Below are 57,130 nucleotides of genomic sequence, written 5' to 3' on the forward strand. Positions count from 1 at the left end.
GGCCCCTCATCCGTGATGTGGGAGAACAGTCCCCGCGCCCCGCAGCATTTCTTCGATGCGGGCATTCCGATCCTCGGCATATGCTACGGCCAGCAGACGATGATGCAGCAATTGGGCGGCAATGTCGAAGGCGGCGAGAGCGGCGAATTCGGCCGCGCCTTCATCGAGGTGAAGAAGGGCTGTGCCCTGTTCGACGGCCTCTGGGCGGAGGGCGAGCGCCATCAGGTCTGGATGAGCCATGGCGACAAGGTGACGCAGCTTGCGCCGGGTTTCGAGGTGGTGGCGGTCAGCGACGGCGCGCCGTATGCGATCACTGCGAACGAGGAAAAGCGCTTCTACGCGACGCAATTCCATCCCGAAGTCGTGCACACCCCCGACGGAGCCAGGCTGCTCGCCAATTTCGTGCGCCATGTCTGCGGCCTTGCGGGCGACTGGACCATGGCCGAATTTCGCGCCACAAAGATCGCCGACATCCAGGCGCAAGTGGGTGAAGGCCGGGTGATCTGCGGCCTGTCGGGCGGCGTCGACAGCGCCGTCGCGGCCGTGCTGATCCACGAAGCGATCGGCGACCAGCTCACCTGTGTGTTCGTCGACCATGGCCTGATGCGCCTGGGCGAGGCTGAGCAGGTGGTGAGCCTCTTCCGCGAACATTATGGCATCAAGCTGGTCCATGTGAATGCCGAGGAGCGTTTCCTGGGCGGCCTTGCCGGCCTCACCGACCCGGAAAAGAAGCGTAAGTTCATCGGCGCCGAATTCATCGCGGTGTTCGAAGAAGAAGCGAAGAAGATCGGCGGCGCGGACTTCCTGGCGCAGGGCACGCTCTATCCCGACGTGATTGAATCCGTATCCTTCACCGGCGGCCCTTCGGTGACGATCAAGTCGCACCACAATGTCGGCGGCCTGCCCGAACGCATGAACATGAAGCTGGTTGAACCGCTGCGCGAGCTGTTCAAGGACGAGGTGCGCGTTCTCGGCCGCGAACTCGGCCTGCCGGAGATTTTCGTCGGCCGCCACCCCTTCCCCGGCCCCGGCCTCGCGATCCGCATCCCCGGTGAAGTGTCGAAGGACCGCTGCGACATCCTGCGCAAGGCGGACGCCATCTATTTGGAGGAAATCCGGAACGCGGGCCTCTACGACGCGATCTGGCAGGCGTTCGCGGTCCTGCTCCCGGTCCGCACCGTCGGTGTGATGGGCGACCATCGCACCTATGACAGCGTTTGCGCGCTGCGCGCCGTGACCTCGACCGACGGCATGACGGCGGACATCTATCCCTTCGACGCCGCCTTCCTGAGCCGCGTGGCGACGCGGATCATCAACGAGGTGAAGGGTATCAACCGTGTGGTCTACGATTACACCTCGAAACCACCCGGCACGATCGAGTGGGAATGACGCGGAAATAGCGGACATTCGGCGCCACGACGGAACCACTCAAAAAGCCGCCTTGACCGGGCGGCTTTTCCATTCCTTCAAATCTCATATTCCGGCCGCCATTGCGGGCTGAGATACGCGGGCTGCTGCTCGGCCAGATCAGGCTGGCGTTGCCGCATCTCGCCATAGAGCCGCTTCACCGTCGCACTGCCGGTGCGAGTGAACAGGGCGGGCACCAGCCCATGAACCATGCAGGCGAGCCCCGCCCGCACCATCAGGAAACCGAAGCGCGCCGCCACATGGAAATGCTGCCCGTAGCTTTCGTTGACGTCGCGGGGATGTTTCAGGAACAGGCGGTCGATCATCTCTGCTCGCTCATGACGTTGGGGAAAGCCTGTATCCTAACGCATCCGGCAGCAAAGCGAGAGGGCCGATCGCGTGCAGCTTGACCCCCGTCACCAAAAACCGGCATGTCGCCTGGCATGAGCGCACAGGATCCGCATCTCGGCCATCCCGTCTATCGGGACATGCCCACCACCATTTTCGAGAAGATGTCCGCCCGCGCCCGAGAAACCGGTGCGATCAACCTCGGTCAGGGCTTTCCCGATTCGCAGGGGCCGGCGGAAATCCTCCATGCCGCCGCCGATGCGCTGCTGAACAGATCCAATCAATATCCGCCGATGGCGGGTATCATCGAACTGCGCGCGGCGGTGGCAGCGCATTATGCCCGCCACCAGGGCCTCGACCTCGAGCCGCAGGAGGTCATCGTCACCTCCGGCGCGACAGAGGCGATCGCCGCCAGCCTGCTCGCCCTGGTGCGGCCGGGCGACGAGGTGCTGGTCCTGGCACCACTTTACGACGCCTATCTGCCGCTGATCGAGCGGGCGGGCGGGGTGGCGAGCGTCCTGCGCCTCACACCGCCCGCATGGAGGATCACGCGCGAGGCGTTGGCGGCGGCCGTCACCGAAAAGACCCGCTTCCTGTTGATGAACAATCCGGTGAATCCGACCGGCATCGCCCTGCGCGACGAGGAACTGGCGCTGCTGGCCGAATATTGCGTGACCCGCGATCTGATCGCGATCTGCGACGAAGTGTGGGAGCATGTCACCTTCGACGATATCGCGCACAAACCGCTGATGGGCTTTCCCGGCATGCGGGATCGCACGGTGAAGATCGGATCGGCGGGCAAGATATTCTCGGTCACCGGCTGGAAGGTCGGCTGGATGTGCGCCGCGCCCGCCATCGCCACATTGCTCGCCCGTGCACATCAGTTCATCACCTTCACCACCCCGCCCCATCTGCAATGGGCGGTGGCCGAAGGGCTGGCGCAGCCGGAAAGCTGGTTCACCGCGATGCGCGCCGATTATCAGGCCTCGCGCGACCGGCTGGTGGAGGGGCTGCGCGCGGCGGGCTATGTCGTGAACGCCAGCGCCGCGACCTGGTTCGTGACCATCGATCTGCCGGCTTCTGGCATCGCGCTGGACGACGTGACCTTCTGCGAGCGGATCATCGATGAGGCGGGCGTCGCCGCCATCCCGATTTCCGCCTTCTACCCCGCGCATCCGGTGACGCACCTGGTCCGCCTCTGCTTTTCCAAATCGGACACGGTGCTGGATCAGGCGGTGACCCGCCTCGCCGCCTTTCGCGCTTCGTCGGCCTGAGCGCGCCGCAGGAGAGCCGCGCCCAGGACCAGCATCGCGATCAGCAACAGCAGTTGCATGGCCAGCATGGCGGCCGGCGCCAGGGCGCTCAGCACCGCTATCTTCTGAAATGCCTGCACCACCAGCACGAAGAGGTTGAGCCACAGCGCCACGGTCGCGCTGACCGCATAGGCTGCCCGCGCCCAGCCTGCCCGGTCGAGGGCGAACAGCGCGACAAAGGCCGCCGCGAGGGCAAGGGTAGAGATCACACCCACCCCGATCGCGGGGGTGAAACCGTGGAACGGGAAGAGAAAGCCGCTAAGACTGGTGAGCAGCGTCGACACCAGGAAGATCGCCTGCGTGCGCGGCACCCACCAACCCCGGGCCAGGGCCGGAAGTGCGATCAGGCCACTCGATATGCCGATCAGGCTGACGCCGACATGCAGCGCGATGAACTGCGGCAGAGAAAGAAAGTCGAGGATCATGACGCCTCCCTTCAGCAGCGGAGCGGCATGGCGCGCCCCTCATGCGCCCGCCCTGGGCCCGTGCTTCCCCCTCATACACTTTCAGCAGGGCGGGGAACACGGCATTGATGCCCGTGGAGTGGATGCCATGACGTCATGCCGCTTCCGCCGCCCGCGATCACCGATCTTGACATGACGAGGCTTGCGGCGACGACACCGCCCCGCTAGGTTCACCTTTCGTTCCATAAAGGGGTATCCATGAACAGTCTGGCCGTCATTCTCTCGCTCATCGCACTGGTCGTCGGACTGGGCCTGGGCTGGTTGCTGAGGGGCAAGTCGGTCGCGCCGCTGGCGGCGGAAAAGGCCGATCTGGCGGACAAGCTCGACATCGCCTCGGCCCAGCGCAACGCGGCGCTTCAGGAACTGGTCGTGGCTCAGGAGCGTACGGCACAGGCGGCGGAACTGGCGCAGAAGCTGGAGACGGAACGCTCGGCAAGGGAAGTCGCGGCGCGCGAACTGGCGGCTCTGCGATCCGATACCCAAGCACGGGCGGAAGCGTTCGAAGCGCAGATCGCCGCGCTCAAGGATGCCAAGGAACAGCTTTCGGCGCAGTTCAGCGAGATTGGCGGCAAGCTGCTGCATCAGGCGCAGAGCCATTTCCTCGAACGCGCCGACCAGCGCATGGCGCAGGCGCATGAAAAGAGCGAGGCACAGCTCAAGCAATTGCTCCACCCGGTCAACGAGACGATCCAGCGCTATGACCAGAAGATCACCCAGATCGAGCAGCAGCGCACAGAGGCCTATGGCATCCTGCGCGGCGAGATCGAATCGATGAAGACGGGTCAGGAAGCGGTGCGGGCCGAGGCGCAGCGGCTGGTCGATTCGCTGCGCCATGCACCCAAGGCGCGTGGACGCTGGGGCGAACAGCAGTTGCGCAACGTCCTCGAAACCTGCGGCCTCAGCGAACATGTCGATTTCGAAACCGAAGTCAGCGTGGAGGGCGAGGATGGCCGGCTGCGCCCCGACGCCATCCTGCGCGTCCCCGGTGGGCGAGCGCTGGTGATCGATGCCAAGGTGTCGTTGAATGCCTATCAGGACGCCTATGGCGCGGAGAGCGATGAGGAGAAGAAGCGCTTCCTGTCCGCCCATACCGCCGCGATGCGCGCCCATGTCGAGACGCTGGGGCGGAAAAGCTATGCTGACCAGTTCGACGAGGCGCCCGATTATGTCATCATGTTCGTGCCGGGCGAACATTTCCTCTCGGCCGCGCTGGAACATGATCCGCAGCTTTGGGACTATGCCTTCGGCAAGCGGGTGCTGCTGGCGACCCCGACCAACCTCATCGCCATCGCCCGCACCGTCGCAGCCGTCTGGCGACAGGAGAAGATGGCGGACGAGGCCAAGCGGATCGGCGCGCTGGGCAAGGAACTTTATGAACGGCTTGCCGCAGCCGCAGGGTCGCTCAAGAAGCTCGGCAACCGGCTCAACGGCGCGGTGGCCGACTATAACAGCTTCGTCGGCAGTTTCGAAAGCCGGGTGCTGGTGACGGGCCGCAAGCTGCGCGACCTCAATATCGAAACCGGCGGCAAGGAACTGGAAGAGCTTGAGCCGGTGGAAGCGCTCGTCCGCGAGCCCGCCTCGGCCGAAGCCGTCCGTGCATTGCCGGAGGCCCTGCCCGATGCCGCGGAATAGGATCATAATTATTAGCATCCTAATTATAAGGCTTCAGCCACCTACATATGATCCAGCCCGTTAAGGAATTTCAGGGAGGTTTGATCATCGATGAAATTTGCCCCCGCCAGCGCCAACTGGCATGGGCGGAAGCATGAATCGAATTGGCCTTCTGGGCGGCTCCTTCAATCCGGCGCATGGTGGGCATCGAGCCATTTCGCTGTTCGCGATGCATGCGCTGGACCTTGATGAAGTCTGGTGGCTGGTATCGCCCGGCAATCCGCTGAAGCCCAGGGCCGGCATGGCGCCCCTTTCCGCCCGGCTTGCCCGTGCACGAAAAGTCGCGCGGCGCAACCGCATCCGTCCCACCGCGATCGAGGTGCAACTGCGTACCCGCTATACGATCGACACGCTGACGGCGCTCAAGCGCCGCTATCCCCGCCATAGCTTCATCTGGCTGATGGGCGCGGACAATCTAGCCCAATTCGGTCGATGGAGGGACTGGCGCGGCATAGCCCGCCAAATGTCCATTGCCGTTATCGCCCGCCCCGGCTATGATGAAGCCGCCCGTGGCTCACCGGCCATGAGCTGGCTGCGGCGCTTCGTCCGGCCCGCGCGCCAGAGTGCAGACTGGACGGATTGGAGACTTCCGGCGCTCGTGCTTTTGCGCTTTCGCCCTGATCCAAGATCGGCGACCCTGCTGCGGCAGGCGGACCCCCTCTGGCATCGCGAATATAGTGAAACGCGTGTGCGTGACCCGCTCACGCGCCGGATGATCGTCTAGAATGGAGCACTTTTGACCAGACCCCACCCTGCCAACGATACGGCCCAAGCCAATATGGTTCCGGGAGCCGACAGCGTTGCCGCCCTGCATGACCTTGTCCTGAAATCGCTCGACGACGACCAGGCGCAGGAAACCATCTCCATCCCCCTCGAAGGCAAGAGCAGCATTGCCGACCATATGGTGATCGCCAGCGGGCGTTCGTCCCGCCAGGTCGCGTCGATGGCGCAGAAGCTGGCCGAGCGGATCAAGCAGGCGACGGGTCGATCCGCCCGGGTCGAGGGTCTGCCCGTGGCCGATTGGGTGCTGATCGATGCCGGCGATGTGATCGTCCACCTGTTCCGGCCGGAAGTGCGCAGCTTCTACAATCTGGAACGGATGTGGGGCTTCGTCGACGCGCCGGTGGCGGGCACGGCCTGAGGCACTTTGGTTGCATCCTTGTCGCGGGAAGGCGGTTATCGCCTTTCCGCGGGATGCCAACCGCCTTCGACAAGCGCGCGGTGAGCCGTTAGGGGAAGGCCATGCTCCTCCACATCATCGCCCGCGGAAAGATCGGGCGCTCGCCCGAGGCGGATCTCGTCGACCGCTACACCAAGCGGCTGACCATGCCGTTCAGGATCACCGAACTGCCCGATCGGGGCGGCCGGTTGCCCCCTGCTCCTCCAGGATGCGTCACCGTGATGCTGGACGAAAAGGGCAAGCAACTCGGCTCGCTAGATTTCGCCCGACGCATCGGGGGCTGGCGCGACGACGGCAAGCGGGAATGCCGTTTCCTGATCGGCGCGGCCGACGGCTTCGACGACATGGAACGGGACCATGCCGACCTGCTGATCGCGTTCGGGGCCATGACCTGGCCCCATATGATGGCCCGCGCGATGCTGGCCGAACAGCTCTGGCGCGCCTGCTCCATCCTGGCCGGGCATCCCTATCATCGCGAAGGATAGCTTTCCTCCGGTCCGCCGCGGCGCGTGAAGCCCTTTCCTTCCATCACGACACGGCATAGTCATGGGACGTCGATGTCGCACATCATCGACGGGGGGCTTGGTTGAAACGGACGGCGATCACCGCGGCACTGCTCGCTGGCGCAACAGCCATTGCCGCCTCACGCCTGCCCGCCGCCGATGGCCAGGCGATCATCCTCCCCGGCATGGCGGGCACCAGCCTCACCGAAGAACAATCGGCCCTGAAAACCGCGCGCCGCCAGTCGGAGGAAGCGCGCGAACGCTCCGAACGGCTCGAACGCCAGGCCGCCGCCGCCCGCGACGAGGCCGAACAGGCCCGCCGCCGCGCCGCCGCCATGGCCGCCCGCATCCAGCAGGCGGAGGCCGACATCCAGGCCGCGCAGGCGCGCATCGCCATCATCGCCCGCCTCCAGCGCGATCAGGCCACCCGCCTCGCCGCCCGACAGGAACCGGTCGTGCGCCTGACCGCCGCACTCCAGATGATGGCGCAACGTCCCATTGCACTCGCTCTGGTCCAGCCCGGATCGATGAACGACGCCATCCATATGCGTGCCGTGCTGGGGCAGATATTGCCCGTCATTCGCGAACGCACGGCCGGGCTGCGCGCGGAACTGGACCGCAGCCATGCCCTGCGCGCCACGGCCGAACGGGCGGCGGACTCCCTGGCGCAAAGCCAGCAGGACCTGAAACAGCGACAAGGAGCGCTCCAGACGCTGGAGGCGCAGAAACGGCTCGCCGCGCGGGATTACCGAGCCAATGCCGATCTGGAAAGCGACCGCGCGCTGGCCCTGGGTGAGCGGGCGCGCGACATTGTCGACCTGATGGACAGGCTGGAGGAGGCGGGCGACCTGCGCGATCAACTCGCCGCCCTGTCCGGCCCCGTGCTTCGTCCCGCCCGGCCCGATCAGGCCCGCGCATCCGCGCCGGACCGCCAGCGCGGTCCCAGCGCGCCCCCCCCCTACCGCCTACCCGTGGTCGGACAGCTGGTGACGGGCATGGGCGAAGTGTCGGAAAGCGGCATCCGCTCGCGCGGCCTCACCATCGCCACCCGGCCCCAAGCGCTGGCCGTGGCCCCGACCGCCGGACGCGTCGTCTTTGCCGGGCCGTATCGCGGTTATGGGCAGATCGTCATCATCGACCATGGCGGCGGCTGGACCACCCTGATCACCGGCCTGCTGCGCCTCAACGCGGCGGTGGGCGACAATGTGCGGCAGGGTGATCCGATCGGCAATACAGGGCCCGGACGGCCCAGCATCACTGTCGAACTGCGCCGCAATGGCCGTCCCGTCGATATCGTGCCGTTGGTGGGATTGGGCTGAGGTCGAAAAAAATGCGATCAGGTGGAGGGCAACGGCCTGGACCTGCGCAGACCCTTCGATGCAGGCCTCCGACTTCGCTCAGCCCCTACTCGGGGCGAACGGAAGTGGCCGCAAATGGCTGCAAATGGCCGTCCGCGCGATTTTCCTGTCCACCATGATCCGGGCTTACCCATGCCCCTTGCGGGCAAATCCCGTCATCTCACCAAGATTTTTGCGTCTGCTCATAAAAGCGCTATACTGATCCATCGATGCAGGACTCAAGGACAGCGATGAAATCCAATTTCTTCCGGGGCGCCATCGCCCTCGGCGCGCTCGCACTCATACCCGCGACCACGGCGGCGCTCGCCGACGGGGAAGCCAGCAGCTACAAGGCGCTGGACGAGTTCATGGACGTGTTCCAGAAGGTCCGCAGCGACTATGTCGAGAAGGTCGACGATGAAAAGCTGATCAAGGGCGCGATCGACGGCATGCTCGCCAGTCTCGACCCGCACTCCAGCTTCCTCGACGCGCGCGATTTCCAGAATCTGCGCACGCAGACGGAGGGCAGCTATGGCGGCCTTGGCCTCTCCGTCACGCAGGAGGACGGCGCGGTCAAGGTGATCGCCCCGACGCAGGACACGCCGGCCTGGCGCGCGGGCATCAAGGCCGGCGACTATATCACCCATCTCGACGGTCAGCTCATCTATGGCGGCACGCTGGACGAGGCGGTGGACAAGATGCGCGGCGCACCCGGCACGCAGATCAAGCTGACCATCGTCCGCACCGGCCGAGACAAGCCGATCGAACTCACCCTCACGCGCGAGATCATCCAGATCAAGCCGGTCAAGTGGGAAGTGAAGGACGGCATCGGCGTCATCAACATCGTCAGCTTCTCGGCCAATACCGGCGCTGACGTGCGCCAGGCGATCCGCAGCATCGACAAATCGCTGGGCCGCAAGCCGACCGGCTATATCCTCGACCTGCGCTCCAACCCCGGCGGCCTGCTGGACGAGGCCGTGTCGGTCAGCGACACCTTCCTGGAACGGGGCGAGATCGTGTCGCAGCGCGGCCGGAACAAGGGCGATGTCGAACGCTATTATGCCAAGCCCGGCGACGATGCGAAGGGCCTGCCGATGATCGTGCTGGTCGACGCTGGCTCGGCTTCCGCCTCCGAAATCGTCGCGGGCGCGCTCCAGGACCAGCACCGCGCCCTGGTGATGGGCGAGCGCAGCTTCGGCAAGGGCAGCGTGCAGACGATGCTGCCGCTCTCCAACACCACGGCGCTCAAGCTGACCACGGCGCGCTATTACACCCCCTCGGGCCGGTCCGTGCAGGAAGGCGGGATCGAGCCGGATGTGAAGGTGCCGCAGCTTTCCGACCCCGATTACAAGAATCGTCCCAAATTCCGCGAAAGCGACCTGCGCCGGCATCTGATCAACGAGATCAAGACCGACAATGCCGCTCTGGAAGAAGACAGCAAGGACGATCCCCGCTTCGCCGCCACCGCGGAGGAATTGAAGAAGAAGGGGATCGAGGACTTTCAGCTCGACTATGCGTTGAAGACCATTTCCCGCCTCGCGGCCAGGCCCGGCGCGGCCGTCGCCCAGACAGAATCTAAGCCCCAGCCCGCCGCCCGCAAGCCTGCGACGCGCTGACCCTCCTTGTCCTTTCGTCATGCCGACGCAAGTTCAGCATGACGAAAGGCTCCACGCGGTTTAAGCGGGCGATATGAAAAGCCTGCCTCTCGCCCGCGCGATCGCGCTGATCCTTCCTCTGGCCATGTTGGGGGGCGCCTATGCCTTCCAGTTCATCGGCGGCCTGCATCCGTGCGAAATGTGCTGGTGGCAACGCTATGCCCATTTCGCCGCCGTCCCGCTGGCGATCGTCGCCTATGCCACGCGGGGCAAGGCCTGCGTCAGCGCGCTGTTCACCGGGCTGGCCGGCCTCGCCATCGGCATCGGCGGGGCCGTCGGCCTGTTCCATGCCGGCGTCGAATATGGCTGGTGGCAAGGGCTGACGGCCTGTTCGACCAGTCCGGCGGGCGGCAGTTCGGCCGATATCCTCAACCAGATCATGGCGACGCCGATCACCCGCTGCGACGTCGCGCCATGGAGCCTGTTCGGCATTTCGATGGCGGGCTATAACGGCCTCTTGTCGGGGGCGGCCGCGCTCCTCATCTTGGTGCTGCTGCTCGGAAAAGGGAGCAAGGCATGAGTGCGAAGGATTTTCCCCGGCCCGATTTCCCCCGGTCCGATTTCCCACGCCCGGGCCGCCGCGTCACTGACGGGCAGCGTGCCTCGATGCTGCGCGTCGATCAGGCGGGCGAATTCGGCGCCACCCGCATCTATGCCGGGCAGCTCGCCGTGATGGGCGATCGGCATCCGGACTCTCGCATCATCGCCGGCATGGCTGCGCAGGAGGAACGGCACCGCCAACATTTCGACGCGATGATCGCGCGCAGGGGCGTGCGGCCGACCGCGTTGCAGCCGATCTGGAACGTGGCGGGCTTCGCCTTGGGCGCGGTGACGGCGGCGATCGGGCCGCGTGCCGCCATGGCCTGTACCGCCGCGATCGAGACCGAGATCGACCGGCACTATGCCGAACAGCTCCAGGAACTGGGGCAGGACGATCCGGAACTCTCCACCGCGATCGCGGATTTCCAGGCGGAGGAAGTGGAGCATCGCGACGCCGCCCTTGCCCATGGTGCGGAGCAGGCTCCGGTCTATCCCTTATTGTCGGGCGCCATCAGATTGGGCTGTCGTACCGCCATCGCCCTGTCTAAGCGTTTCTGAGGAGAAGCATGATGAAGACCCGCCTGATCGCCGCCATGCTTTTGCTGGGCGCCGCCTCCCCGGTTCTGGCACAACAGGGGCCGAACCTTCCGCAGGAACGGGCGCCGGCCGTCCAATCGGGATCGGAACGGGTCAATCTGGTCATCGTCTATGGTGACGATCCCTGTCCGCAGAGCCAGGGCAGCGACATCGTAGTCTGCGCACGCAAGGGTGAGGAGGAACGTTACCGTATTCCCGAACCGCTGCGCGGCGATCCCAACCAGCCCAGCCACCAAGCCTGGGGCGAGCGTGTGAAGTCGATGGAATATGTCGGCCGCAGCGGCACGGAAAGCTGTTCCCCGGTCGGCGGCGGCGGCGCAACCGGCTGCTTCGCGCAGCTGGCGCGGCTGGCCAAGGCGGAACGGCAGGCCGCGGACAATGCGAGCTGGAAGGATCTGGTCGCGGCGGAGCGGGCACGACGCCTCTCCACCATTGACGCCGAAAGCAAGGCGATCGAGGCGCAAGCCGTGGCCGAGGAAAAGGCGCAGGCTGCCCAGCAACAGCAAGGCCAGACGCAGGGCGCGCAACAGGGAACCACGCCGCAGCCCTGACGGTATTGGCCGCCGGGCGGCGTCTTGAAAAAGCTGCCGGCAACCGGACAATCGGGAGGGCGGGAACAGGGGACGAAGAAGGAATGGAATCAATGCGTCTCCTTACTGCCCTTTCCCTGGCCGCTATCGCCGTTGCGCCGTTGACAGTCGGCAGCGCGGCCCGTGCCGAACCGCCGCAGAAAATTTTCAATTTGGTGGTCTACGGCAATGACCCCTGCCCCAAGGGCGAAGGCGACGAGATCATCGTCTGCGCGCGCAAGCCCGAATCCGAACGCTATCGCATTCCCAAGAAATTGCGCGAAAAGCCCGAACCGGCGGGCGGTCCCGGCTGGGGCAGCCAGGTCGCGACCATGGAACAGGTCCAGCGGCAGACCCTGCCGGGCAGTTGCTCCGCCATCGGCAGCAACGGCTTCACCGGCTGCACGGCCAAGGCACTGGAACAATGGTTCGCCGAACGGCGGATGCAGGAATCCAAGGGTGAACCCTAAGACTTGCCCTCCGGCCTGATTTGAATTAGACGCCCGTTCGTCATCTGGGGAGTAGCCAGCCGTTCCGCTTTGAGGAACGGGCCGTTCGTCAACATATTTGGCCGAGAGGCCATGGCGGGCGGGATGGAAGGGATTTCCCTTTCATCGGGCGAGACCAATGGCATCACCTTCTCCGTCCGGCCGGGTGGGGGAAGGCGGTGGCATTGTGTCTTTCATCTTCGCCTGGCCCTGGACAGACCTGCTATGGAAGCCATCCTCACCTCCACCACGCTCGTCGCGCTCGCGGAAATGGGCGACAAGACGCAATTGCTGGCCATGCTGCTCGCCACCCGGTTCCGCAAGCCGGTGCCGATCATCTTCGGCATCCTCTTCGCGACGCTGGCCAATCACTTCCTCGCCGCGCTGGTCGGCCATTCGGTCGCGGGCGTGCTGACCCAGCCCTGGTTCCGCTATGCCATCGCCGCCAGTTTCATCGCCATGGCCGCATGGACGCTGATCCCCGACAAGATCGACGAGGACGGGCCGCTGAAGGCGCCGTCCAAGGCGGGCGTGTTCATCACCACGCTGGTCGCCTTCTTCCTGGTCGAGATGGGCGACAAGACTCAGGTGGCGACGGTGATGCTGGGCGCGCGCTTCGACAATGTGCTGGCCGTCACCGCCGGAACCACGCTGGGCATGATGATCGCCAACGTACCCGCGGTGCTGTTCGGAGAGGTGCTGGCGAAGAAGGTGCCGATGCGTGCGCTCCAGATCGGCGCGGCCCTGTTGTTCCTGGGCCTCGGCCTGTGGATGATTGCTGATTTGCGGGGCTGGATCGGGTAAAAAAGAGCGCAAGGCCGCCGCCCGGCGGTTGTCAGCGGGCGGCGGCTGTTGCAAGGGGATGCGCAGAGTCATTTCCCATCAAAAGACAGGCATTGGACACGCGATGAAGGACAGTCTGGTAACGGTGTTCGGCGGCGGCGGCTTTCTCGGCCGGCAGGTCGCACAGGCGCTGATGGCGCGCGGTGCCCGCGTCCGCGTGGCCCAGCGTGATCTGGCGACAGCGCTGCGCGTCAAACCGCTGGGGGGCCTCGGCCAGACCCAGTTCGTGGCAGCCGACATCCGCAAACCCGCCAGCGTCGCCCGCGCCATCGCGGGCAGCGACATCGTGATCAATCTGGTCGGCGTCCTGTCGGGCGATTTCGAAGGATCGCACCATGAGGGCGCCGCCAATGTCGCTAGGGCCGCGGCGGAAGCCGGCGTTCAGGCGCTCGTGCATGTGTCGGCGATCGGGGCGGACGCGCAAAGCCCGTCCGCCTATGGCCGGTCGAAGGCCGCGGGCGAAGCAGCCGTTCGGGCCGCCTTCCCCAACGCCACGATCATCCGCCCGTCGATCATCTTCGGGCCGGAGGATCAGTTCCTCAATCGCTTTGCCGAAATCATCCGCCTGGCCCCGGTCGTGCCGGTGATCGGCGCGGGCACCAAATTCCAGCCGGTCTATGTCGCCGATGTCGCGCAGGCGATCGCCAACGCCGCCGAAAAGCCCGGCGTTCATGGCGGCAAGACCTTCGAACTGGGCGGACCGCAAACCTACAGCATGCTGGAACTCAATGCCTGGATAGCCAAGGCCATCGGCCGCGATCGCAGCCTGTGCGCAGTTCCCGCATCCCTCGCTTCACTGATAGCGATCCTGCCAGGCGGGCCGATCACACGGGATCAGCTTGCGATGCTTGGCAAGGACAATGTCGTCGCACCGGGCGCGAAGGGGCTGGCCGATCTGGACGTCGAACCCACGCCAATGCCGGCCGTCGCGGAAAAATGGCTGGTCCGCTATCGCAAACATGGCCGCTTTGCCGGGCGTGTTCAGGCCTGATCGGCTTCCGCCGGATCAGCCGGACCGATGGCGCGTCGCGACCGACCGTGTCGCCGCCGCTTTGCTTGGGCCTTTCGCTCCTGCACAATGATTTGACGTCCTCTACGCCCTCTCCCGTCCGGGGGAGGGCTTCCCTTTGTCCGCTCCATAAGGATCTGCTCCGCCCATGGACCTCCATTATCTGACAGTCATCCTGCTTGGCATCGTCGAAGGGTTGACCGAATTCCTCCCCGTATCCTCGACCGGCCACCTGATCCTGGCGAGCGAATTGCTGGGATATGATGCGTCCACCTGGGCCATGTTCAACGTCATCATCCAGTTGGGCGCGATCCTGGCGGTGGTGGTGCTCTACTGGCGAACCTTCTGGGCGGTCGGCATGGGGCTGCTGCGCCGGGAGCCGACGAGCTGGCGCTTCCTGCGTAATCTGGTGGTCGCGTTCATTCCCGCGGCGGTGATCGGCCTCGCCCTGCACAAATATATCGAGGAGTTGCTGGGCGCGCCCAAAGTCGTCGCCTGGGCCCTGATTGTCGGCGGCGTGGCCATTCTGGCGATCGAGCGGATGGTGAAGGAAAACCGCTTTCACGGCATCGCAGACATCCCTTTTGTCCGCGTGGTAGGCATCGGCTTCATCCAGTGCCTGGCCATGATCCCCGGTGTCAGCCGGTCGGGCGCGACCATCATGGGCGCATTGACGCTGGGCGTCGAGCGGCGCACGGCAGCGGAGTTCAGCTTCTTCCTCGCCATTCCCACCATGTTGGGCGCAACCACGCTGGAACTGCTGAAAAACGGCGACAAGCTGACTTCCGCCACGGTCGGCTGGAGCAGCATCGCCCTGGGCTTCATCGTGGCCTTCATCGTCGCGATGCTCGTCATCAAATGGTTCGTCGGCCTGGTGTCGCGGCACGGCTTCACCCCATTCGCCTGGTATCGAATCATTGCCGGCATCACCGCCCTGGCGTGGCTTTCCATGCGGTAGGTCCAAATCGGTCCTAAATTACGCAAGATTATTTCCGGAGCCCGCCGCCTCCCCAGAAAATTCCGTCAAAATATGTCACATATGCTGACTTAATTTGCAGAATCCACGTGACTCCGTGGGTCTTTCTGCTATGGGCTCCCGTGTAACTCATTCAGGGACTCATCATGGCGGACAATCCAATGCTGAAATTCGTGGGAACAGGCCAAGCCTATCCCGAGAAGCGTTCGGCCGACGATCGCGCCGACGACTTTCTGGAAATCAGCCGCAGCTTCATATTGGACAAGGCGGAAGAACAGGCGTCGCGCTGCTCGCAATGCGGCGTACCCTATTGCTCGACCCATTGCCCGCTGCACAACCATATCCCGGACTGGCTGCGCCTGACCGCCGAGGGACGCCTGCGCGAAGCCTATGAGCTGTCGAACCTGACCAGCACCATGCCGGAAATCTGCGGCCGCATCTGCCCGCAGGACCGGCTGTGCGAAGGCAATTGCGTCATCGAATTTTCGGGCCATGGCTCCGTCACCATCGGATCGGTGGAAAAATTCATCACCGACACCGCCTGGAAGGAAGGCTGGGTCGAGCCGCTGGTGCCCGGCGCGCCGACCGGCCAGTCCGTCGGCGTCATCGGCGCGGGGCCGGCGGGTCTGACAACGGCCGAATATCTGCGCGTCGCGGGCTATGAGGTGCATGTCTATGACCGGCATGATCGGGCAGGCGGCCTGCTGACCTATGGCATCCCCGGCTTCAAGCTGGAGAAGGACGTGGTCATGCGCCGCATCCAGCGGCTGAAGGATGGCGGCATCGTCTTCCACGAGAGCTTCGAGGTCGGCCGCGACGCGACGATGGAGGAACTGCGCAGCCGCCATGATGCGGTGCTGATCGCGACCGGCGTCTACAAGCCCCGCGACATCAAGGCGCCGGGCGTCGGCGCGCCGGGCGTGGTCAAGGCGCTCGATTTCCTGATCGCCTCCAACAAGGCCGGGTTCGGGGACGCCGTGCCGGAACATGAGGACGGCTCGCTGCACGCCAACGGCAAGAAGGTCGTCGTCATCGGCGGCGGCGATACGGCGATGGACTGCGTCCGCACCGCGGTCCGCCAGGGTGCGACGTCGGTGAAGTGCCTCTACCGCCGCGACCGCGACAACATGCCCGGCTCACAGCGCGAAGTCGCCAATGCGGAAGAGGAAGGCGTCGAGTTCGTCTGGCTTTCCGCCCCCATCGCTTTTGAAGGCACGGAGCATGTCACCGGCGTCAAGGTCACGAAGATGCGCCTAGGCCAGCCCGACGCATCGGGCCGCCGCGCCCCGGAACCCGATCCGGGCACAGAGCATACGCTGGACGCCGATCTCGTCATCAAGGCGCTGGGCTATGACCCGGAGGAGCTGCCCAAGCTGTTCGGCGCGGACGACCTGTCGGTCACCCGCTGGGGCACGCTGCGCGTCGATCACAAGACGATGATGACCAGCATGGACGGCGTGTTCGCTGCGGGCGACATCGTGCGCGGCGCTTCGCTGGTGGTCTGGGCGATCCGCGACGGCCGCGACGTGACCGAGCATATGCACCGCTATCTGAAGGCCAAGGCGAAGGCGGCGGCCGGGGAAAGGCAAGCCGCCTGATGCGCGCCGCCTTCCTTCTCCTGCTGGCGACGCCGATCGCGGCTCAGGCACAGACTCCGGTTCCGGTAGCCGTCCAGTCTGTCGATCCTGCACTGCTGGCCAAGGCTCAACCGATCGCCGCCATCATCCTGCCCGACGGCACCATGGAAAAGATGATGGGGCCGATGATGCAGAAGATGATGGGACCGATGATGGACGGCATGACCAAGATGCCGATCCGCGAGTTCCTGAAAGTCGGCGGTCTTGACCCGGAACAGGCCGAGCATCTGGGTGAAGGCACGATTGAGGAAATGATGGCGATCATCGATCCCAATTTCCGCAAGCGGATGGACGTGATCGTCAACACCATGATGCCAGCCATGGGTCGTTTCATGGGACGCTATGAGCCGGACATGCGGGAAGGCATGGCGGAGGCGTTCGCCTATCGCTACAGCGCCGCCGAGCTCGATCAGATCGGCGCGTTCCTGAAAACGCCCGCCGGCGCCAAATTCGGCGCGGGCTTCATGGAGCTGGCCGCCGACCCGCATTATATCGGCCGGATGCAGAAGATCATGCCCGAAATGATGCGGGCCATGCCGGAGATCATGAAATCCTCCGCTCAGGAACTCGCCAAGCTGCCTAAGCCGCGAACCTATAATGATCTGACAAAGGCTGAACGCGAGCGTCTCACCGCATTGCTCGGTGCGGACGCCAAGAAGGCCCACTGACAAGAGCGCCGGCCATGCCGGCAACCAACGGAATGACAGCGGCCGTGCCCAAAAACAGGACCGGCCACATGCAAGGGTAAGTCATCATGACCGACACCAATTTCATGGCCAGCCCCGAAGAGCGCGCACGGATCGCGGCCGAGGGCATGTATCACCCGGAGATGGAAGGCGATGCCTGCGGCGTCGGCCTGGTGGCCGCGACCGATGGCCGCCCCAGCCGCCGCGTGGTGGCCAGCGCCATCGACGCGCTGAAGGCCGTCTGGCACCGTGGCGCAGTGGACGCCGACGGCAAGACCGGCGACGGCGCTGGCATCCATGTCGACCTGCCGGTGCGCTTCTTCGATGACGCCATCGCGGATTCGGGCCACAAGCCGCTGCCCAACCGCCTCGCCGTCGGCATGATCTTCCTGCCCCGTACCGATTTGAGCGCGCAGGAAACCTGCCGCACCATCGTCGAGGCCGAGATCATCGATGCGGGCTACACCATCTATGGCTGGCGCCAGGTGCCCGTCGATGTCTCCGTCATCGGCGAAAAGGCGCAGCGCACCCGCCCCGAGATCGAGCAGATCATGATCGCTGGCCCGATGCCGGAGGAACGCGACCAGGCCGAGTTCGAAAAGGACCTCTACTTGATCCGCCGCCGGATCGAGAAGAAGGTGATCGCCGCGCAAATCCAGGATTTCTACGTCTGTTCGCTGAGCTGCCGCTCGATCATCTACAAGGGGCTCTTTCTCGCGGAATCGCTGTCGGTCTTCTACCCGGACCTCCAGGACGACCGGTTCGAGAGCCGGGTGGCGATCTTCCACCAGCGCTATTCGACCAACACCTTCCCGCAATGGTGGCTGGCCCAGCCGTTCCGCACGCTCGCGCATAATGGTGAGATCAACACCATTCGCGGCAACAAGAACTGGATGAAGAGCCATGAGATCAAGATGGCCTCGCTCGCCTTTGGCGAGCAGTCGGAGGACATCAAGCCGGTGATCCCGGCGGGCGCGTCCGACACCGCCGCGCTCGACGCCGTGTTCGAGGCAATCTGCCGCTCGGGCCGCGACGCACCGACCGCCAAGCTGATGCTCGTCCCCGAAGCCTATCAGTCGGCCGACGCCGAACTGCCGCAGACGCATTCGGACATGTATGAATATCTCGCCTCCGTGATGGAGCCGTGGGACGGCCCGGCCGCGCTGGCCATGACCGACGGCCGCTGGGTCGTGGCAGGCGTCGATCGCAATGCGCTGCGCCCCCTGCGCTACACGTTGACCGGCGACAATCTGCTGATCGTCGGTTCGGAAACCGGCATGGTCGTGGTTCCCGAAACCACCATCGTCAAGAAGGGCCGCATGGGTCCCGGCCAGATGATCGCCGTCGACCTTCAGGAAGGCGTGATCTTCGACGACCGCGAGATCAAGGACCAGATTGCGGGCGAGCGCCCTTATTCGGAACTGATCAAGGACTTCATGACGGTCAATGATCTGGCCGACGCGCAGTCCGCCCTGCCCAGTTGGGACAAGGCGGAACTGACGCGCCGCCAGGTCGCCGCCAACATGACGCTGGAGGATATGGAACTGATCCTCGCCCCGATGGTCGAGGATGCGAAGGAAGCCGTCGGCTCGATGGGTGACGACACGCCGCTGGCCGTCATTTCCGACAAGCCGCGCACGATCAGCCATTTCTTCCGCCAGAATTTCAGCCAGGTCACCAACCCCCCGATCGATCCGCTGCGCGAGCGGTATGTGATGAGCCTGAAGACGCGCTTCTCCAACCTCCACAACATATTGGAGGAGGACGCGCAGAACAGCCATGTGCTGGTGCTGGATTCGCCGGTGCTGACCTCATCCGAATGGGCGAAGCTGAAGGGGCACTTTGGTCCTGCGGTTGCGGAAATCGACTGCACCTTCCCGGCCGAGGGCGGACAGGAGCAGCTCCGCGCCGCCATTGCCCGCATCCGCGAAGAAGCGGAACAGGCCGTCCGCGAGGGCCGCACCGAAATCTTCCTGACCGACGAGCATGTCAATGCGGGGCGCGTCGCCATTGCCGGCGTGCTGGCGGCGGCGGCGGTGCATACCCATCTCGTCCGCAAGGGGCTGCGCAGCTACGCATCGATCAACGTGCGCTGCGCCGAAGCGCTCGACACCCATTATTTCGCGGTGCTGATCGGCGTCGGCGCGACCACGGTGAACGCCTATCTGGCCGAAGCCAGCATCGCGGACCGCCATGCGCGTGGCCTGTTCGGTGACCTGACGCTGGAGGCTTGTTTCGAGCGTTTCCGCATCGCGATCAACGAAGGCCTGCTGAAGATCATGTCCAAAATGGGCATCGCGGTCATCAGCAGCTATCGCGGCGGCTATAATTTCGAAGCCGTGGGGCTGTCCCGCGCGCTGGTCAACGATCTCTTCCCCGGCATGCCGGCGAAGATTTCGGGCGAGGGCTATCAGTCGCTCCATTTCAGCGCAAAGATGCGCCATGACGCCGCCCATGACAGCGCCATCGTGCGCCTGCCGGTCGGCGGCTTCTACCGCCAGCGCAACGGCGGCGAGACGCATGCCTATTCGGCGCAGCTCATGCACCTGTTGCAGACCTCGGTCGCGACCGACAGCTATTCGACCTATCTGCAATTCTCGCGCGGCGTGCGCGACTTGCCGCCGGTCTATCTGCGCGACCTGCTGGAGTTCAACTTCGCGCGCGAGGCGGTGCCGATCGATGAGGTCGAGGCAACCACCGAAATCCGCAAGCGCTTCGTGACGCCGGGCATGTCGCTGGGTGCGCTCTCTCCGGAGGCGCATGAGACGCTGGCCATCGCCATGAACCGTATCGGTGCCAAGGCCGTGTCGGGCGAAGGCGGCGAGGATGCGAATCGCTTCAAGCCCTATGAGAATGGCGACAACGCCAACTCGGTGATCAAGCAGATCGCTAGCGGTAGGTTCGGCGTCCATGCCGAATATCTGGGCAGCGCCGAAGAAATCGAAATCAAGGTCGCGCAGGGCGCCAAGCCCGGCGAGGGTGGCCAGTTGCCCGGCTTCAAGGTGACCGAGTTCATCGCCAAGCTGCGTCACGCGACGCCGGGCGTGACGCTGATCTCGCCGCCGCCGCACCATGACATCTACTCGATCGAGGATCTCGCGCAGCTCATCTACGACTGCAAGATGATCAACCCCCGCGCTCGGGTCTGCGTGAAGCTGGTCAGCCAGGCGGGCATCGGCACCGTGGCGGCGGGCGTGGCGAAAGCCCACGCAGACGTCATCCTCGTCGCGGGCCATGTCGGCGGCACCGGCGCTTCGCCGCAGACGTCGGTGAAATATGCGGGCACGCCCTGGGAGATGGGGCTTTCCGAAGCCAATCAGGTGCTGACCCTCAACGGCCTGCGCCACCGCGTGAAGCTGCGCACCGACGGCGGGCTCAAGACCGGCCGCGACATCGTGATCGCGGCGATATTGGGCGCGGAAGAGTTCGGCATCGGCACGCTGTCGCTGGTGGCGATGGGCTGCATCATGGTGCGCCAGTGCCACAGCAACACTTGTCCCGTCGGCGTCTGCGTGCAGGATGAGAAGCTACGCGAAAAGTTCACCGGCACGCCGGAGAAGGTCATCAACCTCATGACCTTCATCGCGGAAGAGGTTCGCGAAATCCTCGCCCGTCTGGGCTATCGCAGCCTCGACGAAGTGATCGGCCGCACGGAATTGCTGAAGCAGGTCAACCGCGGCGCCGAGCATCTGGACGATCTCGACCTCAACCCGATCCTCGCCAAGGTGGATGCACCCGACGATCAGCGCCGTTTCTCGCTGACCGAATGGCGCAATCCGGTGCCGGACAGCCTTGACGCGCAGATGATGAAGGATGCCCGCGCGGTGTTTGAACGCGGCGAGAAGATGCAGCTCACCTATACGGTGCGCAACACGCATCGCGCCGTGGGGACCCGCCTGTCCGCTGCCGTGACCGAACGGTTCGGCATGTCGACGCTGGCGGACGGTCATCTGACGGTGCGCCTGCGCGGGTCGGCGGGCCAGTCCCTGGGCGCCTTCCTGTGCAAGGGGATCAAGCTGGAAGTCTTCGGCGACGCCAACGACTATGTCGGCAAGGGCCTGTCGGGCGGCATCATCACGGTGCGCACGACCGTCTCCTCGCCCCTGTCGAGCAAGGACAACACCATCATCGGCAACACCGTCCTCTACGGCGCGACCAGCGGCAAGCTGTTCGCGGCGGGCCAGGCCGGGGAACGCTTCGCCGTCCGCAACTCAGGCGCAGAGGTGGTGGTCGAGGGCTGCGGCGCAAACGGCTGCGAATATATGACCGGCGGCACGGCGGTCATCCTGGGCAGGACCGGCGCCAATTTCGGCGCGGGCATGACCGGCGGCATGGCCTTCATCCTGGACGAGGATGGCAGCTTCCCGACGCGCGCCAACCCGGAAAGCATCGTCTGGCAGCGGCTGGAAAGCACCCATTGGGAAGCGGAGTTGAAAGCGCTGATCGCCCAGCATGCGGTGGCGACCGACAGCAAATGGTCGAACACCATCCTGGACGACTGGGACCGCTGGCGCCGTTATTTCTGGCAGGTCTGCCCGAAGGAGATGGTCAGCCGGCTCGCCTATCCGCTCAGCGATGCAGAACCCCAGGTCGTAGCGGCCGAATAAACGGCCGGATCAGTAAGAGAAAGCAGCGTCCGCCGGGATTTCCTCGGCGGGCGTTTTGCTATTGCGGGCCTGCGCGATCTGGACCGGCGGCCAATCGCCATCGCTCTCGCCCGCGGCCAATCGTTCGATGGAGGCGGGCAGTGTCCGTACCGGAGGGGGAGGATCGGCATAATCGGTCTGGTTCGGCTCATCCCGCGCCGCATAGTCGCGCACCAACGGATCGCTCATCCCGCTCCAGCCCGCCATGTCCGCCGCCATCTGGCGGTCCGCCAGCGTCGGGCCACAACCGCTGCAATGGATGATAGCGGGTCCGTTCAGATCGGCAGATGTCGGATCATGGTCCGAACCGTCAGGCGCGACCGCGTCAGGCAATGGCGTTTCCGTTCCCAACCTTGGCGGTGTCGTGGCATAGAGCCCCAGCCCATAGCCTCCCGTCAAAGCCATTCCTGCACAAGCCAATGAAAATAACCAGAAGCGCGCGGACATGTGGCCAACCTTCCTTATCCTTTCGTCGCTCCCCGACTTTCTCTGACCAAAACAACGCAGATGAAGATAGGTTGTTGCATGACCCAAAAGCCTTTGCTAAGGGCCGCCTCCTACCAAGGCACCGGCCCCGCCGGTTCCCGGAAAATGTGCGGTCGTGGCGGAATTGGTAGACGCGCAACGTTGAGGTCGTTGTGGCCGAAAGGCCGTGGAAGTTCGAGTCTTCTCGACCGCACCAAACAGTTCTCAAAGCAAACTAAATTCACCCCCTCGGGGGCATCCCGCGTGAATATGGCGCGGTTGCGCGGCATTTCGCGGCGCGTCCTTTCCGGCCTGAAGCCAGAGACGCGGCGCCGCGCTCGGTTGGCGGCACGAGAACGGCCGGATTCTCTGTCGAGAATCACCCGGCTTCACTGTGGTTTGCGTGATGGTTGGGCGATCAGCCAGCGAAGCCGAACAGCCGCTCCTGCTCAGCCCATTCGATCGGCAGCTTCGCTGCGAGGATGGCGTCCGCACAGAATTGCATTTCAGCAATCGATCAAATTGTAGCGGATGGAAGGGTGAAGCCGATTTTGAGGCCCGGCACGTTGTCACCGACCGTCAACCTGCCGTCATGCATGGTAATGATTGCCGCGACCATATTGAGGCCAAGCCCGTGCCCCGGCGTGCTTCTCCCGGGATCAAGGCGGACGAACCGGCGAAAAATGCTGTCTAGCGCTTGCGCCGGCACCCCCGGACCATCATCGCGCACGAGGATGCACGCGGACCCGCTCTCCCGCTCGAGCACGAATTGGATGCGGGTCCCCGCAGGGGTATGGGCCTGCGCGTTGTCGAGAAGGTTGATGATCGCCTGCGCCAGCAGTTCGGAGTCGCCCTGTACATGCACCCCATGCGCGATATCGCTGCGCAAGACGCGCCCGCCCTCCTCGACCGCGGGTGCATAGGTTTCGCAAATTTCTTGCGCCAATGCAGTCAGGTCCACGCTTCGGAAACTGGCCCTGCGCCGACCGCCCTCAATCTCACTGATTCGCAGGATCGCGGCGAACAGGGACAGCACCTTGTCCGTCTGCTCCAGCGCGGAGGAAAGCCGGTCCCGCTGGCGCGCAGGGTCGCCGCTTTCCTCCAGGCTCTCTTCCAGATGGTTACGCAACCGCGCCAGTGGCGTGCGCAGATCGTGGGCGATGTCACCCGACAACTGGCGTAGATTTTCCAGCAGAGCGGTGATGCGATCCAGCATCTGGTTGAGCGAACGGGCAAGCGCGTCGAACTCGTCCCGCCTTCGGCTTTCGGGCACTCGACGTTTGATGTCGCCTGCCATGATGCTGTCGGCCGCGCTGCTGATGGCGGAGAGGCGGTGGCGCAGATAGGCACCCAGCAGCACTGCGCCTATCATGCTGATCAGCAGCACCACGGCGAAGGCGGCGAGAAAAATGCCGCCCAGCATATGGTCCACCCGCTCGACCACGGACCAGTCCGCGCCGACCACCAGCCGCGTCCCATCGCTGAGGTCGACCGCCCAGGCGCGAGCGACGTCCGGTCCCTCCAGCCGGTCCTGGAAGTCGAGGTCGCTCCACCCGCGCGGCGGCCGGTTGGCGTGCAGCCCGCCCGCGATGTGCCGGCCGTCGCGCGCGTACACGGCATAGAGCAGCTCACTGGTGGTATTGCCCGCCTCCCGCTCGCCAATGGCGAAATTCAGGCCTTCATGCCCCTCCTGCTGATATTCGGCGACGAGCGCACCGCTGTCCTCGATAATCTGCGCCTCCAACTGGTGCATGAAGGCGGCGTGGGCGACCAGCGTGACCGCGATGCCCAGCAACAGGATCGCGACGGCAAAGCCCAGCGCATAGACAAGGGCGATACGATAGGCGGCGCTGCCCAGGAAGCGGGGCCGCAGGCTATTCATGCAGGACGAGCCGATAGCCGACATTGCGCACCGCCTCGATCGCGACCGGCACGCCGCTGTCGGCCAATTTGGTGCGCAGGCGGCTCATATGGGTTTCGACGATGCTGGTCTGCGGATCGAAGGTGAAGCCCCAGACCCGTTCCAGCAGCATCGCCCGTGTCACCGCCTCCCCGGACTGGCGCATCAGTTCCTCCAACAGTCGCATCTCGCGCGGCTGGAGCGCCACCAGACGGCCCTTGTAACGAAGCTGCCGCCGCAACAGGTCCAGAACCAGTCCCCCCTGCTCGATCCGGGCCGCCGCTTCGGGTGCCTGGGTGCGACGGACGATGGCATGGAGCCGGGCCAGCAACTCGTTTATCGCAAAGGGCTTGCCGACATGGTCGTCGGCGCCCGCGTCCAGCCCCTCTACCCGGTCGTCTATGCCATCCAGCGCTGTCAGCAACAGCACCGGCGTGCGCCTGCCCTGCCCGCGCCACTGGCGCAGCAGGTCGAGCCCCGTCATGCCTGGCAGCATCCGGTCCAGGATCACGGCATCGAAATCGCGCGCATCGGCAAGCCCGTCCGCCTCCTCCCCGCTGCCCGCCAGCACGACCGCATGGCCCGCCCGGTCCAGCCCCGCCGCGATGAACGCGGCAAGTTCAGGATCGTCCTCCACCACCAATATCCGCAACGCCGGGGCTCCATCCATTCGCTGCGCCTGCATTAGGGCGGCGGCGTGCCGCAGGGAACCTTACATTTTCCCACACTTTAAACTGTTATCATACCGTAACAGATCCGTCATGACCGGCCCATAGCTCGCCCGGAAACGCCGATATGGCCGTCAGAAGGGGACGAGTTTCATGACCAAGCCGACATTGCTCCGGGCGCTGCTGCTCGGCACTATCGCCACTGCGCCGTTCACCGCCGCCAGGGCCGCCGAAGCGCCCGTCGCCGACGCCAGCGCAGAGCAGGCGATCGGCGAAGGGTCCAATATCCTCGTCACCGCAACCAAAGCGAACGAAATCGCGCCCGTCACCGCCTCGCTCCAGGCGACGCAGCCACAGGCGATCATCTCCCGCTCCTTCATCGAGGATTCGCTGCCCGCGACCGCCGACTTCAACCAGATCGCGTTGATTTCGCCCAGCGTCTCCAATTTCGGCAACACCAACGGGCCGGGCCTGTCGGAATCCAAGGCGCAACTGCGCGGTTTCCAAGACGGCGAATATAATATCACCTATGACGGCGTCCCGTTCGGCGACACCAACGATCCCTCGCACCACAGCAACACCTTCTTCCCGTCCAACACGATCGAGACGCTGGTGGTGGATCGCGGTCCCGGCAATGCGTCGAACCTGGGCATCGCGACCTTTGGCGGCAGCGTCAATCTCTTCTCCCGCGCCACGCGCGAGGATGCGAGCGCGGAGATCAAGGGCAGCTATGGCAGTTGGAACACATGGCTGACCCGCGCCGTGCTGCAGAGCGGCGCCATCGACCGGCTGGGCGGAACGGAGGTCATGCTGTCGGCCCAGCATATCGAATCGGACGGCGCCCGCAGCTTCAGCCCGTTCAAGTCGAACAACATCTTCGGCAAGGTGATGATCCCGATCAGCCCTGACGTGACGCTGACGCTGCTCGGCACCTATAACGAGAATCGCTTCAACCAGCCTGACAAAGACGGCGCGACGCGTAGCCAGATCGCGCTCTACGGCAAGAATTTCAGCCTGAACAACGACCCCGCCAGCCAGACCTATTCTGGCTATAACCACACCCACAAGACGACCGATTTCGAGATCGTCAAGCTGGAGGCGGATATCGCGCCCGGCTCGACCTTCGAAAATCGCGCCTACACCTACAGCTACGACAATGAGACGCTGAGCGGCAACGATGTGACATTGTTCGCGACGGCGACCCCGACGCAGATCGCGACGGCCAACATGGTCGCGCTCGACCCCGCCCATCCCAAGACGCTGACGGTCGGCGTACCGGGCTATACCAAGACCAACAAATATCGCGTCTGGGGCGACATCGCCAAGGCGAAGGTGCAACTGACCGACTTCGCCACGCTGACCGGCGGCCTCTGGATCGAATGGGCCAATACCTATCGCCAGCAGCGCGACGTGAACCTCGTCACCATGGCGCCCAACTATGTCGAAAAGGCACTGGACCTCACCAAATATCCGGCTGGCACGGTGCAGCCACCTGCCAATGTCAAGTTCGACCAGAACAGTCGCACCAACCATTATGAACTGTTCACCGAACTGGAGCTTCGCCCGCTGCCGGGCCTCACCATCACACCGGGTTTCAAGCATGTCGATTTCGAGCGGCGGATCGACGCGGCCTATAACCAGACGACCCGTTTCGCGCAGCATATCTCCAAAAATTATCAGGCCGATCTGCCCTTCCTGACCGCCAACTATGCCGTGAACGACCGGCTGTCCATCTATGGCCAGTTCGCCAAGGGGTTCCTGGCGCCCTCGCTCAGCACCCTCTACGTGGTCTATCCGCAATTCTCGTCCGCCGCGCCGCAGAAATCGACCAATTATCAGACCGGCTTCGTCTATCATGGTTCGCATCTCAGCCTGGACGCGGACGTCTATTATATCGATTTCCGCAACAAGATCTCGACCGATCCGACCGCGCCCGCCAGCGAAGGCACGGTCTTCATCAATCTCGGCCGGGTGATCTACAAGGGGGTCGAAGGGCAGGTCACCTATGCCTTCGACAATGGCCTGGCAGTCTTTGCCAATGCGTCGCGCAACTATGCCAAGACCGACAATCCGGGCACCGCGGACCTTCAGGTCGCCAATGCGCCGACCTGGACGGCGGCGGGTGGCGTGCTGTTCAAGAACGGGCCGATCCGCTTCTCGCTGATCGACAAATATACCGGCCCGCAATCGGCCACCGGTGCCGCCAATCCCAGCTATCGGATTGCCGGCTACAACAGCGCGATCCTGTCGGCCAGCTATGAGGTCGGGCCGGCGCGCATCGGAGTGCAGGTGAACAACCTCTTCAACTCGACCAGCCTTACCAACATCAATGCGGGCAAGACGGCGCAGTTCGACCAGCTCTTCTTCCAGACCGGCCGTTCGGTGACGGGCGACATCACCCTCACCTTCTGACCGGAGCGGGCGGATGGGCGGCGGCTTGACGAAGGGACTGGCGGCAACCGCCCTCCTCTGGGCGAGCGGGGCGGCGGCGGAAGTTCCAGCGCCGCTCTCCACCTATATGCTGATGACCGGCGGCGGGCCGGTGGCGCGGGCGGTGATGGCGGCAGGGGACGCCTGCCCCGTACTGACGCTGGACGGACGGCAGATGGCGATGGCGGTGCGCGCCGAGCCAGCCGACCTGCCGCTGCGCCCCACCAGGTCGATGGCGGAAAACAGCAAGCCCTCCCGCTTTCCTGTGCGGGTCTGCGAAGCAGCCGTACCCGCGACGGCACGGGCGGTGCGGATCGGCACCCGCGCACTGCCGGTGCCCCGCAGGACCGCGCGGCGGATCGTGGTGATCGGGAACACCGGCTGCCGGATCAAGGCATCGGACAATGCTTATCAGGCATGCAACGATCCCCGCGCCTGGCCCTTCGCCCGCATCGCGGCGCAGGCGGCGGCGTGGAAGCCGGACCTGGTGGTGCATGTCGGCGACTATCTCTATCGCGAAAATCCCTGCGCCGGCCATGCGGGCTGCACCGACACGCCCTGGGGTTATGGCTGGGATGCATGGGACGCGGACTTCTTCACCCCGGCAGCGCCCCTGCTGGAGGCCGCGCCCTGGCTGATGATACGCGGCAATCATGAAAGCTGCCTGCGCGCTGGTCAGGGCTGGTGGCGCCTGCTCGCCGCGCAGCCGCTGGAGGCCGGGCGCGATTGCAATGACGCCGCCAGCGATGCGCGCGGCGACGACAGCCCGCCCTTCGCCGTGCCGCTGGGCGGCGGGGCGCAGATCATCGCCATGGACCTTGCCATCATGGGTGAGGATGAAATCCCACCCGGCGATCCGCGTTACACACAGATCCGCTCTATCCAGCGGGCGATCGCGGCCATGGCGAAGGGGCACAGCTTCACTTTCGCCGCCGATCATTATCCGCTGCTGGGCCTCAACGCGTCGGACAAGAAGGGAACGCTGCGGATCAAGCCGGGCTATGAGGCGGTACGGTCGACCTTCGGCATCGACGATCCCACGCTGCGCCTGCCCGGCATCGACGCGCTGCTCGCGGGCCATGTCCATGCATGGCAGCAGGATGATTACGGCCCCGGCCATCCCGGCCAATGGATTTCCGGCATGGCCGGCACGCAGGAGGATGTGACGCCGATCCCCGCCGGCCGGGCGCTGGACCAGGAACCCGCGCCCGGCGCGAAGCTGCTACGCTTCGACAGCTGGACCGGCGGCTTCGGCTTCATGACGCTGGAGCGGACGGGCAGGCGGCGCTGGCGAGTGGAGCTGCACGCGCTGGAGGGCGGGGTCATCCGCCGCTGTACCATCGTCGGGCGGCGATCCGCTTGCCCGCGCTGAACCTTACCATATTGCAATTAGGCGCTTCCCTGCCGCGAGCCTAAAGCCCTTCGCATGATCCGCAGGCCCTTTTTCCTCCTGTTGCCAGCCCTTGTCGGGGGCTGCGTGCCCTATCGTCCCAAACCGATGGACGTAGCGGCAATGGCCGCCGCGCGCGCGCGGCGGCCCACGGATGCGGAAGCCGTCCGCGCCGAGCAGGCCCGGATCGCGCCGGATGCTCCTTATGATGCGGCGCGCTGGTCCCGGCTATCGGTGCTGGCGGCGCTGCTGGTGCACAATCCCGACATCGCTGCCGCCCGCACGACCTGGATCTCGGCAAGGGCGCAGGCGCGGGCGGCGCGTCAGGCCCCCGGCGCGGCCCTGACGCTCAGCACCGAATATGCGCGCGACCCTTCCACCAGCTCGCCCTGGCTGCTGGGCGGCGCCATCGACGTGCCGCTGGACCTGGGCGGGCAGCGAGCAGCCCGGATCGGCAGCGGGGAGATCGCCGTCACTATCGCCCGCCATGACTATGCCGACACACTCTGGGCGGCGCGGATGCAGGCACGCCGCGCGCTGATCGACATGCTGGTCGCCGTCCGCGAGGCAGCGACGGGAGAACGGCTCCTCGCGCTCCGCGACCAGCAACAGGCGGCGATGGAAAAGCGGCTGAGGGCCGGCGCCGTCGCCCGCGCCGATCTGGAGCGGGTGCGCGCCGATGCTGCCGGCGCGGCAGCATCGGTCGAGGACGCCCATGGCCGCGCGGCGGCGGCGCGGCAGGCGTTGGCCGCCGCCATCGGCCTGCCCGCCGGGGCGCTGGCACCCATCGCCTTCGACTGGCCCGGCTTCGACAGCCCCTCGCCCGATCCGACCGCCAGCCTGGGCGACCCCACCGGCGCCACGGTCGCGCGGGCCGACGTGCTGAAGGCCCTCGCCGCCTATGATCAGGCCGAAAACGACCTGCGCGGCGAGGTCGCGCGGCAATATCCCGCGATCAGCATATCGCCCGGCTATAGCTGGGAGCGCGGTCTTACCAAGCTGCCCTTTTCGGTCGGGCTGGCGCTGCCTCCGCTCGACATGAACCGCCACGCCATCGCCGCCGCCGAGGCCCGGCGCAGCGAGGCGGCGCGCAAGCTGGAGGTGGTGGTCGCCGCCGCCAATGCCGGGCTGGAGAGCGCGATCAGCGAAGCCCGCCTCGCCCGCGCGGCGCTGGCGCGGGTGCGGCAGGCGGACCTGCCCATCGCCCGCCGCCTCGCCACCGATGCCGATGCACAGTTTCGCCGGGGCGCGATCGACCGCGCCGACTGGGCCGCAGCACAAGGCGGTGTGCCGCAGGCGGAACTCACCGAACTGACCGCGCTGGCCCGCGTCCAGGCCGCCGATGCGGCGCTGGAGGACGCGCTGCGCCGCCCGCTGGAAGGACCCGAAATGCATCTCACCCCCGGCGCGTTGGAGCCGACCCCATGAAGCCGCTCTATCTGGCCGCCGCCTCCGGTATCGCGGGTGCCGCGCTGGCGGGCGCGCTGCTCCTTGCCTTCCCTGCCCTCCTCAGCGGCCGGGACGAGGATGACGCGGCAGGGGCGAAGGCCTCCGCCCCCGTCGCGCAGGATGGCATGGTGATGCTGGACCGGGCTGGCGCGGCGCGCGCCGGCATCCGGCTCGTCACCCTGGCGCCGTCGCGCGCGCCCGCCATCCGCCGTGGCTTTGCCCGCGCGCTCGACATCAGCGCACTGGCTGCCATAGAGGCCGAGATCGTGAGCGCCCGCGCCGCGCTGGCTGCATCGCAGGCCGATTATGCGCGCCAGCACGCGCTCGCCAGTGATGAGCAAAGCGCGTCGGTCCACGCCGTCGAGATCGCCCGCGCCCAGGCCCTGGCGGACCAAGCTCGGCTCACCGCCGCCATCCGGCGGATCGAGCTGGAATATGGCCCCGCCCTTGCCCGGGGTTCGCCGCAAGCGCTGGACCAGACGGTGCGCAGCCTGGCCGATGGCGAGACCAGCCTGATCCGCGTCGACTTCACCGACGGCACGCCGCCGGACGGGACAGTGGTGCAGGTCGGCGAAGGCCCTGGCGCGGCCCATGTCCGGTTGATCGGCGCGGCCGCCAATGCCGATCTGCACCTGCAAAGCGCCGGTGCCCTGGCCATCGTCCGGGGGCCATTGGCGCGCGAGCTGGGCACCGGCCGCGTGCTGCCCGTCAGCATGGCGGGCAGCGCCGGCGAAAGCGGCACGCTGGTCCCGCGCGATGCGCTGCTGCGCTATCAGGGCAGCCTCTGGGTCTATCGCCTCGAACCGGGCGGCGGCTATCGCCGGGTCGAACTGACCGGCGCGCGGCCGCAGGCGGGTGGCTGGTTCGCACCGTCCGGCGTCCGGCCGGGCGACCGCGTCGCGATCGGGGGACCGGCCGTGCTGCTCTTCATGGAACGCGGCGGCGAACCGATGAGGGAGGACGACTAGCGCCATGCTCGCCCTTGTCGTCCGCCAAAGCGTGCGCCATCCCTGGATGGTGCTGACCGCCGCGGTGATGCTGTTGATGGTCGGCGGCCTGTCGCTGCGCAGGGCGCCCTATGACGTCTTTCCCGACTTCGTGCCGCCGCAAGCCACGGTGCAGACCGAAGCGCCCGGCTTCGTGCCCGAACAGGTGGAAGCGCTCGTCACCCATCCGCTGGAAAGCGTCATCAACGGCGCCAATGGCGTGGAATCGGTGCGATCGGAATCCATCCAGGGCCTGTCGGTCATCACCATCGTGTTCAAGGAGGGCAGCGATCCCTATCGCGCCCGGCAGGTGGTGGCCGAGGCGCTGGGCGATGCCGCCGCCCGCCTGCCCGTCGGGGTCGGCCCGCCAACGCTGACACCGCTGACCTCCTCCACCATGGACCTGCTGAAGATCGGCTTCACCTCGTCCCGTTTGAGTCCCATTGCCCTGCGCGACCTGGTGCAATGGACCGTGCGGCAGCGGCTGCTAAGCGTGCCCGGCGTAGCGCGCGCGACCGTCTTTGGCGGGGCACAGCGGCGGATCGAGATCCGCGTCCGCCCGACCGACCTCATCGCCCGCAACCTCTCTCTCAACGATCTTGGCGCCGCCATCCAGGCCAGCGCGGCGGTGCGCGGCGGCGGCTTTGCCGACACGCCCAGCCAGCGCATCCTGGTCCAGCCGGACAATGGCGCGGTGACGGCGAAGAGCCTCGCCAATTCGGTGCTGATGCCACTCAACGGCGGGTCGCTGCGGTTGGGCGATGTCGCCGATGTAGTCGACGCGCCCGCGCCGCAATTCGGGGACGCGCTCATCATGGGCAAGCCCGGCGTGCTGCTGGCGCTGTCGAGCCAATATGGCGCCAATACGCTGGACACGACATTGGCGGTGGAAAAGGCGTTGGACGACATGCGTCCCGCCCTCGCCGCGCAGGGGGTGACGCTCTATCCCGCGCTCCACCGTCCGGCCAATTTCATCCAGACGGCGCTCGCGGGCATCCGCCACGACCTGCTGATCGGCGGACTGCTGATCGCCTTCGTGCTGATCGCCTTCATGCGCAGCCTGCGCGTCGCGCTGATCGCCTTCCTGTCAATCCCGCTGTCACTGCTGGCTGCGATGCTGGTGCTCGACCATTTCGGCCAGACCATCAACACGATGACACTGGGCGGCCTCGCCGTGGCGCTGGGCGTGGTGATCGACGACGCCATCGTCGACATAGAGAATATCGCCCGCCGCCTGCGCCTAGCCCCGCCGGGCCTGTCGCGGGCCGCCGTCGTGGAGGCCGCCTCGGTCGAGGTGCGCGCGCCGGTCGTCTATGCAACCTGGGTGCTGCTGCTGACCATGGCGCCGATCCTGCTGCTGACCGGGCTGCACGGCGCCTTCTTCCGCCCGCTGGCGCTGGCCTTCGCGCTCGCGGTGCTCGCATCCCTGCTGGTCGCGGTCAGCGTGACGCCCGCGCTCGCCTTCCTGCTGCTGGGCCATGCCGTCCATCCGAAGGAGCCGCGCTTCATCGCCCGCATCAAGGGCGCGCATGAGCGGCTGGTCCGCCGCCTCTGCGCCCATCCGCGCCCGATCGCCGCGGCTACGGCGCTGACCGGTATCATTGGCGGGCTGTTGTTCCTGTCGCTCGGCAATGAACTGCTTCCCGCCTTCCGCGAGCGCCATTATGTGCTGCAAGTGCTGGGGCCGAACGGCGCGTCGATGGACTGGATGCGGCGGGCGGGCGGGCGCATCTCGCATGACCTTCTTGCCCTGCCGCAAGTCGCCACTGTCACGCAGCAGATCGGCCGCGCCGAAGCGGGCGAAGATACCTTCCTGCCCAACCACAGCGAGTTCCATGTCAAGCTGAAACCCGTCGACGGCGCGGGCGAGGAAGCCGCACAGGCGGGCATTCGCAAAATCCTCTCCCGTTATCCGGGAATCCAGAGCGAGGTCCTGACCTTCCTCGGCGATCGTATCGGCGAAAGCCTGTCGGGCGAAACGGCGGCGGTCGCGATCAGCATCTATGGTGCCGATCTTGACACGCTGGACCGTGTCGCCGGAGACATAGCCCAGGTCGTGGGTGCCATGCCCGGCGCGGCGGACGTGCAGGTCAAGGCGCCTGCGGGAACGCCAATATTGCGCATCCGTCTCGACCCGAACCGCATGGCGCTACACGGCATCACCGCGACCGATGCCTATGACGCCATCGAGATCGCCTTTCAGGGCCACGTCGTCACGCAGGCCAGCGATGCCGACCGCACCGTGGACATTGCCCTGGCCTTGCCGCCCGCACTGCGGCAGGACCCGGAAAGCATCGGCGCGATGCTCGTCCGCGCGTCGGACGGTAACGCGACCCCGCTCAGCGCCATCGCGACGATCCGCGAGGAGGAAGGCCGCTCCACCATCGTCCACGAAAGTGGTCAGCGGCGACAGGTGGTGACGCTCAATCCCACCGGATCCGACGTCAGCGGCTTCGTCCATGCCGCTCGCGCCCGCATCGCCGCGCAGGTCCACCTGCCCCCCGGCGTCTATCTCGACTATGCCGGGGCTGCCGAGGGACAAGCGGCGGCATCGAACCAGCTGATGCTGAATATCGGCTTCGCCGCTATTGCCATGATCGCCCTGCTGGCGCTGGCCTTTGGCGGCGGGCGGCCAACCGCGCTGATCCTGTCGAGCACACCCTTTGCACTGGCAGGCGGCGTGGTCGCGGTGTTGCTGACCGGGGGCGTCGTGTCGCTGGGCGCGCTGGTGGGTTTCGTGACGCTGTTCGGCATCGCCGCGCGCAACGCGATCCTGCTGCTGTCCCATGCCGATCATCTGGTGGAAGCAGAAGGCGCGAACTGGTCGCTGGACACGATGTTGCGCGCGACGCGGGAACGGGTGACGCCGATCCTGATGACTGCGCTCGTCACCGCGCTGGGGCTTGCACCGCTGGCCATCGACGCCGGGCAGGCAGGGCGCGAGATTCAGGGACCGATGGCGGTGGTGATCCTGGGCGGCCTTATCAGTTCTACGGCGATGAGCCTATTGCTGCTGCCGGTGCTCTGCCTGCGGTGGCGCCAGCCGCAATGATGATTTCTAAAGCCCCGCGACAGCGCCGCTCGATTAGAGGGCAGCGACATGGCCGTTCTTTCTCATGCGGTCGTTGGAGGTCAAACCTCGGAAAATGGCCGCATATGCTCTTGTGGTGCCCCACCAATCATTACTTTTGAGCCTGCGGCACTGCGTCATTGAAAGCAGCCCCGTCAGTCCCAATCTTGCCGCGGTTCACGGCCTTAATGGCAATGACGCCATTTTTCCCCTTGCCCCGGCGGCCATCCCATGCACAAAGCTTGCCAATTGTCGCGGCCGGGGCAGGATTTTTACCGGCGATCAACCATGCGACAGCAAGGATGAAGTGATGGACGACGTGATGATGCAGGACCGGACAGCCCCGGCATCGCCCCTCCCCCCACAGGAAGTAGGAGAGGGCCTGTCCGTCATCTCGATCGCCAAGAGCTATGACAAGCGTGTCGTGCTCGCCGACGTGTCGCTGACCGTCGGCAAGGGCGAAGTCGTCGGCCTGCTCGGCCCCAATGGCGCCGGCAAGACCACCTGTTTCTATTCGGTCATGGGGCTGGTACGGCCAGACCATGGCCGTATCGTGCTGGACGGGCAGGACATCACCGGCCTGCCCATGTATCGCCGCTCGATATTGGGCCTTGGCTATCTGCCGCAGGAAACATCGATCTTCCGGGGCCTCACCGTCTCCCAGAATATCAGCGCGGTGCTGGAACTGGCGGAGCCGGACAAGGCGGCCCGCGCCGCGCGGCTGGAACAATTGTTGGAGGAGTTTGGCCTGACCCGGCTGCGCGATTCATCCGCGATGGCGCTGTCGGGCGGCGAACGCCGCCGCTGCGAGATCGCCCGCGCGCTGGCGGCCAACCCGTCGATCGTGCTGCTGGACGAGCCCTTCGCGGGCATCGATCCGCTGTCCATCGCGGATATTCGCGATCTGGTGAAGCAGCTCAAGACCCGCGGCATCGGCGTGCTGATCACCGACCATAATGTCCGCGAAACGCTGGAGATCGTGGACCGCGCCTGCATCATCTATGACGGCAAGGTGCTGTTCGCGGGTAGCCCGACCGAACTGGTCGCCAATGCCGACGTGCGGCGGCTCTATCTGGGCGAGAATTTCTCGCTCTGACATGACCGGCAGGCTGGCCCTTCCTGACAACGGCGAGGGGAAGGGCTGATGGCGCTCGGGCCCCGTCTCGACCTGCGGCAGAGCCAGTCGCTTGTCATGACACCGCAGCTCCAGCAGGCGATAAAGCTGCTGGCGCTGTCCAATCTGGAGATCGAGGCATTCGTCGCGGGCGAGATGGAGAAGAACCCGCTGCTGGAATCCAGCGGGCCGGACGACGATTTCGCTCCGCCCGCCGACGGAGTGGACCGGGCGGCGGACCAGCATGACCTGCACGCCGAGACGGGCGATGCCGACCAGTTGATCGGGCAGGGACTGGGCGGCGCGGATTCGCCACTGGACGTCGACTATGGCGCGGAAACCTTCATAGACGATGGGCCAGGCGACCGGGTGGCGAGTGCGATCGGCTCCGGCGGCATGGACATGGTGTCCGGCGGCAGCGGTGAAGCACCCGATTTCGACAGCTTCGCCAATCCGGAACAGGGCCTTCAGGAGCATCTGATGGATCAGGCCCGCAGCATTTTGTCGGGCAAGGACCTGACCATCGCCACCCAGTTGATCGGCCAGATTGACGAGGCGGGCTATCTGGAGGCCCATCTGCTGGAGACGGCCCATGGCCTCGGCGTGCCGCTCCACCAGGTCGAGCAGGTGCTGGCGGTGATCCAGAGCTTCGATCCTACAGGCGTCGGCGCGCGGTCATTGTCGGAATGCCTGGCGTTGCAGGCGAAGGAGGCGGATCGCCACGACCCCTGCATGGCGAAGCTGCTCGCCAATCTCGACCTGCTCGCCAAGGGCGCGCTGCCCCAGCTTCGCCGCATCTGCGGCGTGGATGAGGAGGATATGGCGGACATGATCCGCGAATTGCGCGGCTATGACCCGAAGCCGGGCCTGCGCTTTTCGATGGAAAGCGTCGCGCCCGTGACACCCGACCTGTTCGTGCAGCCGACGCGCGAGGGTTGGTCGATCGAGGTCAACGGCGCCACCCTGCCCCGCGTGCTCATCAACCGCAGCTATTATGTCGAACTGGCTTCCGGGCCGCAGGACAAGGCCTCGAAAGCCTGGCTCACCGATTGCCTGGCGAGCGCCAACTGGCTGGTGAAGGCGCTGGACCAGCGACAGAAGACCATCATCAAGGTCGCGAGCGAGATCGTCCGGCAGCAGGAGGATTTTTTCCGCAAGGGCGTGGAGCATCTGAAACCGCTGACCCTCAAGGCCGTGGCGGATGCGATCCAGATGCATGAATCGACCGTCAGCCGGGTGACGTCGAACAAATATCTTTCCTGCCCGCGCGGGCTGTATGAGCTCAAATATTTCTTTTCCAGCGGCGTGGCCGCGGCCGGTGGCGACGGCGCCGTGTCCGCCGAAGCGGTCAAGAGCCACATCAAGGCGCTGATCGGTGCGGAGGCGCCCGATGCCATCCTGTCCGACGACACGCTGGTCGACCTGCTCCGCGCCAAGGGCATGGATATCGCCCGCCGCACCGTCGCCAAATATCGGGAGGCGATGGGGATCGGCTCGTCCGTGCAGCGGCGGCGGCAGAAAGCATTGCGCGGGCGGGCCGCTTGACCCAGAGGCTCCGGACAGCCAGATCAGCCGCCCCACAGCAAGGAAACCCGTCATGTCCGTCGCCTATCTGAACGGCCGCTTCGTGCCTCTGGAGCAAGCCCAGGTCTCTGTGCTGGATCGTGGTTTCCTGTTCGCCGACGGCATTTACGAGGTCGCGGCGGTGATCGACGGCAAGCTGGTCGACAGCGCTTCCCATCTCGCCCGGCTGGAGCGGTCGACGGATGCGATCGGCATCGCCCTGCCGCTTTCCCTCGCGGAGATCGAGGCGGCGCAGAGGGAGCTTGTGGCCCGCAATGCCCTGGTGGAGGGGTTGGTCTATCTCCAGATCACGCGCGGCGCCGACGCGACCCGCGATTTCCTGCCCTCGCCCGACATCCGACCGACGCTGGTGATGTTCGTCCAGGCCAAGCCTTTCCTCGACATGCCCGCCGTCCGCAATGGCATAGCGGTCGCGACGATGCCCGACCTGCGCTGGGCGCGGCGCGACATCAAGAGCGTCGGCCTGCTGGCCCAGGCCATGGCCAAGCGCGCCGCCGCCGATACCGGGGCACAGGAGGCCTGGATGGTCGAGGACGGCTTCGTCACCGAAGGCGCGTCCTCCACCGCCTTCATCGTGACGGAGGAAGGCATCATCACCCGCCCTTACAGCCAGGCGGTGTTGGCGGGCTGCACCGGCGCGGCGCTCACTGCGCTGGCGGAGGAAAGCGCCATCGCCGTCATCCGCCGACCCTTCACCGTAGCGGAGGCACTGACGGCCAAGGAAGCCTTCATCACCAGCGCCTCGACGCTCTGCCAGTCGGTGGTGCGGATCGATGGCCAGGCCATCGGTGACGGCACGCCAGGTCCGGTCGCGATGCGGCTGCGTTCCCTCTACATCGCCTTCGCGCGCAGCACGGCCGTCTGACGGTCACGCAAAACTTGATCCATTTCGGATGAATCCCGGTCCCGCCATTTCGGCGGGGAGGGACGCTCCATTTCGGTATTCCACCCTCCCGAAGATCCAAAAAGCGCAATGCGAGGCCGTTCGTCAGCGACATAATCTCCATATCGGAGATTAGTTTGGCTGCGTAACAAAGCATTTCCGATAAGCTTCGTCCGGCAATCGGGGAGATTTCGGCATGGGAATGGATCAATTCGGCTTCGGCACATCGCCGGGCCAGCCCTTTGGCGCAAAGGACGATCGGCCGGGCCTGCTGATCCTGGCGGATAGCCCGTATCTCGACGATGCCGAGGCGCTGAGCCACGCGGCGGGTCTAAGACTGCTGGGCACCGTGACGCTGGAACAGGCTGCGATGCGCCTCGATACGCAGATCGGCTGCGACCTTGTCCTGCTATTCTGTCCGTCGCCCAATGATCTGCTCGAACGGCTGCTGGTCCAGGTCGAGACCCTGGCGATGCAGAATGATATGCCGGTCATTCTGGTCGCAGGTCTGCACACCATCGATCTCGCCTATGCCTGTATTCGCAGCGACCGCACGCAACTCTTGTGCGCGCCCGACCATGCCGACCTGGCCGCGGCGCTGCTCGCCGCCGCCGATCAGACGCAGTTCCATCATGTTCTCGAAGCGAACCGCGACAATGAAGGCCTGAGGCTCCAGCAGTTGAGCGAGGAAGTGAGCCGGCTCGCGCGCACGCTGGAGGCGTTGACCCTGCGCCCGCGCCATGCCACGCCCTCCTTCGAGCTTGGTCCGCGCATTTCTGACCAGCCCAGCGACTATATCGGCATGCCCGCGCTCGAGCCGATCGGCAGCGCGGACAAGCCATCGGACACTGTCGAAGTCGACGCCGTGCAGGTACGCGACCTGCTGCGGGCGCGGCGGTTGCGCGACGATTTCCTGCCCGCCGACCTTTTTGCCGATCCCGCCTGGGACATGCTGCTGGACCTGCTGGCGGCGCGGCTGGAGCATGAGCGGGTCTCGGTGTCCAGCCTGTGCATCGCCTCGGCCGTGCCGCCGACCACGGCCCTGCGCTGGATCCGGACGCTGACGGAACAAGGCTTCGTCCATCGCCAGGCCGATCCGCATGACGGACGCCGCGTGTTCATTGCGCTGACCGATCATACGGCGGAGTCGCTGGCCCGCTGGTTCACGGCCAGCCGCCGTTTCCTGTGCGCATGAACAATATGCTGTCATCACGGCTTGACCGGCGAGCGGATTGTCGTAGATAGGCGCGCACCGAAGGCCCTGCGGTCAGCACGGACATCGGGCGATTAGCTCAGTTGGTAGAGCGTCTCGTTTACACCGAGAATGTCGGCGGTTCGAGCCCGTCATCGCCCACCATCTCTCTTGAAAGCTGTTTGCCCAAGAGGCCGGATGGTTTATCGTCCGCCGAACATCAGCCCTTTGTAAGGCAGTCGGCTTATGCCTCTCACACTCCTGCTAGGCAGTACGATAGCACCCTTTCTATTGATATTTTCGCCGCTTTCGCTGGCCGCCGCGCGCGATTGCCTCGATTGGAAGATGCCGGCCAAGACTGTGGACGTCGCAGCGGGAAAACCGTGCCACGGGAAAAAGCCGCCATTGCTGCTGATGTGAACGGCTTCTGGCGGATATTGCGGTGCAACCTCGGCGCTGCTAATCGGTGCCGCCATGATCCAGCCGCCTGAAATCCTCCGAGTCTCCAAGTCCCGTGTCTCTTGCGACGGTTCGGGCGACATTCCCGCCGCCCTCGGCCATCCGCGCGTCTTCCTTGAGATCGATGAGCATGGCTATGTCGACTGCGGCTATTGCGACCGCCGGTTCGTGCTGGTCGGTGGCATTGCAGACACACCGGAAATCGCGGGCCTGCCTGACATTTCCTCGGGCGCCAGCCTTTAAACCTACGATTTTGATTGGGCTTGCGGCCTGCCCCTCCTATATCGGGCGGCATGACCGAAACTGATCTCCAGTTCACCGACGCGCGCGGCCTGATCTATCGTCCGGGCCTGCTCGATCCCGATAGCGCGCGTCGCCTGACCACACAGGCGCTCAAAAGCTGCGACGATGGTGAGCTGTATCTGCAATATCGGGCAAGCGAGAGCTTCGGCTTCGACGATGGAAGGCTGAAGACCGCCGATTATTCGACCGATGCGGGTTTCGGCCTGCGCGGGGTGTCGGGCGAGATGACCGGCTTCGCCCATGCCAATGACATCAGCGAAGCCGCGATCCGCCGTGCGGCCGAGACGCTGACGCTGCTCGATCCGGCCAAGGGCCAGCCCGCGCCGCCCCCGCTGCATACCAACCGCCATCTCTATACCGACGTCAATCCGCTGGAGATCGTGCCCTTTGCCGAGAAAGTGACGCTCTGCGCCGCGATTGACGCTGCCGCCCGCGCTCGCGATCCGCGTGTCGCGCAGGTGTCGGTGAGCCTGGCTGGAAGCTGGTCGGTGGTCGAGATCGTCCGCGCCGACGGCTTCACCGCGACCGACATCCGTCCCCTGGTGCGGCTCAACGTCTCTGTCATCCTGGAGGAGAATGGGCGCCGCGAGACCGGCGTGTTCGGTATCGGCGGGCGTTATCTCTACGACGAGGTGATGGACCCGGCGATCTGGAACCGGGCGATCGACGAGGCGTTGGCGCAGGCGCGGGTCAATCTGCGTTCGGTGGCTGCCCCCGCAGGCGAGATGACCGTCCTGCTGGGGCCGGGCTGGCCCGGCGTGCTGGTGCACGAGGCGATCGGTCACGGCCTGGAAGGCGACTTCAACCGCAAGGGCACCAGCGCTTTTTCCGGCAGGGTGGGTGAACGTGTCGCGGCGCCGGGCGTCACCGTGGTCGATGACGGCTCCATCATGAACCGGCGCGGCTCGCTTTCCATCGACGACGAAGGCACGCCGACGAAGGAAAATGTGCTGATCGAGGATGGCATCCTCAAGGGGTATATGCAGGATCGCCTGAACGCCCGGCTGATGGGCGTGGAGCCAACCGGCAACGGCCGCCGCGAAAGCTATGCGCATGCGCCGATGCCGCGCATGACCAATACCTTCATCAAGGGAAGCAATGACGATCCGGAAGAACTGCTTTCCCGGATGAAGTCGGGCATTTTCGCGAAAAGCTTCGGGGGTGGGCAGGTCGATATCGTGTCGGGCAAGTTCGTCTTTTCCTGCACCGAGGCTTACAAGGTCGAGAATGGCAAGCTGGGCGAGCCGATCAAGGGCGCGACGCTGATCGGCGACGGCCCGACAGCGCTGACCAAGGTCATCGGCATCGGCCATGACTGGGCGCTGGACGAAGGCATCGGCATGTGCGGGAAGGGCGGCCAAAGCGTGCCCGCAGGGGTTGGCCAGCCCACGCTGCTGCTGGAAGGCCTGACCGTGGGTGGCACGGCAACCTGAGGCAGGGAAGCCGTGGGTTGAGGAACTCCTGCGCCCTTCCATCTTTGTCCATTTATGAACATGTTGACCGACAGTCATGATGCGGTGACGGCCGACTGGGCGGCGGCGCTGCTGGATTTCTGGTTCAACCAGATTGGCGAGGCGGGGTGGTGGCACCGCGATCCCGCGCTGGACCGGCGATGCCATGTCCGTTTCCACGCCCTGTGGGAGGAAAAGCGCCGCCTGGATGCGGCCGAATTTCTCGATCGGGCCGATGACGCGCTGGCCGCGGTGCTGCTGTTCGACCAATTGCCGCGTAACATGTTCCGGGACACGGCGCAGGCCTTCGCCACCGACGGACTGGCGCGGGTGGTGGCGCGCGGCGCCGTCGCGCAGGGATATGACATCCAGATCGGTGGGGCTGGCCGCCTGTTCTTCTACATGCCCTTCCAGCATAGCGAAGACATGGATGACCAGACATTGTCGCTCAGCCTCTTCGAGGGGGCAGACGATGCAAAGTCGCTGGATTTTGCGCGGCAGCATTACAGGGTGATCGAGCGTTTCGGCCGCTTTCCCCATCGCAATGCCCTGCTGGGCCGTTCCACCTTGCCCGAGGAGCAGGAGGTGGCAAGGACGGGCGCAGGCTGGTAGGCTCCTTATTTCTGCCTAATTTTTAGGCAGAGCCACGCCACTGCACAAATTTTTGGCGGCGCAGCATGAGCCGCCTGGAAGAAATCCTGCATTAACGCGCCTTTCACAAATTGGCACGGCACTTGCTGTGTAACTTGTCGCACACCAGTAACAGGGGGCGACATGAAACTTGTCATGGCTATCATCAAGCCGTTCAAGCTTGACGATGTCCGCGAGGCTCTTTCCTCGCTCGGCATCGCCGGCATGACGGTGAGCGAAGTGAAGGGCTTCGGCCGCCAGAAGGGGCAGACCGAAATCTATCGCGGCGCCGAATATTCGACCAACATGGTTCCGAAGATCAAGATCGAGGTGGTCTGCGACGACGACCTCGCGCCGCGCGTCGTTGAAGCCACGCAGGCTGCCGCCAATTCCGGCGCCATCGGCGATGGCAAGATCTTCGTCCTCGATGTCGAGCAGGCGGTGCGCATCCGTACCGGCGAAACCGGCGAAACCGCTCTGTAAGGGGGAAATTAATGACCTTTTCCAAGAAGCTTTGCGGCGTCGCGGGGGCCATCGGCCTGTCGCTCTTCGCTGCGATGCCCGCCTGGGCACAGGCCGCCGCGCCCGCGGCCACCGTCGACAAGGGCGATACGGCCTGGATGATGACCTCCACCATCCTGGTGCTGGCGATGATCCTGCCGGGCCTGGCGCTGTTCTACGGTGGCCTGGTCCGTACCAAGAACATGCTGTCGGTGATGACGCAGATCGGCGCCGTGGCATGCCTCGCCATGCTGATCTGGGTGATGTACGGCTATTCCATGGCCTTTGGCCCGGATTATACCAGCGGCCTCAGCAACTTCATCTCGACCTTTGACAAGGCCTTCCTGAAGGGCATCACGCCCGCTTCGCAGGCGGCGACCTTCACTGCGGGCGTCGAGATCCCCGAATATGTGTTCGTCAGCTTCCAGATGACCTTTGCCGCGATCACCGTGGCGCTGGTGCTGGGTTCGGTGGTCGAGCGCATCAAATTCTCGGCCGTGATGGTATTCGCCGCCATCTGGCTGACCATCGTCTACTTCCCTGTCGCGCACATGGTGTGGGCGGCGAGCGGCCTGTTCTTCAAGGCCGGCGCGCTCGACTTCGCGGGCGGCACCGTGGTCCACATCAACGCCGGTGTCTCGGCGCTGGTCGCATGCCTCATCCTGGGCAAGCGCGTGGGCTTCCCCAAGGAGCCGATGCCGCCGCACAGCCTGACGCTGACGGGCGTCGGCACCGGCCTGCTGTGGGTCGGCTGGTTCGGCTTCAACGCCGGTTCGGCGCTGGAAGCCAATGGCTCGGCTGCTCTCGCGATGATCAACACCTTCGTCGCCACCGCTTCGGCCGGTCTGTTCTGGATGCTTGCCGAACGCATCAACGGTCACAAGGGTTCGGCCCTGGGCTTCTGCTCGGGCATCATCGCCGGCCTGGTCGCCGTCACCCCGGCTGCCGGCAATTCCGGCCCGTTCGGTGCGATCGTCCTGGGTGCCGTCGCTTCGATCGTCTGCTTCTACGCCGTCACCGTCCTCAAGCCGAAGCTCGGCTATGACGACTCGCTGGACGCCTTCGGCATCCACGGCATCGGCGGCATGATCGGCGCCATCGGCACCGCCATCGTCTACTCGCCCTCGCTGGGCGGCCCGGGCGCCGCGGACTATGACATGGGTGCCAAGCTGATCGTGCAGATCGAAGCGGTCCTGACCACCATCGTCTGGGCATCGATCGGCACCGTCATCGCCATCTTCATCGCCAAGGCGGTCACTGGCCTGCGCGTCAGCAAGGAGGTCGAACTGGAAGGTCTCGACCTCGGCGAGCATGGCGAACGCGCCTACAACCCGTAAGAAATCGGCAGGGCGGGCCGATAAGGACGGCCCGCCCGCCCCACCTTGTTCCTCCTGCGAACATCACTCGGGACCGGTACGAAAGTATCGGTCCTTTTTTTTAGGTTCGCGAACGGCTCCAGAGCGTGTCCAGGCGTAGCGTTTCGGCGGGCCAGCGACGGCCGCGGCCCGCGACCTGGAGACCGGCGCGCAGAACCCAGCCGAGCTTTTCGCTTTTTTCCGTCGTCACGCGATGATCCCAGGCATGCTCGCCTTTCCGCGCCACCTTCCGGGCGATGTCGCCGTAAATGCCTGCCGCCGCCAGTACGGCCCAGGCGGAGCGGGGCGGCAAGGCGCCTGTGCCATGCCGCGCGCTCTCCTCATAAGCGGCGGCCATGTCGGCCAGGCGGCGCGCGAGAATCGCAAGGCGGGGGCGGACCCAGGGCTTCATATGCTCGCCGGGCGGGATATCCATTTCGACCAGCCATTCTTCCGGCAGGTAGCAGCGGTCGGCGGCCTCATCCTCGCTGATGTCGCGGGCGATGTTGGCGAGCTGGAAAGCGAGGCCCAGATCGCAGGCGCGGTCGAGCGTGGCTTCGTCGCCCGAATCGACGCCCATCAGGATCGCCATCATGCAGCCGACCGTGCCAGCGACGTGGTAACAATAGCGCAGCATGTCCGCTTCGCTGCGGGGGCGCCATTCGCGGGCGTCAAGGGCAAAGCCCTCGATCAGGTCATGGGCGTAGCGTTCCGGGATCGCACATTCGCGCATGACCAGGCCGAAGCCGTCGAAAGCGGGGTCGCCGGTGGGTTCACCGCGGAGCGCCGCACTGGTGAGGACGCGGATGGTGGAAAGGCGCGCCTGGCCATCGGCCACGCCGTGCATGGTGCCGCCATGGTCCTGGCCATCGGCGATGTCGTCGCATTTGCGGCACCAGGCGTAGAGCAGCCAGGCGCGTTCGCGAGTTGCGCGGTCGAACAATCGGGAGGCGAGGGCAAAGGATTTGGAACCCCGCACAATGCTGTCGCGGGCCTGGGCGATAAGGGTGGAACGATCGGCGGCGCCCTTCCCATTTGCGGAAGGGGATGGGGCGGGGTGGGTAAAGTCCATGGATTGGGACATGCCCTCCCTCGCCTCCCGCGTCGAGTCACTTGCCTCACCGCGACGCAACCGAAAAGGCACCGTCAGAGGCGGTCGGCTTTCATCCCGAAGATGGTTTCATGGGGCTGATAGGCGGCCATTCTGTCGAGCAGTGCTTCGATCGCATTGGCGTGGATCAGGATATTGGCGTGCTGAGCGCGGATGAAGCCGGCCTCCACCATATGCTGGTTGAACGATATGAGCTGATCGTAGAAGCCCGCGACGTTCAACAGTCCCACCGGCTTGCCATGATAGCCAAGCTGCGCCCAGCTTATCGCCTCCCACAACTCATCCATCGTGCCGACGCCACCCGGCAGGGTGACGAAGCCGTCGGACAGATCGGTGAAAAGCTGTTTGCGCTGGTGCATGGTCTGGACGACGTGCAGTTCCGTGCAACCGCGATGGGCGACTTCGGCGCCGACCAGCGCATCGGGGATGACGCCGATGACTTCCCCACCCGCTTCCAGCGCGGCATCCGCTACCGCGCCCATCAGTCCCAGGCGACCGCCACCATAAACGACGCCAATGCCGCGATCGGCCAGGACGCGCCCGACATGGCGGGCAGCCTCGACATAAAAGGGATCGGCCGGGGTCGCCGAGCCGCAATAGACAGCCAGTCTCTTCATAAATCCTGCGTTCGTTAAACCAGATCTTCCAGCATCAGCGCCGCGGTCGCCTTCGCACTGCCGACCACGCCGGGAATGCCTGCGCCGGGATGCGTGCCCGCCCCCACCAGATAGAGGTTGGGGATGACATCGTCGCGATTATGGGCACGGAACCAGGCGCTCTGGGTCAGCAAAGGCTCCAGGCTGAAGGCACTGCCCAGATGCGCCGACAGGTCGTGGCGGAAATCGGGCGGGGCATAATGGAATTGCGTCACGATGCGCGATCGGATGTCGGGGATCAGGCGATGCTGGATCTCGTCGAGGATACGCTCGGCATAGACCGGCGCGAACTGGTCCCAATCGATCGGCAGCTTGCCCATGTGCGGCACGGGCGCCAGCGCGTAGAAGGTCGAATGGCCATCGGGCGCCATCGACGGATCGGTCACGGTCGGATGGTGCAGATAAAGCGAAAAATCCTGCGGCAGCACGCCATGATCGTAAATGTCGGTCAGCAGCCCTTCATAACGCGGGCCGAACAGGATCATATGGTGTGGGATGCCCGGCCAACTCCCCTTGATCCCGAAATGCAACACGAACAAGCTGGGCGACCAGCGCTTGCGGGCGAGCTTTTCGGCCTGTTTCTCCCCGCGCGGATGATGGCCGATCAGGTCGCGATAGCTGTGCATCAGATCGGCGTTGGAGGCGACGGCATCCGCCTCCCCGCGCCAGCCCGAGGCGGTGCGGACGGCGACGGCCCGGTCGCCATAGGTTTCGATCTGCACCACCGGATCGGCCAGCCGCAGTGTCCCCCCCAGCCGCTCGAAATGCGTCGCCATCGCCTGCACCAGCCGGTTGGTGCCGCCCTTCGCGAACCAGACGCCGCCATCCTTTTCCAGCTTATGGATCAGGGCATAGATCGAACTGGTCTGCATAGGATTGCCGCCGACCAGCAGCGTGTGGAAGGAGAGTGCCTGCCGCAGCTTCTCATTCTTCACATGGGAGGAAACGACCGAATAGACCGAACGCCAGGCCTGGTGCTTCGCCAGCGCGGGCGCGGCGCGGACCATGGAGGCAAAGTCCAGGAAGGCGACCGAACCAAGCTTGCGATACCCTTCCTGATAGACGCCATCGGCATAGTCGAGAAAGCTTTCATAGCCCACCACATCCTCGGGATTGAGTCTGGCGATCTGGGCGCGCAGCGCGGCTTCGTCGTTGGAATAGTCGAAATTCGTCCCGTCGCGCCAGTTGAGCCGGTAGAAGGGCGACACCGGCACAAGGTCGACATCCTCCGCCATGTCATGGCCGGACAAGCGCCACAGTTCGCCCAGGCAATCGGGATCGGTGATGACGGTCGGCCCCGCGTCGAAGACGAAGCCATCCTTTTCCCACATATAGGCACGCCCACCCGGCCGGTCGCGTGCCTCGACCAGCGTGGTATCGATTCCGGCGGATTGCAGACGAATGGCGAGCGCAAGCCCGCCAAAGCCAGCACCGATAATGATCGCTTTTCGGTTCATCGGGGTCTGGGCATCAGGCGGGAGGGCTCAGAAGTGCTCGCATGGCGCCCCTTATGGGCACCGGGGGCCGCCCGCACAAGATGCGGATGCGATCGCCGCGCGTCGAGCGCCCACCATAGAAGCGGCCGATCAGGGAAGGATCAAGCCGATAAAAACGCTCGAAAATGCGCCAGCGCTGGTCAGGACGCGCGGCGCCGAACAGCATGCGTCCCAGCAACCGGTAATAGCGGCCCTGCCGCCAATGGGCCACCGCCCATTCACGCGTCACTTGTGCCAGCAGCGCCCCTTCCATCGACCAGGCGTCGACCAGGCGGAGTGCAAAACGAACCGCGTCGGGCAAGGAATAGCCGGTCATGGGATGGAACATCGCCGCCCTCGCGCCTGCCCGTGCGACGGGGTCATCCTTCGGCCAGAAGCGGTCGAAATCGCCGCCATGGACGACGGGAAGGACACCGCTTTCACTATGGACGATTTCATCGACCCGCCATCCCTGCGCGCGCGCATAGGCGGCGATCCTGGCGCTGACGGCAGGAACGTCCAGATCGGGCGCGTCACTATAATAAGTATCTTCCACGAACAGGGTCCGCTCGCCCCAGGGCAGAAGATACATGAAGCGATAACCGTCCAACTGCTCCACCCCGGCATCCATGATGACAGGACAGGCAAGGCCATGCGGCGCATCCAGCCGCAGGGTCTGGCCGACGAACTTCTGCCAGCCGCAACGCAGGGCCGAGAGATCGCCCCCTCCCCTCACGTCGAGGACCGCCCGGGCAGCAATGGTGCGACCGTCGGACAGGGTGACGGCGGTCGGCGTCAAACGGACGGCCTGTGCACCGATCTGGACGGCATCGCCCAGAACCGTGCGGGCATGGGTGTCAAGCTGTACCGAGGTGATGCTGTTATAGGGCGTGGAGAGTCGGCGGCCGTGGCCGGGGAAACGGACCTCATGCCCCTCCGCCCAGCGACGAGAGATCAAGGGTTCGACCAGCCAGCGGTCTTCGGCATCCACATCGCCGTCGAAAAAAGACCAGACATGATTGCCCCCCAGTCGATCCGCCTCTTCCAGCAGACATAGGGAAATGTCGGGACGGCGCGCGGCAAAGGCGAGCGCGATGAGGCTGCCGGCCAATCCGCCGCCCACTATCGCAAGATCATAAGCCGGGATTTCATCGCAATCGGTCATGGTCGCCATCCGTCCTTGTAGGAATGCGGAGCGGAAATGCACGGATTGTTTTCGTTCGATATATAGTATAGGGGGGTATCCTATGCATATCATCGCGGATCGGGACAAGCTGTTGGCGCGGGTGCGGCGGATCGCTGGACAGATCGGCGCCGTGGAGCGGCAATTGGCGGGTGATGCCGGCTGTTCGGAAACCCTTCAACTGGTCGCTTCCGTCCGTGGCGCTGTCGGCAGCCTGATGGACGAATTGATCGAGCAGCATATGCGCGAACATGTCGCGCGGCCGGGCATCAGCGATGACGCCCGGGAAGCGGCGGCGGAAGAAATGCTGGCGCTGATCCGGCGATATGGGAAATGAGCATGCACGGCGATTCTTATGGGCATCATCATGATGCGCAGGACCATCATGATCATGATCATCATCACGACCTGCCGCCTGCATTCACCAATGGCGATGGCGAGGAAAGCCATTATTTCGACCATATCTATCTGACCGCCGGCCATGACCAGAATGCGCGGCGGACCATATGGGTCCTCTGGCTGACGGCGGCGACCATGGTGGTGGAGATCGTCTTCGGTTGGCTGACCGGATCGATGGCGCTGCTGGCCGATGGATTCCATATGGCGACCCATGCCGGGGCGATGGCGGTGGCCGCTGCGGCCTATAACTATGCCAAGCGCCACGCCCGCAATCCGCGCTATACGTTCGGCACGGGGAAGGTGGGCGACCTGTCCGGTTTCGCCTCCGCGCTGATCCTCGCCTTCACGGCATTGTTCATCGCGGTCGAATCGGCCACGCGCCTGTTCCAGCCGGTGTCTGTTGCCTTCGGGGAAGCGGCCTCGGTCGCGGTGTTGGGGCTGGTCATCAATCTCATCAGCGCGCTGATGCTGGGGCACGACCATAGCCACGATCATGCGCACGCCCATGCCCATGGAAAGGGTCATGCCGACAATAATCTGCGCGCCGCCTACGTACATGTGCTGACCGACGCGCTGACATCAGTACTGGCGATCATCGCCCTGCTGGCCGGACGCTATATGGGATGGTGGTGGATGGACCCCGCGGTCGGCCTGCTCGGCTCCGCGGTGATCGCGCAATGGGCTTGGGGGTTGATGAAGGACACCTCCGCAATCCTGCTCGACACAGCGGAGCCCGCATTGATGGCGCGGATCAAGGCGTTGGCCGAGGCCGAAGGGGCCGTCCTGCGCGACCTGCACGTCTGGCGGGTCGGGCCGCATGCCCATGCGGCGATCCTCAGCCTGGCGCCGGGTGCCGATGTCGCGGCGGTGCGGCAGGCGGTCAATGCCCTGCCCCGGATGGAACATGTCACCGTCGAAACGGTCTGACCGAAAAAACGGCCCGTTTCCGGCTGGATCGGCGGTGTTGCGCGATCACCCGATTTTTCTGAACGATGGTTAACCGCGCTATTCAGGCAGCCGTCATGCGCCACTGTGCATGTACCCGATCACAAAGGGTTGGTGGAGGTCGCCATGTTCAGGACAATGATTGCAACCGTTTCGATCGCCGGAGCCGCCGTGCTGGGCTTTACGGCATCGCCCGCGCTGGCGCAGGGCAATTACCATTATAGCGAACGTTATGAAGGCGATGATGGCAGCTATTATCGCAGCGAAACCTATCGCAGCGACGACTACCATGATCGGGGCTATTATGATCGGGGTGACCGCTATCGCGACTATGATCGGCGGCCGGTCGAATATCGCGAGGATTATGTCCGCGAACGCCCGCGCTATCGTCCCCGCTATACCAGTTGTTCGTCAGGCACCACGGGCGCCGTGGTGGGTGGTGTGCTGGGCGGCCTGCTGGGTCGCGAGATTGGCCGCGGCGGCCGTTGGAACCGGCCAAGCACGACGGGCCTGATCCTGGGCGCTGGCGCGGGTGCACTGGCCGGACGAGAGGTGGAGCGGGGCGACTGTCGCTAAGATGGGTGAATAGGAGCGGCGCGTCGAATGAGGCGCCGTTTCGTGCACCCGGCGGAGTTTTTCTCCGTAGCATCTTGAAACTGAATTATCGGCTTCTATGTTGGGGTCGTTCCGGCTCTCCCTCCCCCTCGCCGGAACAATCCCTGAGCAGCCCCGGTGCCCCTTGCACCGGGGCTCCTTTTTTTCAGGCGCTAAGCGCACTGCGTTAAATCATACGCAAGCCGCACGCTCTAAGCTTTCGTTGTCGCATCGTTTTAAGCGCAAAACCGGTGCCCACTTTTGCGCACGATGCTCTATGTGTTTAGTCTGGGCATTTGATGGTGCGGATTGAGGATAAATCGTTCAGGCTCGGTTGCCCAGCATTTGCAGATGTATTCGTAGGGCGTGAGGCCGCGCAGGGTCTTCAGCCGTCTGCCGTAATTATAGGCGTTGATGAAGTCGCTGAGGTGTGCGGTCAGTTGGGCATGGCTGTCGTAATGGTAGCGCTTGACCGTGGCTTCCTTGATGGTCCGGTTCATTCTTTCGACCTGGCCGTTAGTCCACGGGTGTTTGATCTTGGTGAGTCGGTGCTCGATGTTGTGCTCGTCACAGATCCGGTCGAAGATGTGGTGGAAGGCGTATTTGTGGCGGGCCTGGTTGGTGAACTGGATGCCATTATCGGTGAGCACGGTGTGGATGACATAGGGCACGGCAGCGATCAGGTTCCTCAAGAACTGGGCAGCGATCATCTTGCCAGCCTCCTTGTGCAGTTCGACAAAGGCGAACTTGCTGGTTCGGTCGATCGCCACGAAGAGACGCAGCTTGCCCTCGGCGGTCTGCACCTCGGCGATGTCGATGTGGAAGTAGCCGATCGGGTAGGACTTGAACTTGCGCTTGGGCTCCTTGTCGCCCGTCACCTCGGGCAGGCGGCTGATGCCGTGCCGTTGTAAGCAGCGATGCAGGGATGAGCGGGTCAGATGTGGGATCGTCGCCTGCAAGGCATAGAGGCAGTCGTCCAGCGGCAGCAGCGTGTGCTTGCGAAAGGCGACGATGATCGCTTCATCCTCGATGCTCAATATCGTCGAATGAACATCCTTCGGGCCGGCAGGCAGGTCTTGGGTTGCCGTGCGCTTCTTCCATTTGGCGACGGTCTTTTGGTTGATGCCGGGGACTGTCAGGATTTCCGTGTGCGGGCGGGCATAATGGGTAAAAAGGGAGTCCCACTATGTCTCGACGCAAAGAGCCTGCCATACCGAATGAGCTTCTCGATCAGCTTTTGGCGGGCGGCGCTGCCAGTGCCGCCTTCGAGCAGGGCGGTCTGCTCGATTCGCTGAAGAAGGCGCTGACAGAGCGTGCCCTGAATGCGGAGATGGATCACCACCTCGCTGGCGAAGACGGCGCCGGCAACATGCGCAACGGCTACGGTCGGAAGACGGTAATGACCGACACCGGCAAGTTGGCGATCGACGTACCGCGCGATCGCCAGTCGAGCTTCGACCCGCAGTTGATCGCCAAGTATCAACGCCGCTTTCCCGGCTTCGACGACAAGATCGTGTCGATGTACGCGCGCGGCATGAGCACCCGCGAGATCACCAGGCACCTGCACGATCTTTACGGCATCGACGTCTCACCCGATTTGATCAGCACGGTGACCGACGCCGTGCTCGATGAGGTCGCCACTTGGCAGCAGCGGCCGCTCGATCCGGTTTACCCACTGGTCTTCTTCGACGCGATCCGGGTCAAGATCCGCGACGAGGGCATGGTGCGCAACAAGGCGATCCACATTGCGCTGGGCGTCCGCGCCGACGGCGCAAAGGAGGTGCTCGGCCTGTGGCTCGAGCAGAATGAGGGTGCCAAGTTCTGGCTTCGGGTGATGAACGAGCTTCGCAACCGTGGCGTCGAAGACATCCTGCTGGCCGTCGTTGACGGCCTGAAGGGCTTTCCCGATGCGATCACCGCAGTGTTCCCCGATGCGATCGTCCAGACCTGCATCGTTCACCTGCTGCGCAACTCGATGGACTTCGTCTCCTGGAAGGACCGCAAGAACCTCGCCAGCGCGCTTAAGGAGATTTACCGTGCCACCGACGCGGATGCCGCCGAAAAGGCGCTGACGGCATTTGAGGCTGGCCCTTGGGGGCAGCGCTATCCCGCCATCGGCCAGAGCTGGCGGCGCGCCTGGGGCGAGGTGATCCCGTTTTTTGCGTTCCCCGACGAGGTCCGCCGGATCATCTACACCACGAACGCGATCGAAGCTTTGAACTCGAAGCTCAGGCGGGCTGTCAGGGCCAGGGGACACTTCCCCAGCGACGAGGCCGCCACCAAGCTGCTCTATCTGATCTTGAATCGGTCGGAGAAAGAGTGGAAGATGCCACCACGTGAGTGGACCATGGCGAAGGCGCAATTTGCCGTGATCTTCGGCGAACGTTTCATCAGAGCCATGGCGGCCTGATGATCAACCGCCCGCCCGCACACGGAAATCCTGACACTCCCTTGATGCCGTAGCGCTTGGCCAGAACCCTCAAGCTCTCTTGACTATGTTGTATCGCTCGACGGACTGCCGCTGTCGTGCGGGCGCTCCCGTGAAGAATCTGGACCATAGTGCATCCTTCCATCCTTGGCTGAATAATGCACCATCAAATGCCGGGACTAAACACCTGGACCTCCATTATCCAAGCCGCCTAGACCGCCACGATCTCAGGCAGGATCGCATCCAGCAGCAACATGCCCGCCGGTCCTATGGACAGTTGCTGACCCCATTGCCGCACAAGACCGTGACCCGCCAGCCGCGCGACGGCCTTCCCATCGACCAGAGCCTCGACCGCCAATCCCGACAGCCGCGCGATGCGGGCGAGATCGACGCCTTCCCCCAACCGTAACCCCATCAACAGCGCCTCCCGCGCGCGGTCTTCGGGAGCAAGCGGCTCCTCGCTTTGCAGCCCGTGTCCATTGCGGGCGACCGCATTCATCCAATTTTCCGGTTTCTTATGCCGCAGCGTCGCCAATCCTCCGCGCCGCCCATGCGCGCCCGGACCCACGCCTGCATAGTCGCCATAGCGCCAATAGGTAAGGTTATGGCGGCTTTCCTGGCCCGGCCGGGCATGATTGCTGATCTCATAGGCAGGGATGCCGGCCGCCGCCGTCATCGCCTGCGTCCGTTCATAGAGGGTGGCGGCATGATCCGGATCAGCGGGCATCAGCCTGCCCTGCGCCACCAGAGTCGCAAAGCGCGTGCCCGGCTCGATGGTGAGTTGGTAGAGTGAGAGATGATCGGTACCGAAGGACAAGCCTTGCGCCAGTTCCGTTTCCCAATCCGCCTCGCTCTGGCCGGGCCGCGCATAGATCAGGTCGAAATTCACCCGGCCGAATACCGACTGCGCAACGTCCAGCGCAGCGAGTCCCTCGCGGACATCATGGGCGCGGCCCAGGAAATGCAGCGCTTCATCCTCCAGCGCCTGAAGGCCGAGCGACACCCGATTCACGCCCGCCGCCGCCAGATCGGCGAAGCGCGCCGCCTCGACCGAACTGGGATTGGCCTCGAGCGTGATCTCGATATCGGGCGTCGGTGTCCAGTGGCGCGCCGCCGCGTCGATCAGCGCTTCGACGATGCGGGGCGGCATCAGCGAGGGCGTGCCGCCGCCAAAGAAGATCGACGACAGGGGCCGCCCGCTATTCAGCCCCGCTTCATACGCCAGATCGTTCAGCAGCGCATCGCGCCATGCATCACTATCGATCTCCGCCCGCACATGGCTGTTAAAATCGCAGTAAGGACATTTCGAAACGCAAAATGGCCAATGCACATATAGGGCTATGGGGGTGGCTGACGGCGCGGGGATCAAAGGGTTCGCGGACATGAGTGGGGGCGTTCTTAAAGGGCTTTGGCCAGCGCGGCTAGCATGGGCCGGCATTTTGCTGGCGGTGGCAGGACAGGCTGCCGCCGCGCCGTCGAAAAGCCCACGCCCCCTGCCGCCGGCTATGCCCGCCTCCTATTACGGCATGGAGGAGGCGGATCGCGATGACGGGCTGATGCGCGAAATCATCCTGGGCATGCACAATGAGGAACGCGAATCGCTGGGCCTTCCGCCCTTGGCTTGGGACAGCGCATTGGCGGCGGATGCGGCGCGCTATGCCGCGCAGATGGCGCAGACCAATATCTTCCGCCATTCCGCACGCGCCAGCCGCGCCACGCCCAGCGGCGAAAATCTCTGGATGGGATCGCGCGGCCTCTATGATTATGAGGTGATGGTCGGATCGTTCCTGGATGAGAAGCGCTATTTCCGGCGCAACGGCACCTTGCCCGATCTCAGCACCACCGGCCGGTGGGAAGATGTCGGCCATTACACCCAGATCATCTGGCGCGGCACGCGCAAGGTCGGCTGCGCGCTGGCGGAGGGGCAGAGCTACGACTATCTGGTCTGCCGCTATTTCCCGGCAGGGAATGTCTTCGGCCGCAACCCGCTGGACCGGGATGATGCCACGCCGTCCCAATATGCCGGTGGCGGCCGCTGATTGGCGGAACCATGCGCCTACGCAGGCAGGCATGGAACAGGTCTTCAATGGTCAGAAAACCGCAGCCACCAACTGCGCGAAGGCATCGGCGCGGTGGCTCATCGCATGCTTCTTCTCCGGCGCCATCTCACCGAAGCTGATGGCGTGCCCATGCGGTTGGAAGATCGGATCATAGCCGAAACCCCTGTCCCCTCGCGGCGGCCAGGTGATGATGCCATCGACGCGGCCTTCGAACGCCTCGACATGACCGTCCGGCCAGGCCAGTGCGAGCGCGCAGATGAAATGCGCGCCATGGCCCGCCTCCGGCCCCTTGGCCTGGATATTGTCCCAGACCAACTGCATGGCGAGGCCGAAATCCTTGCCCTCGCCGGCCCAGCGGGCGGAGAAGATGCCCGGATCGCCGTTCAGCGCCTCGACGCACAGGCCGCTGTCATCGGCGAGCGCAGGCAGGCCCGACAGGTCCGCGGCCTGCATCGCCTTCAGTTCGGCATTGGCGATGAAGGTGGTGCCGGTCTCGTCGGGTTCGGGCAGGTCCAGCGCGGCGGCGGAGACCGTCTCTATGCCATAGGGCGCGAGCAGTTCTCCGATTTCCCGCACCTTGCCCGGATTGTGGCTGGCGATCACCAGCCTGCCCGGCCCCAGCTTGCGGATCGCCTGTTCCTGTCCGAACTCGTCGCTCATCTTACCGTCCCGTAGCCTTGTCCTGCGCCGCGAAAATCTGCGCGCAGCCGATACGGGCGAGGCGCAGCAGGCGAAGCAGCTCTTCCTCGTCATAGGTAGCGCCTTCGGCGGTCGCCTGCACTTCCGCAAATTTGCCGTCGCCGGTCAGGATCAGGTTCGCGTCGGCCTCCGCATTGCTGTCCTCGGCATAATCGAGGTCCAGCACGGGGGTTCCGTTATAGATGCCGCAACTGATCGCGGCGACCTTCTGCACGATCGGGTCTTCTTTCAGCGCGCCCGATGCCAGCAGCTTGTCGATGGCGATGCGCAGCGCGACCCAGCTTCCTGAAATGGCGGCGGTGCGGGTCCCTCCATCGGCCTGGATCACGTCGCAGTCCACGACGATCTGACGTTCGCCCAGTTTCTGGAGGTCGACCACGGCGCGCAGCGAGCGACCGATCAGGCGCTGGATCTCCTGGGTGCGGCCCGACTGCTTGCCCTTGGCGGCCTCCCGGCTGCCACGCGTGTGGGTGGCGCGGGGCAGCATGCCATATTCCGCCGTGACCCAACCCGATCCCTTGCCACGCAGGAAGGGCGGCACCTTCTCCTCGATCGACGCGGTGCAAAGGACCCGTGTGTCACCGAAGCTGACCAGACAGCTCCCCTCGGCATGGATGGTGAAGCCGGGCTCCATGGTGATCTCGCGCATCTGGTCGGGCGCGCGGCCGGAAGGACGCATAAATTTCTACTCCGAAGCGTTGTACGGGTGCGGCTTAGCGGCAGGCGTGCAGTCTTGCCAGTGGCGATATATGCGAAAGATGCTAGGAAACGGGGCATGGGGACGAAAACGATCATGATTTTGGCAGCGACGGCACTGCTCGGCGCATGCGCGACCGAGCAGGCCGAGCTGGAAAAGCCGACGGCGGCCGGGGACACGATCCGCTTTTCCGCCGGCCCCTGCTTCGGCGCCTGCCCCAGCTACACATTGCGCGTGACGCCGGACGGCTCCGGGCTGATCGAGCCTCAGCGTTTTACCGCCGTACCAGGACCGACGCGTTTCACCGTGACGCCGCTGCAATATCGCCGCTTCCGCGCGGCGCTCTTGCAGTTCCGACCTGCCCAGGGGACGGTCAAACGCATCGGTCAGGGGGAAAATTGCACCCGTTTCGCGACCGACATGCCGGGCTATGTGATCGAATGGACGCGCGGCGATGCGCAGCCGACGCGCCTGGAGTTCCAGTCGGGCTGCATGGACGCCGGCTATGGCAAGCTCCGGGCGACGATCGCCTCCATCCCCAAAATGCTCGACATCGCGGCGATGGTGAAACCGACGCCAGCCAAGGGCAAGTGACGGATGGGCTTGAGCGCGGCCGAAGCCTTGCCTAGATAACAGCCATGGCGGTCACACCGATCACCGAACTGAACGAGCGTGCCCGCGACGTATTCCGTCTGGTTGTCGAGAGCTATCTCGGCACCGGGCTACCCGTCGGTTCGCGCACGATCAGCAAGCTGGCGACCCTCAGCCTGTCGCCGGCCTCCATCCGCAACGTGATGCAGGACCTGGAGGAACTCGGCCTGCTTGCCGCGCCGCACACTTCGGCGGGACGGATGCCGACCGAATCCGGCCTCCGGCTGTTCGTCGATGGCATGATGCAGGCGGCGGAGCCCTCCGTGGAGGAACGGCGCGCGATCGAGGCGGGAATTGCCGAGGGCGGACCGATCGAGGAAGCACTGTCGGCGGCGACCGCAGCATTGTCCGGCCTGTCCGCCTGCGCCGGGATCGTGATGGTGCCCAAACGCGAGCCGGTGCTGCGGCAGTTCGGTTTCGTGCCGCTGAACGAGCGGCAGGCGCTGGCGGTGCTGGTGGGACAGGACGGGTCGATCGAGAATCGCGTGGTCGATCTGCCGCCGGGCGTGACGCCCATCATGCTGAATGAGGCG

52 protein-coding genes, 2 tRNA genes, 2 pseudogenes and 1 riboswitch (2 of these 57 only partly in view) are annotated in these 57,130 nt (G+C 64.9%); of the genes and pseudogenes, 41 read left to right on the forward strand and 15 right to left on the reverse strand.

The window, feature by feature from the left end; all coding sequences use genetic code 11:
* Positions 1-1,389, forward strand: the 3' portion of a protein-coding gene (gene guaA, locus YP76_RS00830) for a glutamine-hydrolyzing GMP synthase (RefSeq protein ID WP_046761730.1). Its footprint begins 171 nt before the window's first position; 1,389 of the gene's 1,560 nt are visible here — the last part of the coding sequence; its start codon lies beyond the left edge, outside the window; it ends in the stop codon at positions 1,387-1,389.
* Between the two features lie 77 nt (positions 1,390-1,466).
* Here guaA and YP76_RS00835 read toward each other — a convergent pair whose 3' ends face one another.
* The gene (locus tag YP76_RS00835; RefSeq protein WP_046761731.1) at positions 1,467-1,733 is read right to left on the reverse strand and encodes a DUF6356 family protein; all 267 of its coding nucleotides are present in this window, start codon (positions 1,731-1,733) and stop codon (positions 1,467-1,469) included.
* Positions 1,734-1,838: 105 nt separating this feature from the next.
* Here YP76_RS00835 and YP76_RS00840 point away from each other — a divergent pair, with 105 nt between their 5' ends.
* Positions 1,839-3,029 carry an aminotransferase gene (locus YP76_RS00840; protein ID WP_046761732.1) on the forward strand — a complete coding sequence of 397 codons (1,191 nt, stop codon included), beginning with the start codon at positions 1,839-1,841 and terminating at the stop codon, positions 3,027-3,029.
* Here YP76_RS00840 and YP76_RS00845 read toward each other — a convergent pair.
* Positions 2,984-3,493, reverse strand: coding sequence for a hypothetical protein (locus tag YP76_RS00845; protein WP_046761733.1), 510 nt, complete (start codon positions 3,491-3,493; stop codon positions 2,984-2,986). The two genes, YP76_RS00840 and YP76_RS00845, sit on opposite strands and share 46 nt — an antisense overlap.
* Positions 3,494-3,730: 237 nt before the next feature.
* On the opposite strand from YP76_RS00845, the gene rmuC reads away from it, so the two are divergent.
* The 16 genes from rmuC (at position 3,731) to gltB (ending at position 21,830) form a co-directional block, all read left to right on the forward strand.
* Positions 3,731-5,164 (forward strand): DNA recombination protein RmuC, encoded by a 1,434-nt coding sequence (gene rmuC, locus YP76_RS00850; RefSeq protein WP_046761734.1) that lies wholly within the window; start codon positions 3,731-3,733, stop codon positions 5,162-5,164.
* A 133-nt stretch (positions 5,165-5,297) separates the two neighbouring features.
* Positions 5,298-5,927, forward strand: coding sequence for a nicotinate-nucleotide adenylyltransferase (locus YP76_RS00855; RefSeq protein ID WP_046762545.1), 630 nt, complete (start codon positions 5,298-5,300; stop codon positions 5,925-5,927).
* 12 nt (positions 5,928-5,939) lie between these two features.
* Positions 5,940-6,344 carry a ribosome silencing factor gene (rsfS, locus tag YP76_RS00860; protein WP_046761735.1) on the forward strand — a complete coding sequence of 135 codons (405 nt, stop codon included), beginning with the start codon at positions 5,940-5,942 and terminating at the stop codon, positions 6,342-6,344.
* Positions 6,345-6,445: 101 nt separating this feature from the next.
* Positions 6,446-6,868 (forward strand): 23S rRNA (pseudouridine(1915)-N(3))-methyltransferase RlmH, encoded by a 423-nt coding sequence (locus YP76_RS00865; protein ID WP_046761736.1) that lies wholly within the window; start codon positions 6,446-6,448, stop codon positions 6,866-6,868.
* A gap of 101 nt (positions 6,869-6,969) precedes the next feature.
* Complete coding sequence (locus YP76_RS00870) at positions 6,970-8,205, forward strand: murein hydrolase activator EnvC family protein (RefSeq protein ID WP_046761737.1); 1,236 nt, start codon at positions 6,970-6,972, stop codon at positions 8,203-8,205.
* 269 nt (positions 8,206-8,474) lie between these two features.
* The gene (locus tag YP76_RS00875; protein ID WP_046761738.1) at positions 8,475-9,839 is read left to right on the forward strand and encodes a S41 family peptidase; all 1,365 of its coding nucleotides are present in this window, start codon (positions 8,475-8,477) and stop codon (positions 9,837-9,839) included.
* A gap of 73 nt (positions 9,840-9,912) precedes the next feature.
* Entirely contained in the window at positions 9,913-10,398 is a 486-nt protein-coding gene (locus tag YP76_RS00880) for a disulfide bond formation protein B (RefSeq protein ID WP_046761739.1), read from the forward strand.
* Entirely contained in the window at positions 10,395-10,976 is a 582-nt protein-coding gene (locus YP76_RS00885) for a demethoxyubiquinone hydroxylase family protein (protein WP_046761740.1), read from the forward strand. The genes YP76_RS00880 and YP76_RS00885 overlap by 4 nt, the downstream gene beginning before the upstream one ends.
* A gap of 8 nt (positions 10,977-10,984) precedes the next feature.
* Complete coding sequence (locus YP76_RS00890) at positions 10,985-11,566, forward strand: hypothetical protein (RefSeq protein WP_046761741.1); 582 nt, start codon at positions 10,985-10,987, stop codon at positions 11,564-11,566.
* Positions 11,567-11,658: 92 nt separating this feature from the next.
* A complete protein-coding gene (locus YP76_RS00895) occupies positions 11,659-12,054 on the forward strand; it encodes a hypothetical protein (RefSeq protein ID WP_046762546.1) in 396 nt (131 codons plus the stop codon).
* A 33-nt stretch (positions 12,055-12,087) separates the two neighbouring features.
* A riboswitch (yybP-ykoY riboswitch) is annotated at positions 12,088-12,278 on the forward strand.
* Positions 12,279-12,297: 19 nt separating this feature from the next.
* Entirely contained in the window at positions 12,298-12,876 is a 579-nt protein-coding gene (locus YP76_RS00900; RefSeq protein ID WP_046761742.1) for a TMEM165/GDT1 family protein, read from the forward strand.
* Between the two features lie 103 nt (positions 12,877-12,979).
* Positions 12,980-13,906, forward strand: a complete 927-nt coding sequence (locus YP76_RS00905; protein ID WP_046761743.1) for a complex I NDUFA9 subunit family protein — start codon at positions 12,980-12,982, stop codon at positions 13,904-13,906.
* A 166-nt stretch (positions 13,907-14,072) separates the two neighbouring features.
* A complete protein-coding gene (locus tag YP76_RS00910) occupies positions 14,073-14,882 on the forward strand; it encodes an undecaprenyl-diphosphate phosphatase (RefSeq protein WP_046761744.1) in 810 nt (269 codons plus the stop codon).
* Positions 14,883-15,046: 164 nt separating this feature from the next.
* The gene (locus YP76_RS00915) at positions 15,047-16,498 is read left to right on the forward strand and encodes an NAD(P)-dependent oxidoreductase (RefSeq protein ID WP_046761745.1); all 1,452 of its coding nucleotides are present in this window, start codon (positions 15,047-15,049) and stop codon (positions 16,496-16,498) included.
* Complete coding sequence (locus YP76_RS00920; protein WP_046761746.1) at positions 16,498-17,205, forward strand: DUF2059 domain-containing protein; 708 nt, start codon at positions 16,498-16,500, stop codon at positions 17,203-17,205. The genes YP76_RS00915 and YP76_RS00920 overlap by 1 nt, the downstream gene beginning before the upstream one ends.
* Before the next feature lie 86 nt (positions 17,206-17,291).
* Entirely contained in the window at positions 17,292-21,830 is a 4,539-nt protein-coding gene (gene gltB / locus YP76_RS00925; protein WP_046761747.1) for a glutamate synthase large subunit, read from the forward strand.
* Positions 21,831-21,839: 9 nt separating this feature from the next.
* Here the strand turns inward: gltB and YP76_RS00930 are convergent, their stop codons facing one another.
* Complete coding sequence (locus YP76_RS00930) at positions 21,840-22,274, reverse strand: hypothetical protein (RefSeq protein WP_232307413.1); 435 nt, start codon at positions 22,272-22,274, stop codon at positions 21,840-21,842.
* A gap of 190 nt (positions 22,275-22,464) precedes the next feature.
* Here YP76_RS00930 and YP76_RS00935 point away from each other — a divergent pair.
* Positions 22,465-22,551: transfer RNA gene (locus tag YP76_RS00935), tRNA-Leu, on the forward strand.
* 300 nt (positions 22,552-22,851) lie between these two features.
* Here the strand turns inward: YP76_RS00935 and YP76_RS00940 are convergent.
* Both YP76_RS00940 and YP76_RS00945 read right to left on the reverse strand, forming a co-directional pair.
* Positions 22,852-24,216 (reverse strand): HAMP domain-containing sensor histidine kinase, encoded by a 1,365-nt coding sequence (locus YP76_RS00940; protein ID WP_046761749.1) that lies wholly within the window; start codon positions 24,214-24,216, stop codon positions 22,852-22,854.
* Positions 24,209-24,904 carry a response regulator transcription factor gene (locus tag YP76_RS00945; RefSeq protein ID WP_232307414.1) on the reverse strand — a complete coding sequence of 232 codons (696 nt, stop codon included), beginning with the start codon at positions 24,902-24,904 and terminating at the stop codon, positions 24,209-24,211. The genes YP76_RS00940 and YP76_RS00945 overlap by 8 nt, the downstream gene beginning before the upstream one ends.
* A 151-nt stretch (positions 24,905-25,055) precedes the next feature.
* Between YP76_RS00945 and YP76_RS00950 the strand changes: the two genes are divergently transcribed.
* Genes YP76_RS00950 through YP76_RS00970 form a run of 5 tightly spaced genes read left to right on the forward strand, consistent with a single transcriptional unit; the run spans position 25,056 to position 34,209 of the window.
* On the forward strand, positions 25,056-27,314 hold the full coding sequence (locus YP76_RS00950) for a TonB-dependent receptor (protein WP_046761750.1): 2,259 nt from the start codon (positions 25,056-25,058) through the stop codon (positions 27,312-27,314).
* A gap of 13 nt (positions 27,315-27,327) precedes the next feature.
* Positions 27,328-28,704, forward strand: coding sequence for a metallophosphoesterase (locus tag YP76_RS00955; RefSeq protein WP_046761751.1), 1,377 nt, complete (start codon positions 27,328-27,330; stop codon positions 28,702-28,704).
* A 54-nt stretch (positions 28,705-28,758) separates the two neighbouring features.
* Entirely contained in the window at positions 28,759-30,150 is a 1,392-nt protein-coding gene (locus YP76_RS00960; RefSeq protein ID WP_046761752.1) for a TolC family protein, read from the forward strand.
* Positions 30,147-31,139 carry an efflux RND transporter periplasmic adaptor subunit gene (locus tag YP76_RS00965; protein WP_046761753.1) on the forward strand — a complete coding sequence of 331 codons (993 nt, stop codon included), beginning with the start codon at positions 30,147-30,149 and terminating at the stop codon, positions 31,137-31,139. The genes YP76_RS00960 and YP76_RS00965 overlap by 4 nt, the downstream gene beginning before the upstream one ends.
* Positions 31,140-31,143: 4 nt before the next feature.
* Positions 31,144-34,209, forward strand: a complete 3,066-nt coding sequence (locus YP76_RS00970; protein WP_046761754.1) for an efflux RND transporter permease subunit — start codon at positions 31,144-31,146, stop codon at positions 34,207-34,209.
* 130 nt (positions 34,210-34,339) lie between these two features.
* On the opposite strand, the gene YP76_RS27520 is transcribed toward YP76_RS00970, so the two are convergent.
* Positions 34,340-34,513, reverse strand: coding sequence for a hypothetical protein (locus YP76_RS27520; RefSeq protein ID WP_157035630.1), 174 nt, complete (start codon positions 34,511-34,513; stop codon positions 34,340-34,342).
* Between the two features lie 24 nt (positions 34,514-34,537).
* Here YP76_RS27520 and lptB point away from each other — a divergent pair, with 24 nt between their 5' ends.
* From lptB to YP76_RS01020, 10 genes are all read left to right on the forward strand, one after another.
* Positions 34,538-35,323, forward strand: coding sequence for an LPS export ABC transporter ATP-binding protein (gene lptB / locus YP76_RS00975; RefSeq protein ID WP_046761755.1), 786 nt, complete (start codon positions 34,538-34,540; stop codon positions 35,321-35,323).
* 48 nt (positions 35,324-35,371) lie between these two features.
* Positions 35,372-36,886 (forward strand): RNA polymerase factor sigma-54, encoded by a 1,515-nt coding sequence (gene rpoN, locus YP76_RS00980; protein WP_046761756.1) that lies wholly within the window; start codon positions 35,372-35,374, stop codon positions 36,884-36,886.
* Positions 36,887-36,938: 52 nt separating this feature from the next.
* Positions 36,939-37,790: a D-amino-acid transaminase gene (locus YP76_RS00985; protein WP_046761757.1), complete on the forward strand. Its 852-nt coding sequence runs from the start codon at positions 36,939-36,941 to the stop codon at positions 37,788-37,790.
* Positions 37,791-38,004: 214 nt separating this feature from the next.
* Entirely contained in the window at positions 38,005-39,003 is a 999-nt protein-coding gene (locus YP76_RS00990; protein ID WP_046761758.1) for a winged helix DNA-binding protein, read from the forward strand.
* Between the two features lie 86 nt (positions 39,004-39,089).
* Positions 39,090-39,165, forward strand: a tRNA-Val gene (locus YP76_RS00995).
* Between the two features lie 309 nt (positions 39,166-39,474).
* The gene (locus YP76_RS01000) at positions 39,475-39,702 is read left to right on the forward strand and encodes a zinc-finger domain-containing protein (RefSeq protein ID WP_046761759.1); all 228 of its coding nucleotides are present in this window, start codon (positions 39,475-39,477) and stop codon (positions 39,700-39,702) included.
* A 50-nt stretch (positions 39,703-39,752) separates the two neighbouring features.
* A complete protein-coding gene (tldD, locus tag YP76_RS01005) occupies positions 39,753-41,195 on the forward strand; it encodes a metalloprotease TldD (protein ID WP_046761760.1) in 1,443 nt (480 codons plus the stop codon).
* Between the two features lie 54 nt (positions 41,196-41,249).
* On the forward strand, positions 41,250-41,825 hold the full coding sequence (locus YP76_RS01010) for a DUF924 family protein (protein WP_046761761.1): 576 nt from the start codon (positions 41,250-41,252) through the stop codon (positions 41,823-41,825).
* Positions 41,826-41,987: 162 nt separating this feature from the next.
* A complete protein-coding gene (locus YP76_RS01015; RefSeq protein WP_013847864.1) occupies positions 41,988-42,326 on the forward strand; it encodes a P-II family nitrogen regulator in 339 nt (112 codons plus the stop codon).
* A gap of 11 nt (positions 42,327-42,337) precedes the next feature.
* Positions 42,338-43,681 carry an ammonium transporter gene (locus YP76_RS01020; protein WP_046761762.1) on the forward strand — a complete coding sequence of 448 codons (1,344 nt, stop codon included), beginning with the start codon at positions 42,338-42,340 and terminating at the stop codon, positions 43,679-43,681.
* 100 nt (positions 43,682-43,781) lie between these two features.
* Here the strand turns inward: YP76_RS01020 and YP76_RS01025 are convergent, their stop codons facing one another.
* From YP76_RS01025 to crtY, 4 genes are all read right to left on the reverse strand, one after another.
* Complete coding sequence (locus YP76_RS01025; protein WP_046761763.1) at positions 43,782-44,771, reverse strand: phytoene/squalene synthase family protein; 990 nt, start codon at positions 44,769-44,771, stop codon at positions 43,782-43,784.
* A gap of 74 nt (positions 44,772-44,845) precedes the next feature.
* Entirely contained in the window at positions 44,846-45,427 is a 582-nt protein-coding gene (locus YP76_RS01030; protein ID WP_046761764.1) for an LOG family protein, read from the reverse strand.
* Positions 45,428-45,441: 14 nt separating this feature from the next.
* The gene (locus YP76_RS01035; RefSeq protein ID WP_046761765.1) at positions 45,442-46,923 is read right to left on the reverse strand and encodes a phytoene desaturase; all 1,482 of its coding nucleotides are present in this window, start codon (positions 46,921-46,923) and stop codon (positions 45,442-45,444) included.
* A gap of 13 nt (positions 46,924-46,936) precedes the next feature.
* Positions 46,937-48,115 (reverse strand): lycopene beta-cyclase CrtY, encoded by a 1,179-nt coding sequence (gene crtY / locus YP76_RS01040; RefSeq protein ID WP_084732995.1) that lies wholly within the window; start codon positions 48,113-48,115, stop codon positions 46,937-46,939.
* A 73-nt stretch (positions 48,116-48,188) separates the two neighbouring features.
* Here crtY and YP76_RS01045 point away from each other — a divergent pair, with 73 nt between their 5' ends.
* The 3 genes from YP76_RS01045 (at position 48,189) to YP76_RS01055 (ending at position 50,044) form a co-directional block, all read left to right on the forward strand.
* Positions 48,189-48,461 (forward strand): metal/formaldehyde-sensitive transcriptional repressor, encoded by a 273-nt coding sequence (locus YP76_RS01045; RefSeq protein ID WP_046761767.1) that lies wholly within the window; start codon positions 48,189-48,191, stop codon positions 48,459-48,461.
* Complete coding sequence (gene dmeF, locus YP76_RS01050) at positions 48,458-49,450, forward strand: CDF family Co(II)/Ni(II) efflux transporter DmeF (protein WP_046761768.1); 993 nt, start codon at positions 48,458-48,460, stop codon at positions 49,448-49,450. The genes YP76_RS01045 and dmeF overlap by 4 nt, the downstream gene beginning before the upstream one ends.
* A 144-nt stretch (positions 49,451-49,594) precedes the next feature.
* Complete coding sequence (locus YP76_RS01055) at positions 49,595-50,044, forward strand: glycine zipper 2TM domain-containing protein (RefSeq protein WP_046761769.1); 450 nt, start codon at positions 49,595-49,597, stop codon at positions 50,042-50,044.
* Between the two features lie 293 nt (positions 50,045-50,337).
* Here YP76_RS01055 and YP76_RS01060 read toward each other — a convergent pair.
* Positions 50,338-51,189, reverse strand: a pseudogene (locus tag YP76_RS01060) (IS481 family transposase); the annotation flags it as partial.
* A 59-nt stretch (positions 51,190-51,248) separates the two neighbouring features.
* Here YP76_RS01060 and YP76_RS01065 point away from each other — a divergent pair.
* Positions 51,249-52,472 (forward strand): IS256-like element ISSpwi2 family transposase, encoded by a 1,224-nt coding sequence (locus YP76_RS01065; RefSeq protein ID WP_014082638.1) that lies wholly within the window; start codon positions 51,249-51,251, stop codon positions 52,470-52,472.
* 43 nt (positions 52,473-52,515) lie between these two features.
* On the opposite strand, the pseudogene YP76_RS27525 reads toward YP76_RS01065, so the two are convergent.
* Together YP76_RS27525 and hemW are read right to left on the reverse strand one after the other, a co-directional pair.
* A pseudogene (locus tag YP76_RS27525) lies at positions 52,516-52,620 on the reverse strand (IS481 family transposase); the annotation flags it as partial.
* 81 nt (positions 52,621-52,701) lie between these two features.
* Complete coding sequence (hemW, locus tag YP76_RS01070; RefSeq protein ID WP_046761771.1) at positions 52,702-53,874, reverse strand: radical SAM family heme chaperone HemW; 1,173 nt, start codon at positions 53,872-53,874, stop codon at positions 52,702-52,704.
* A 121-nt stretch (positions 53,875-53,995) separates the two neighbouring features.
* Here hemW and YP76_RS01075 point away from each other — a divergent pair, with 121 nt between their 5' ends.
* On the forward strand, positions 53,996-54,529 hold the full coding sequence (locus YP76_RS01075) for a CAP domain-containing protein (RefSeq protein WP_084732996.1): 534 nt from the start codon (positions 53,996-53,998) through the stop codon (positions 54,527-54,529).
* A gap of 51 nt (positions 54,530-54,580) precedes the next feature.
* Here the strand turns inward: YP76_RS01075 and rdgB are convergent, their stop codons facing one another.
* Positions 54,581-55,210 carry an RdgB/HAM1 family non-canonical purine NTP pyrophosphatase gene (gene rdgB / locus YP76_RS01080; RefSeq protein ID WP_046761772.1) on the reverse strand — a complete coding sequence of 210 codons (630 nt, stop codon included), beginning with the start codon at positions 55,208-55,210 and terminating at the stop codon, positions 54,581-54,583.
* Position 55,211: 1 nt separating this feature from the next.
* The gene (gene rph / locus YP76_RS01085; RefSeq protein WP_046761773.1) at positions 55,212-55,928 is read right to left on the reverse strand and encodes a ribonuclease PH; all 717 of its coding nucleotides are present in this window, start codon (positions 55,926-55,928) and stop codon (positions 55,212-55,214) included.
* A gap of 96 nt (positions 55,929-56,024) precedes the next feature.
* Here rph and YP76_RS01090 point away from each other — a divergent pair, with 96 nt between their 5' ends.
* Entirely contained in the window at positions 56,025-56,540 is a 516-nt protein-coding gene (locus tag YP76_RS01090) for a DUF6438 domain-containing protein (RefSeq protein WP_046761774.1), read from the forward strand.
* A gap of 44 nt (positions 56,541-56,584) precedes the next feature.
* Positions 56,585-57,130, forward strand: the 5' portion of a protein-coding gene (hrcA, locus tag YP76_RS01095; protein ID WP_046761775.1) for a heat-inducible transcriptional repressor HrcA. It continues 498 nt past the right edge of the window; only the first 546 of its 1,044 coding nucleotides appear in the window; its start codon is at positions 56,585-56,587; the stop codon falls past the right edge of the window.

It is taken from the genome of Sphingobium chungbukense (assembly GCF_001005725.1).
Classification (GTDB): Bacteria; Pseudomonadota; Alphaproteobacteria; order Sphingomonadales; family Sphingomonadaceae; genus Sphingobium; species Sphingobium chungbukense.

Coding starts and splice junctions, on each gene's coding strand:
- YP76_RS00915 (WP_046761745.1), top strand. CDS start 15,047: ATGGCGGACAATCCAATGCTGAAATTCGTGGGAACAGGCCAAGCCTAT.
- YP76_RS01045 (WP_046761767.1), top strand. CDS start 48,189: ATGCATATCATCGCGGATCGGGACAAGCTGTTGGCGCGGGTGCGGCGG.
- YP76_RS00845 (WP_046761733.1), bottom strand. CDS start 3,493: ATGATCCTCGACTTTCTTTCTCTGCCGCAGTTCATCGCGCTGCATGTC.
- dmeF (WP_046761768.1), top strand. CDS start 48,458: ATGAGCATGCACGGCGATTCTTATGGGCATCATCATGATGCGCAGGAC.
- YP76_RS00950 (WP_046761750.1), top strand. CDS start 25,056: ATGACCAAGCCGACATTGCTCCGGGCGCTGCTGCTCGGCACTATCGCC.
- YP76_RS00865 (WP_046761736.1), top strand. CDS start 6,446: ATGCTCCTCCACATCATCGCCCGCGGAAAGATCGGGCGCTCGCCCGAG.
- tldD (WP_046761760.1), top strand. CDS start 39,753: ATGACCGAAACTGATCTCCAGTTCACCGACGCGCGCGGCCTGATCTAT.
- YP76_RS00855 (WP_046762545.1), top strand. CDS start 5,298: ATGAATCGAATTGGCCTTCTGGGCGGCTCCTTCAATCCGGCGCATGGT.
- YP76_RS00960 (WP_046761752.1), top strand. CDS start 28,759: ATGATCCGCAGGCCCTTTTTCCTCCTGTTGCCAGCCCTTGTCGGGGGC.
- crtY (WP_084732995.1), bottom strand. CDS start 48,115: ATGGCGACCATGACCGATTGCGATGAAATCCCGGCTTATGATCTTGCG.
- YP76_RS00910 (WP_046761744.1), top strand. CDS start 14,073: ATGGACCTCCATTATCTGACAGTCATCCTGCTTGGCATCGTCGAAGGG.
- YP76_RS01055 (WP_046761769.1), top strand. CDS start 49,595: ATGTTCAGGACAATGATTGCAACCGTTTCGATCGCCGGAGCCGCCGTG.
- rpoN (WP_046761756.1), top strand. CDS start 35,372: ATGGCGCTCGGGCCCCGTCTCGACCTGCGGCAGAGCCAGTCGCTTGTC.
- YP76_RS00930 (WP_232307413.1), bottom strand. CDS start 22,274: ATGGCTTTGACGGGAGGCTATGGGCTGGGGCTCTATGCCACGACACCG.
- YP76_RS00945 (WP_232307414.1), bottom strand. CDS start 24,904: ATGGATGGAGCCCCGGCGTTGCGGATATTGGTGGTGGAGGACGATCCT.
- YP76_RS00920 (WP_046761746.1), top strand. CDS start 16,498: ATGCGCGCCGCCTTCCTTCTCCTGCTGGCGACGCCGATCGCGGCTCAG.
- YP76_RS01030 (WP_046761764.1), bottom strand. CDS start 45,427: ATGAAGAGACTGGCTGTCTATTGCGGCTCGGCGACCCCGGCCGATCCC.
- YP76_RS01035 (WP_046761765.1), bottom strand. CDS start 46,923: ATGAACCGAAAAGCGATCATTATCGGTGCTGGCTTTGGCGGGCTTGCG.
- YP76_RS00835 (WP_046761731.1), bottom strand. CDS start 1,733: ATGATCGACCGCCTGTTCCTGAAACATCCCCGCGACGTCAACGAAAGC.
- rmuC (WP_046761734.1), top strand. CDS start 3,731: ATGAACAGTCTGGCCGTCATTCTCTCGCTCATCGCACTGGTCGTCGGA.
- YP76_RS01020 (WP_046761762.1), top strand. CDS start 42,338: ATGACCTTTTCCAAGAAGCTTTGCGGCGTCGCGGGGGCCATCGGCCTG.
- YP76_RS01090 (WP_046761774.1), top strand. CDS start 56,025: ATGGGGACGAAAACGATCATGATTTTGGCAGCGACGGCACTGCTCGGC.
- gltB (WP_046761747.1), top strand. CDS start 17,292: ATGACCGACACCAATTTCATGGCCAGCCCCGAAGAGCGCGCACGGATC.
- YP76_RS00885 (WP_046761740.1), top strand. CDS start 10,395: ATGAGTGCGAAGGATTTTCCCCGGCCCGATTTCCCCCGGTCCGATTTC.
- rph (WP_046761773.1), bottom strand. CDS start 55,928: ATGCGTCCTTCCGGCCGCGCGCCCGACCAGATGCGCGAGATCACCATG.
- YP76_RS00990 (WP_046761758.1), top strand. CDS start 38,005: ATGGGAATGGATCAATTCGGCTTCGGCACATCGCCGGGCCAGCCCTTT.
- YP76_RS00940 (WP_046761749.1), bottom strand. CDS start 24,216: ATGAATAGCCTGCGGCCCCGCTTCCTGGGCAGCGCCGCCTATCGTATC.
- YP76_RS01015 (WP_013847864.1), top strand. CDS start 41,988: ATGAAACTTGTCATGGCTATCATCAAGCCGTTCAAGCTTGACGATGTC.
- YP76_RS01025 (WP_046761763.1), bottom strand. CDS start 44,771: ATGGACTTTACCCACCCCGCCCCATCCCCTTCCGCAAATGGGAAGGGC.
- YP76_RS00985 (WP_046761757.1), top strand. CDS start 36,939: ATGTCCGTCGCCTATCTGAACGGCCGCTTCGTGCCTCTGGAGCAAGCC.
- YP76_RS00905 (WP_046761743.1), top strand. CDS start 12,980: ATGAAGGACAGTCTGGTAACGGTGTTCGGCGGCGGCGGCTTTCTCGGC.
- YP76_RS00880 (WP_046761739.1), top strand. CDS start 9,913: ATGAAAAGCCTGCCTCTCGCCCGCGCGATCGCGCTGATCCTTCCTCTG.
- lptB (WP_046761755.1), top strand. CDS start 34,538: ATGGACGACGTGATGATGCAGGACCGGACAGCCCCGGCATCGCCCCTC.
- YP76_RS00875 (WP_046761738.1), top strand. CDS start 8,475: ATGAAATCCAATTTCTTCCGGGGCGCCATCGCCCTCGGCGCGCTCGCA.
- YP76_RS01075 (WP_084732996.1), top strand. CDS start 53,996: ATGCCCGCCTCCTATTACGGCATGGAGGAGGCGGATCGCGATGACGGG.
- YP76_RS00890 (WP_046761741.1), top strand. CDS start 10,985: ATGATGAAGACCCGCCTGATCGCCGCCATGCTTTTGCTGGGCGCCGCC.
- hemW (WP_046761771.1), bottom strand. CDS start 53,874: ATGTCCGCGAACCCTTTGATCCCCGCGCCGTCAGCCACCCCCATAGCC.
- YP76_RS01065 (WP_014082638.1), top strand. CDS start 51,249: ATGTCTCGACGCAAAGAGCCTGCCATACCGAATGAGCTTCTCGATCAG.
- YP76_RS00895 (WP_046762546.1), top strand. CDS start 11,659: ATGCGTCTCCTTACTGCCCTTTCCCTGGCCGCTATCGCCGTTGCGCCG.
- YP76_RS00900 (WP_046761742.1), top strand. CDS start 12,298: ATGGAAGCCATCCTCACCTCCACCACGCTCGTCGCGCTCGCGGAAATG.
- YP76_RS00970 (WP_046761754.1), top strand. CDS start 31,144: ATGCTCGCCCTTGTCGTCCGCCAAAGCGTGCGCCATCCCTGGATGGTG.
- YP76_RS00965 (WP_046761753.1), top strand. CDS start 30,147: ATGAAGCCGCTCTATCTGGCCGCCGCCTCCGGTATCGCGGGTGCCGCG.
- YP76_RS00955 (WP_046761751.1), top strand. CDS start 27,328: ATGGGCGGCGGCTTGACGAAGGGACTGGCGGCAACCGCCCTCCTCTGG.
- YP76_RS00840 (WP_046761732.1), top strand. CDS start 1,839: ATGTCGCCTGGCATGAGCGCACAGGATCCGCATCTCGGCCATCCCGTC.
- rdgB (WP_046761772.1), bottom strand. CDS start 55,210: ATGAGCGACGAGTTCGGACAGGAACAGGCGATCCGCAAGCTGGGGCCG.
- YP76_RS01010 (WP_046761761.1), top strand. CDS start 41,250: ATGAACATGTTGACCGACAGTCATGATGCGGTGACGGCCGACTGGGCG.
- YP76_RS01000 (WP_046761759.1), top strand. CDS start 39,475: ATGATCCAGCCGCCTGAAATCCTCCGAGTCTCCAAGTCCCGTGTCTCT.